This window comes from Methylibium rhizosphaerae, from assembly GCF_006386545.1.
GTDB classification, from domain to species: domain Bacteria; phylum Pseudomonadota; class Gammaproteobacteria; order Burkholderiales; family Burkholderiaceae_C; genus Pseudorivibacter; species Pseudorivibacter rhizosphaerae.
Genome location: NZ_SWAR01000004.1, coordinates 1 through 56970, shown reverse-complemented (window position 1 = coordinate 56970; position 56970 = coordinate 1). Strand labels below are relative to the sequence as shown.

Sequence of the window (56970 nt, the reverse complement as noted above, 5' to 3'; positions counted from 1 at the left end):
CTGCACCAGCGCGGCCAAGTCGGAGGCCGCCGCATGCTGCAGCGGAATGACCTCGAGGTCGGTGGCTGCCGGCACGTCGGTCGCCGCGATGATCTTGGCGATGCGTGCCAGGTTGTCGGCGTAGTCGGTGATGACCAGGCTGTTGTTGCCCGGGTTGGCGTTGATCGTGTTGTTGGGGCTGATGAGCGGCCGCAGGATCGCCACCAGGTTGTTGGCGTTCTCGTGCTGCAGCCGGAAGATCTGCGTGATGATCTGGTCGCCGCGCTGCGTGACGGCGCCCACCGACACGGTGCCTGTCTGCAGCTTGGCGTCGGCCTCGGGCACCACCTTCAGCAGCCCGGCCACCTCGATGATCGCGAAGCCCAGCCCGCGCAGCGCCGCCTGGTAGTTGAGGAAGGCCTCGCGCGGTGACAGCGGCTGTTCGCTGTAGAGCGTGATGGTGCCCTTGACGCGCGGATCGACGAGGATCTGCCGGTCGAGGATGGCGCCCATGGCGCGCGTCACGCCTTCGATGTCGGCATTGACGAAGTTCAGCGTTACCGGCTCGCTGCGCTTTGCCGGCTGCTGGGCCACCAGCGGAGCCGGGGCGGCCAGGCAGACGGCCAGCAGCGCCGTCAGGGCGCGTGTGCAAAGCGTGGTGGCCCGGCGCGGTGACTGGAGAGAGGTGATGCGCATGGTCATCCGATCGAAATGACGGACCGGGCGCCGTCGCGCCGTCCGATGATGTTCAGCAAGTTGGTCAAGGCGGCTTGCTCTTGTTCGTTGGCGGTGGCTTCGCCCCTGAAGCGCAGCCCGTTCGGCCCCCACTGGCCCTCACCTGAGAGCCGCAGCGCGCCGTCGATCGTGCTCAGCTGCAGCTGGGCTGCGCCGGCATTGGCCGGGTCGCCCGACAGGTTGAGCCGGTAGCTGCCCAGGCGGTCGAGCGTGGTCAGCCTGGACGACACGTTCATCAGGTCGACGCCGGCCATGCCTTCCACGCGCAGCCTGCCCTGCACCACTTCGAGCCTGAGGCCCTGTGCGGTGAGGCGCACCGCCCCGCCGAGCTGCAATGTATTCCATGGGGTCCCGAGGCCGCCAAGCCAGGCGCTGGGCCATTGCCCGACCCACGGGCCGCCCGGCAGCAGCGCCACGCTCACCCTGCCGAAGCCCGGCTGGATGCGCAGCCCCAGCGTGCCGTTGATGCAGCACTCATGCCGCGCTTGGAGCAGGAATCCGAGCCCGGCGCCGCTGATGCTGGGCAGCAGCGACCATTCGACGCGCCCCGGCAGCGAGCGCGCATCGCGGCTGCCCGGGCCGGCGGTGAGCACGGCCACCGCACTGCCCGACCAGATGGTGCCGCGCGCATCGGCCAGCACGAAATGCTCGTTCGACGCACCCGCCACCGCGGAAGCAAGCCATGCGGCCGGCGCGAACAGCACCAGCCCGGCCAGGCTGCCCAGCACCGCGCCCCACAGGGCCCAGCGGCCGCCGGCCTTGCGGGCCTTGGCCCAGCGTGCCACTTCGAGCGTCGACTCGCCCCAGCGCGTGGTGGGTGCGGCGCCGCGGCGCGCCGAACGCCAGGACAGGCGCGAGCGTTTGAAGGATGCGAATGCCATAGGGTCGGTCTCTTGTCGTTCTCAGCTCGGCCGGCCCAGTGCCAGCACCACGGTGCCGCTGTAGCCGCCCGCCTCTCCTGTGCCGCGCGACAGCTGGGCCTCGAGCACGCGCGCGCGCGCTGCGCTGCGCACTTCACCCAGCCATGCCGCCAGTGCATCGCCGGGCACGCCGTTGAGAGTGACGGTGGCGCGGTCCCCTTGCAGATTGACCCGGGCGGACGTGCCCAGCCGTTCGGCGGCTCCGCGTAGCGCCGCTTCGGCCTGCGACGCCGACACCTGCGGCGTGGCGCGCAGCATCTCGGCCTCGCCGGCCAGCCGCTGCATCTGCTGCAACTGCAGGTCCAGTGCCTCGAGCTGCCGGGGTGTTTCGCGCAGCGTGCGCAAGGCCGGCTGTACCGCGATGGCCCATGCGATGCCGAAGCCCAGCACGCCGCCGGCAATGGCCAGCAGTCGCCGTTCGCGCGGCGGGAACTTGTTCCAGCGGGCCAGCGCCTGGGTGCGCAGTGCCTTGACGGCCGGCGGCAGTCGATCGCTCATGAACGGCCTCCGGCGCGTGAGATGGTGATGCGGGCCTCGGCCGCCTCGATGTTCCAGCCGCTCGGTTCGAGCGCGCTGCGGAACTGGTCGATCTGCTCCGGGCCCCAGTTCGGCACCGCCAGCGTGAGCGAACCCGGCTCGAACTTGAGGTTCTGCACCGGCTGGCCCTGGGGCCATGCACTGGCTGCCGCCTGCAGCAGGGCCTCGAGGTCGCTGTCGCCGGCCTGGCCGGCCGCGGCTCGCAGGGCTTCTGTCTCGCGCTGCATCTGCACCGGCGCGTCGAGCACGGCGCGCACCTGCGGATGTGCGGTCTTGAGCAGCTGCACCATGGCCTCGCGCTTGTTCGACAGCGCGAAGCGCTGCTGGAAGGCCCACACGTTGAGTCCGATCAGCTGCAGCAGCACCAGCGTGACGGCGCCGAGCCGCACCGGCCGCCAGGCCGGGCTCATGAAGCTGCGCCAGCGGTCTCGCAGGGCGTCGACACCGCGATGGCTCGGGGCGAGTTCGAACTGGCGCAGGTTCCACAGCGAACGGGCCGCCGCGAGCGCGCGTTCGGCCGGCGTGACCACGGTGACCGCAGTACCCAGCCACCGTTCCGCGGGTGCGGCGACGGCCGGCGTGGCGGTGAAGCCCACGCTGGCCGGCAGCGGCTGCGGCAGCAGCGCACGCGCAAGACCGCCCTGCAGCGGCCAGGTCGCCACGCCGTTGCCGTGTGACCAGGTGAGGCCCACCGTGAGCTGCGTGCCGTCGTGCGGGTGGCTGAGTTCGTGGAAGTGGCCGCTCGGCGGTTCGTCGGGCCAGGCGGCGGGCACCACACGGTCGACCCGCAGTCCGGACTGTTCGATGCGCGAGAGCTCCGTCGCCAGCCAGGCCCGGTCGCAGGCCGCGATCCAAGCCTGCTCGCCGGCCTTGGCCTGCGGCGCAAGCGCCAGGTGGGTGGTCTCGGTGTCGTCGAGCAGTGCTTCTTCCAGGACCCCGGCCAGTGCTGCGCGCAGGCGGGTGGCGGGCGCCTTGGGCACGGTGATGCGGTGCCAGCTGACGTCGGACTCGGCCAGCACGGCGATCACGCTGTCGGCCTTGGGCAGCAGCGCAGGCGCGCACTGGCCTTCGCGCTGCACCGACATGGAGTCGCTGCTGAGCAGGTAGGCGATTTCGCCGCTGGCACGGGGCGCCGCGGCGGCGTCGGCCCCGGGTGTGCGCGAACGCAGCCGCGGGCGCGGGGGGATCAGGACGACCAGAAGGCTCATGAAGGGTTCAGCGCTGGGTGCATGGCAAACGCGGCCGAGATCATGCCCTATGAATCAAGGACTTAGGAGTTCTTTTTGTAGCATCTTCGTAGCATTTGCCGGCTCAGGGTTTGCCGCCCGCCGACTCGACGCTGGCGATCCTTTCGCGGCGCAGGGCGATCACCTCGGACGACATGCGCTCGACCAGCGAGCGCTCCTCGACGATGCGGTCGTCCAGCCGGAGCTTGCCGCGCACTTCGAAGTAGCGCGAGCGCACGTCCACCCGCTGGCTGTTCAGGGTCTGGCCCGGCGTGGCGAGCAGCGTCTGCACGTCGCCCAGCTGCTTGAACGGCTGCCGCTGGCGCGTCTGCACCAGCCGGTCGGCGATGGCCAGGTTCAGGCCGGGGATCACCGCTGCGATCACTTCCTTGCTGGCGGTGTTGAGGTTGACCGGCGAGGGCTGCGGCAGCAGCGTGACGTAGGGGCGCAGCTTGGCGACGGAGCTCGCGTCCACCCCGAGCCAGCTCAGCTGGTCCATCGAGGTGGGCAGCAGCGGGGCGGTGGTTTCGTTGGTTCCGCTGGCGCCGGAGGTGTAGCGCACCGCCTCGCCCATGCCTTGCGCAATGAGCTGCGCCACGGTGGGCGACACGCCGACGTACTCGCACAGCAGCTGCAGCGTCTGCAGCTCCTCGGGCTGGGGCTTGCCGCTCGGGTCGATCAGGTTGCGCAGGTTGTAGCGCGCCTGCGCGTCGAAGATCACCCCGGACAGGAAGGCTTCCGGGCCGTCGTCGGTGCTCGCGTCCTTGTCGGCGGCGAGAAAGCTCGACAGCCGCGCCTCGGCCAGCGGCACCGCCCAGGGTTCTCCGAGGTGGTCGTACTGGTTGCCCGAACGGTTGTCGCCCTTCTGGTCTTCCTTCAGGATGAGGCGGGCCCAGTCGAGCGCGCCGCCCAGCACCCAGTACGACTGCGCGCGGCTGCGCTCGGCCGCTTCGACCTGGACCGCGCGCCACTGCTGCCACACCATCGAGGCCGCCAGCGTGGCCACCAGCGTCACGATGACCATGGCGGTCAGCAGGGCGGCGCCGCGCTGGCCTTTCTGGCTGCCCGGGCCGGCTGGGCGCTTCATGGCTTGATCCTCACGTCGCGGGTCAGGTGGCCCGAAAGGCCGCTGCCTTCGCCGAAGCCCAGCACCATGGTCAGGCCGTCGGGCGGGTCGAAGCCGCCGCTGGGCGCCGAAGCGCCGGCCGCCGGTGCCGAGCCGATGACGCAGCCGGACGACTGCGCGTTGCTCTTGTTGCCGCCGCGCATGCAGTAGAGCTGCCATTCGGTCACGCCGGTGAGCACACGCAGCTGCCCGGGCTCGTTGCCGAGCAGGCGCTGCGCCTGCTCCCAGGTGTCCTGCAGCTGCTGGATGCGCGTGACCGGCCTGCTGGCCCAGCGCATCCAGGTGCCGGCCCGCAGGGACCACACCACCACCTGCACGCCGTCGGGGCCGCGCCGCGTGAGCCGCAGCGAGCCGCCGTCGAATGCGTAGGGCGGTATGTTGGTGCGGGTGTCGATCATCTCGGAGAGGTCGGCCTCCCACTGCCCCATGACCGACTGTAGGCGCAGCATCTGGTCGAGCCGCTGCTGCGAGCCTTCACGGGCGCGGATGATGCCGTCCACGCCCTGCCAGGCCATCACGGCCATCACCGACATGATCATCAGGGCCACCAGCACCTCGATGAGGGTGAAGCCGCCGGCAGCGGCGGGGCGCTGGGTGGACTTCATTTCGGCAGCACCGTGGTCAGCAGCAGGATGGGCTGGCCGGACTCGTCGGCGATGCGCGCTTCGACGCGTCGGAAGTTCGGGTTGGGCGTCGGCCGCACGACCAGCTTGCCGATGTACTGGCGGCCCAGCTGCTCGCAGGCGAAGTCGCTGTCGCCCACGCCCAGGTGCGTGCCGGTGAGCTTGAGCTGGGTCAGCTGGTTGTCGGCGCACCATTGGGCCGCCGTCACGTCGGACAGCCGCTCGGCGTTGTTCATCAGCGAGCCGGCGGCCTTCAGCCCGGCCGACAGCGTGATGGCCACCACCGCCAGCGCCACCAGCACTTCGATCAGCGTGAGGCCGCGCGACGACGCCCGGGTGTTCATCGCGGCTCCTCGGAGGCCAGCACGAACGGGCCGAGGCCGTCGGTCGTGAGGACGAGCCGCTGGTCGTCCAGCCGCAGCACGATGCGTTGCGCGCCGATCACCGGCTCGGGCCCCAGGACCGCGGCCCGCGCGCCCACCACTTCGGCCTCGACGCTGCTGTCGAGCCAGTCTTCGGGGGGCGTGCTGGTGGCCGGCAGGCCGACGAAGCGGAAGCCCGCGACGCCTTCGCGCTTGGGCGTGGGCACCCACAGCACCCGCAGGCCGGATGCGCGAGCCTCCGCGCGGGCCGACTCCAGCAGCGCCGCCAGGCGGGTGGCCTCGCGTTCGAGCTGGGTGCTGGAGGGGTCGCGCAAGGCGAGACTCGCCACGGCCGAGGCGATGGCGACCAGCGAGATGACGATGAGCAGCTCGATGAGCGTGAATCCACGCTCACCGCCGCGGCCGTGCACCGGCCTACTGCCAGGAGCCGATGTCGGCGTCCTTGCCTTCACCGCCGGGCTGTCCGTCTGCGCCATAGCTGAACACATCGACCTGGCCTTTCACGCCGGGGTTCACGTACTGGTACGGGCGCCCCCAGGGATCGTTGGGCAGCTTCTCCAGATAGGGCTTCCAGTTGGGCGGCGGCGTGCCGGCGGTCGGCTTGCTCACCAGCGCCTGCAGGCCCTGGTCCGCACTCGGGAAGCGCTGATTGTCGAGCTTGTACAGCTTCAGGGCCTGCATCAGGTTGTTGACGTCGGTGCGGGCGGCCGTGGCGCGCGCGTCATCGGCGCGGTCGAGCACGTTGGGCACGATGAGCGCGGCCAGCACGCCGATGATGACCAGCACCACCATCAGTTCGATCAGGGTGAAGCCGCGCGCGGCCAGGTGCTGCAGGGAATGGGTTCGCGTCATGGTTTGAGAGGGTGGTGAGGGCCACGTGTTGCAGTTGAAGGTGCCTGCGTAAAGCAAGTGCAGCGCACGATGGGCGTTCGATCATAATCGCCGGCCATGGCTGCTCGTGTGAGTGCTTTCATCGTCTGGGCCCTGGTGGCGGCAGGTATCGCGTTCTGGGGTCTGCGCATCTTCGTGCGTCCGGCGCCGGTTCCGCCGCACGCCACGCCGGTGTCCACCACGCAGACCGCGCGCGGCGAAGTCGTGCGCGTGTTCGCCGACCCGGCTGTCGCCGCGCCGGTGGCGGCCCAGCCGGCCCTGGCGAGCCGCTTCAAGCTGATCGGCGTGATGGCGCCCAAAGCGGGCGACCGCCCGGGCGGCGTCGCGCTGATCGCGGTGGACGACAAGCCCCCGAGGGCCTTCGTGGTGGGTGCCCAGCTCGACACCAACCTCGTTCTGCAGACGGTGTCGATGCGCAGCGCGGCCATCGGTTCGCCGCAGGGCGGTGCGCCCGCGGTGGTCCTGGAGCTGCCCCCGCTGCCGCCGCCGGCTACCGGCACCTTGCCGCCGCCGGGTGCGGGTGGCCTGTCGCCGTCGCCGCAATTCCCGGCCGGGGGGCCGCCGCCGCCCGTGCAAGCGCCGCTCACACCCCCGCCCACGCCCGCACCGCCGCCGCAGATGATGCCGCCGGGCGTGATGCAGCCGGCCCAGGGGGGCGCGCCCACCCCGGGGCGGCCGTCCCGCCAGCTGCAGCGCTGAGCCGCCTGACCCGGCACCGAGCTCTCGGCGGGCCGATCGCTACTTCGACAACGGCCCGGTCCCGGTGCGCGGGAAGGTGGTGGTCTCTTCGTCGTCGACCACGTCGGTCATTTCGGGAAGGATCTCCGACGGGTGGCTGGGGCCGGGGTCTTCGCCTTCGGCCACTTCGGTGAGCAGCGCCGCCGCGCTGCGGATCAGCGGCCATGCCAGCGCGGCGCCGGTGCCGTCGGTGCTGTCCATGCCCAGCTCGAGCACCGCGGTGGCATGGAAGAGGCCGAGCGCCACGTCCAGGCCCATGTGCGAATGGCTGCGGCAGAACACGCAGTAGTCGGTCACCGGTGTGGCGATGCGCGAGGCGACCATGAGCGCCGCGCAGGCGGCGATGCCGTCGATCACCAGCAGCTGGTGCTTGCTCGAGGCCACCAGCATGGCCCCGACCATCATGGCGATCTCGAAGCCGCCGAAGGCGGCCATCACTTCGACCGGATCGGTCACGTTGGCATGGCGATCCTGCGCACCTTCGAGCACGCGAGTCCAGTGGGCCAGCATGTCCTCGGGCATCTTCGGGCCCTGGATGATGAAGTCGCGCACCGGCACACCGGCCAGCCGCGCCAGCACCAGGGCAGCCGTTTCGTGCGTGCCGATCCCGATGCCGGCGCAGGCCAGCACGTTGCCGGGCAGCGTGTCGGCGATCTCCATGCCGGCGCGAATGGCGGCGTGCGCCTGTTCGACGCTCATGGCCGAGTTGACGCGGCAATTGCGGGTGCCGTGCGCGATCTTGCGGGCCAGCAGGCGCGGATGCGGTTCGACCTTCTCGGCCACTCCGGCGTCGACCACGGTGAAGGCCAGGCCCTGGATGCCCGCGAACACCGGCAGCGGCAGTTGGCCGGTGAGTAGCTGCCTCACCTGCAGCGCCGTCGACTGCCCGGGCTGCGCCAGCCCGTCGACCACGAGGCCGTGGTCGCCGGCGAACACGAGCATCTGCGGATGGCGAAAGCGCGGCTTCAGGGTGTTCTGGATGAGGCCCAGCCGGATGGCCAGCGGCTCCAGCTCGCCGAGGCTGCCGACGGTTTCACTGCGGCGCTTGAGCTTTGCCGCAAGGGCCTGCTCGAGCGACGGATGTGCCGTCGGGGCAATCAGCGAACGTTGGACGGATGTCATTGGTTAGCAACGGGAAGGCGGCCCGGCCGCACCGTCTATCGGATCGCACCCGCAGGGCGCGGGGCGCACAACCCGCTCCCCCCGGTGCGGGCCGAATGACCAGAAGGCGCCATTGTGGGCCAGCCGCTGCAGCAGCGGCAAGCTTCAAGCTGGGGGCGCCGGCGTTCGTCCGTTCAGCGCAGGAAGAGCCGGTACACCGGGTTGCGCGTCTCGTCCACGTACGGATAGGCCAGGGTGTCGAGGAACCGCTTGAAGGCCGCCTTGTCGGCCCTGGGCACCTGGATCCCGACGAGGATGCGACCGTAGTCGGCGCCCTGGTTGCGGTAGTGGAACAGGCTGATGTTCCAGCCGGGGTGCATGCTCGACAGGAAGCGCATCAGCGCGCCGGGACGCTCGGGAAAGATGAACCGGTACAGCAGCTCGTCGTCGGCGAGGGCGGTGCGCCCGCCCACGAGGTGTCGGATGTGCTGCTTGGCCAGCTCGTCATGGGTGAGGTCCACGGTGGGAAAGCCGTGGCGTTCGAAATGGGCCGCGATCTTCTGCGACTCGCCCCGCTTGCTGGTCGACAGGCCGACGAAGATGTGGGCCACCTTCTCGTCGGAGATGCGGTAGTTGAACTCGGTCACGCTGCGCGGGCCGATCAGCTCGCAGAAGCGCTTGAACGAGCCGCGCTCCTCGGGGATGGTGACCGCGAACAGCGCCTCGCGCTCCTCGCCGACCTCGGCGCGTTCGGCCACGAAGCGCAGCCGGTCGAAGTTCATGTTGGCGCCGCAGGTCACCGCGACGAAGGTCTGGCCCTTGCACTTGTGCGTTTCGACGTACTGCTTGATGGCCGCCACGCTCATGGCGCCCGAAGGCTCGACGATGGCCCGGGTGTCCTGGAACACGTCCTTGATGGCCGCGCAGACCGCATCGGTGTCGACCACCACGAAGTCGTCGACCAGCGCACGCGCCACGCGCAGCGTTTCCTCGCCCACCAGCTTGACGGCGGTGCCGTCGCAGAACAGGCCCACATCGTTGAGCTGCACCCGCTTGCCGGCCTTCACCGAGCGCACCATCGCGTCCGATTCGGTGGTCTGCACGCCGATGACCTTGATCTCGGGGCGCACCGCCTTGATGTAGGCCGCCACGCCGGACACCAGCCCGCCGCCGCCGATGGCCACGAAGACCGCATCGATAGGCCCCTGGTGCTGGCGCAGGATCTCCATCGCGATCGTGCCCTGGCCGGCGATCACGTCGGGATCGTCGAACGGGTGCACGAAGGTGAGCCCCTGGGCCTTTTCCAGCTCGATGGCGTGCAGGTAGGCATCCGAATAGCTCTCGCCGAAGAGCACGACCTCCCCGCCGAGCGCCTTCACCGCGTCGACCTTGACCTGCGGCGTGGTGACGGGCATCACCACCACGGCACGCGAGCCCAGCTTGCTGGCCCCCAGGGCGACGCCCTGGGCATGGTTGCCGGCCGAAGCGCAGATGACACCGCGCTTGAGCTGTTCGGCGCTCAGCTGGGCCATCTTGTTGTAGGCGCCGCGCAGCTTGAAGCTGAAGACCGGCTGGTTGTCCTCGCGCTTGAGCAGCACCTTGTTGTGCAGTCGGCGCGACAGGCTGCGGGCGGGCTCCAGCCCGGTTTCGATCGCCACGTCGTAGACCCGCGCCGTCAGAATCTTCTGGAGGTAGCCCGCGAGGTCCGGCTTGTTGCCGGAGCGCGGCAGCTTGGGGGTCGAAGCGGGCTGGGGCGGTCGCGGCGCGCGGGCCATGGGGGTCCTCCGGGTCTTTGGTGGTGTGCGAAGCGCGTCGGATGATACGCGGCGGCTTTGCTGCGGCGCACAAAGAAAAAGGCCCGAAGCCTTGTGAGCTTCGGGCCGAATCCACCAAAGGAGGAGGGTGGAGGAGACAACCTGGGGTGCAAACCGGGCCTGGACCCGTCAGTGCTGCACCGCAATGCCGCCAGTATAGTGCAGTGCAGCAGTTCGTGTAGCGCTGTCCGTAGGGATTGCACTCCAGCGCCGCGGGCACAATTCACACCTTTCGCAGTTCACCCCAGCTCACCATGGAATGCACCGTCAACTGGCAGCCGGCCTCCGGCATGGCCTTCACCGCGGAAACCGGCAGCGGACACATGCTCGCCATGGACGGTGCACCCGACGGCGGCGGCAGGAACCTGGCGCCGCGGCCGATGGAAACGGTGCTGGCCGGCACCGGCGGGTGCACCGCCTACGACGTCGTGCTCATCCTCAAACGCGGCCGGCATGACGTGCGCGGCTGCCAGGTCAAGCTCGATGCCGAGCGCGCTGCGGTGGACCCGAAGGTCTTCACGAAGATCCACATGCATTTCGTCGTGACCGGCAAGGGCTTGCCGCTGGCCGCCGTGGAGCGGGCGGTGCAGCTGTCTCACGAAAAGTACTGCTCGGCCAGCATCATGCTGGCCAAGACCGCCGAGATCACCACCAGCGTCGAACTCGTCGAGGCCTGAGCCCGTCGAGAACAGCCGCTCGGTCGGACCTCTCTCTCAGAGGTGATGCGCGGTGGTGGTCATCACCTTCGCCGCCGCGCGCATCCCCCAGCGCACCGGCATGGGCAGCGGGATCCCACCCGCGCGCTCGGCCTGCAAGGCATGGCGCACCTCGTCGTCGCGCATCTGCTCGACGATCTTGCGCGATGCCACATCGTTGGCCGGCAGGCGGTTGAGGTGGCTTTCGAGGTGCTGCTCCACCTGCCTCTCGGTCTCGACCACGAAGCCCAGGCTGATGCGATCGCTCAGGCGGCCCGCGAGCAGCCCGATGCCGAACGCCCCGGCGTACCACAGCGGGTTCAGCCAGCTCGTGCGGTCGCCGAGTTCGTCGAGCCTTCGTTCAGTCCAGGCGAGGTGGTCTGTTTCGTCGCGGGCCGCTTCCTCGAAGTGAGCCCGCAGCTGCGGCTCCTGAGTCGTGATGGCCTGGGCGGCATACAGGGCCTGCGCGCATACCTCGCCCACATGGTTCACCCGCATGAGGGCTCCGGAAAGCCTTCGCTCTTCTTCGTTGAGCACCGGCGCCTGCGCATCAGGCGATGGTTGAGGGCGTGCCGACTGGTGCCTGCCGAACACCGTTCGAAGTGCGTTGTCCGCTGAGATCAGCAGCGTGTCGATCAGGGTCATGCGATGGCTTCGGTTCGGGTGTGAGGCGGGCCCGAAAGCATAGCCGGGAGCGAGGCTCCGGGCCCGCCGGCGAGTGGTTCGGTGAGCGTTGCAAGCCTAGGAATTCCTCGTTGCATGGCGACAACACCCGGGGGTTTTTGGCGGCCAAAACGCTGGCCAGCGCTAGGGGCCTCTGGTGGAATACCGGGCAGCTTCCGATAAGGAGGTTGGCTTGGTCGCGCTGCGCTTCACGGCGCCACCAGGACCTCTTCTTCAACCTAGGAGATAGTTGCAATGAAAAAATCTCTGCTCGCTCTCGCAGTGCTGGGCGCTTTCGCGGGTGCAGCTTCGGCGCAGTCGTCGGTCACGGTCTATGGCAAGGTCGACATGGGCCTGGGCAAGACCATCGCCTCTGAGGACAAGCAGGTGCGCGATGCCGCCGGCAGCCGTCTCGGCTTCCGTGGCGTCGAGGACCTCGGCGGCGGCCTGGCTGCCGTCTTCGGCTTCGAGCATCGCTTCAACCCTGACACCGGCACCGACGCGTCGACCGGCGGCAGCACCTTCTGGAACGGCTACTCCAACGTGGGTCTGCGCGGCGGTTTCGGTGCCGTGACCCTGGGTCGTCATTACACCGCGGCCTTCACGGACATCCAGAACCAGATCGACCCGTTCGGCGGTGACACGGTCGCTGCTCTGCGCGGCGTGGGCATCCTCCCCGGAAGCGGCTCCGGAGCCAACGCGTCCATCGCCAAGGTGCGCGTGGCTGACTCCATCCGCTATGACGTCGCGGCTGCCGGCTTCAAGGTTGCTGCCACGATCGCCGAAGCGACTCAGCCGGGTTGCACGACCGCCTGCCCGGATCGTCCGTTCTCCATCGCCGGCAGCTACGCTGGCGGTCCGCTGTTCGTGGGCTTCGGCTACGAGAATCCGCAAGGCGCCAACGACAAGATCTGGACGCTGGGTGGTCGCTACACCTTCGCTCCGGTGACCCTGCGTGCAGGCCTGAGCAGCGGCACGAACAACACCAACAACAAGCTGCGTTCCTGGCTGCTCGGCGCGTCGATCAAGGTTGGCGCCGCTGGCGACATCCTGGCTGGCTATGCTGTTGCGAAGAACCGTACGACCAACACCGACATCTCGAAGCGGCTCGGTCTCGGCTACCGCCACAATCTCTCCAAGCGCACGTTCCTGTACGCTGACTTTGCCCGTGAGAGCGTGAATGCAGCAGCGCTGGTGTCTGGCTCGACCAACAACTTCGAAAAGAACGGCTACGACTTCGGCATCCAGCACAACTTCTGATCGACACGCGCGCCAGCGCGTTTCATCAGCGAGTTCAAAGGCCGCCCTCGGGCGGCCTTTTTCATTTCCTCACTCCAATGATGCGGGACTTCCCTTTTGACGAGGGGCATGCGATTTGCAGATCATTGGCCTTTCTTTCAGGGGTCATCCACCATGCTGAAATGCAAACAGGCGGCGCGCACCATTACCGTGGTTGCGCTGCTTTCCTCGGCTGCGCTGCTTCACCACAACGTGCAGGCAAAGACCTTCAAGTGGGCCAGCGCGAGCGACATCCCGACGTGGGACATCCATTCCCAGAACAACGCACTGGGCAACGGCGTCCACGCTTCGGTCTACGAGTCGCTGTTCTATTACAACCGCAAGTTCGAACTGGAGCCGGTGCTGGCCACCGGACACAAGCAGTTGAACCCGACGCAGTTGCGCGTCAGCCTGCGCAAGGGCGTCACGTTCCAGGATGGTGCGGCCTTCAATGCCGACGACGTGGTGTTCTCGCTCACCCGTGCAATGGAGAAGACCTCGAACTACGGCGTCTACACCCAGGGCATCGACAAGGTGGTGAAGGTCGATGACTTCACCATCGACATCTTCACCAAGGGCCCCAACCCGGTGCTGCTGCGCCAGCTGACCGAGCTGCGCATGATGGACAAGGAGTGGGCCGAAAAGAACAAGTCCACGTCGCCCAAGGACATCAAGACCAAGGAAGAGAACTTTGCGCACCGCAACGCCAACGGCACCGGTCCGTACATGCTCAAGAGCTGGGACCAGGACGTGAGGATGGTGCTGGTCGAGAACCCCAACTGGTGGGGCAAGAAGGCCGGGCTGGGCGGCGGCGGCAACGTCACCGAGATCGTCTATACGCCGATCAAGGCCGAGGCCACGCGAGTCGCGGCCCTGCTGTCCGGCGAGGTCGACATGATCCTCGACCCGTCACCCGCCGATCTCGCGCGGCTGCGCGGCAACCCGCAGCTCAAGGTGCTCGACGGTGTCGAGAACCGCACCATCTTCTTCGGCATGGACCAGTTCCGCGACGAACTGCCCGGCTCCAACGTCAAGGGCAAGAACCCGCTCAAGGACGTGCGGGTGCGCAAGGCTCTGTACCAGGCGATCGACATCAACGCGATCCAGAAGAACATCATGCGCGGGCTGGCCGAGCCGACCGGCACGCTGATCGCACCGCAGGTCAACGGCTGGACCAAGAAGGTCGACGTGCGCTACCCGTACAGCGTCGACGCGGCGAAAAAGCTGCTCGAGGAAGCCGGCTATGCGGGCGGCTTCGAGGTCGACTTTGCCTGCCCGAACAACCGCTACATCAATGACGAGGAAACCTGCCAGGCGGTGACCGCCATGTGGGCACGCATCGGCGTGAAGGCGAAGCTGCGCACCCTGCCGCTGGTGACCTACTTCCCGATGATCCAGCGCTATGAGGCCAGCATCTACATGCTCGGCTGGGGCGTGCCCACCTTCGATGCGCTGTACTCGCTGCAATCGCTGGTGCGCACCGTGGGCGCGCAGGGCGACGGCAACTACAACGTGGGCCGCTACAGCAACCCGCAGATGGACGCGCTGATCGAGCGCATCAAGAAGGAAGTCGATCAGAAGAACCGCAACGACCTGATCGAGCAGGCGCTGGCCCTGTCGCACCAGGATGTCTCGCACATCCCGCTGCACAACCAGGTGATCCCGTGGGCCATGAAGAAGAACATCGACATGTACCACCGGGCCGACAACCGCATCGAGATGCGCAGCGTGAAGGTCAACTGAGCCGGTTCGCCCGTCCATGTTGGCCTTCATTCTTCGCCGCCTCGTGCAGGCGGTCATCGTGATGCTCGCGGTGGCCTTCATCGCCTTCATGCTGTTCCAGTACGTGGGCGATCCGGTCACCAACCTGCTGGGGCAGGACGCCACGCCGGAACAGCGCGACCAGCTGCGCGCCGACCTCGGTCTCGACCAGCCGTTCTTCGTGCAGTTCGCCCACTTCGTGGGCAACGCGGCACAGGGCGAGTTCGGGCTCAGCCTGCGGCAGGGGCGCAAGGTGTCCACACTGATCGTCGAGCGCTTCCCCGCGACCATGGAGCTGGCCCTGTCGGCCGCGGTGCTCGCGCTGGTGGTGGGCGTGCCGATGGGCGTGCATGCGGCGTTGCGGCGCGGCAGCTTCATGTCGCAGGTGATGATGACGCTGTCGCTGCTCGGCGTGTCGCTGCCGACCTTCCTCATCGGCATCCTGCTGATCCTGGTGTTCGCAGTCACCCTCAAGTGGCTGCCGAGCTTCGGCCGCGGCGAGGTGGTGGGGCTGGGCGCCTGGAGCACCGGCTTCCTGACGGCCGACGGGCTGCGGCACCTGATCCTGCCCTCGGTCACGCTGGCGATCTTCCAGCTCACGCTGATCATGCGCCTGGTGCGCGCCGAGATGCTGGAGGTGCTGCGCACCGACTACATCAAGTTCGCCCGTGCGCGGGGCCTGTCGAACCGGGCGGTGCACTTCGGTCATGCGCTGAAGAACACGCTGGTACCGGTGATCACCATCACCGGCTTGCAGCTGGGCGGCCTCATCGCGTTCGCCATCATCACCGAGACGGTGTTCCAGTGGCCCGGCATGGGGCTGCTGTTCATCCAGGCGGTCACCTTCGCCGACATTCCGGTGATGGCGGCCTACCTCTGCCTCATCGCGCTGATCTTCGTCCTCATCAACCTGTTCGTCGACCTGCTGTACTTCGCGGTCGATCCACGCTTGCGCATCGAACGGCCCGCTGGAGGGCACTGACATGCTCGCCAACATTCATCACGGCACCTATCAGCGCCTGGCCGGCTGGCACAAGGAGCTCACCGCGTTCCGCCGCGACCTGCATGCCCACCCGGAGCTCGGCTTCGAGGAGGTGCGCACCGCGGGCCGCATCGAGCAGGCGCTGAAGCTCGCCGGCTGCGACGAGGTGCACGCCGGCATCGGCAGGACCGGCGTGGTCGCGGTGATCCGCGGCGGCGGTGGCGGCCATGGCGCGATCGGCCTGCGCGCCGACATGGACGCCTTGCCGATGCGCGAAGAGAACGACGTGCCGTGGCGTTCGACCCAGGCCCACCTGATGCACGGCTGCGGCCACGACGGGCACATGACCATGCTGGTGGGAGCCGCAAGGTACCTGGCGCAGACGCGCCGCTTCTCCGGCACTGCGGTGCTGATCTTCCAGCCGGGCGAAGAGGGTCATGCGGGCGCGAAGGCGATGATCGAAGACGGCCTGTTCGACCGGTTCCCGGTCGATGCCGTGTACGCCATGCACAACTGGCCCAGCCTGCCGGCCGGCACCATCGCGGTGAGCCCGGGCCCGATGATGGCGGCGGCCGACCGCATCGAGATCACCATCAACGGCAAGGGCGGGCACGGCGCCCACCCGTACATGGCGGTGGACCCTGTGCTGGTGGCTGCGCACATCATCACGGCCGCGCAAAGCCTGGTATCGCGCAACGTGAACCCGCTCGACAGCGCCGTGCTGAGCCTGTGCGCGGTGCAGTCCGGCGACCTCGGCGCCTTCAGCGTCATCCCGCGCCAAGCGCAGCTCATCGGCACGGTGCGCACCTTCAAGCGCGAGGTGCAGGACATGATCGAGGAGCGGCTGGGCCGCCTGGTCGAGTCGGTGGCGGTGGGCTTCGGCGCCACCGCCGTGCTGAAGTACGAGCGCATGTACCCCGCCACCATCAACACGCCGGCCGAAGCGGCGTTTGCCGCCGACGTGGCCGCCGCACTGGTCGGCCCCGAGCGGGTGGTGCGCGACCTGGCGCCGAGCATGGGCGCCGAGGACTTTGCCTTCATGCTGCAGGTCAAGCCAGGCGCCTACCTGCGCATCGGGCAGGGGGGCGAGAACAACTGCTTCCTGCACAACAGCCGATACGACTTCAACGACGACATCCTGCCGCTCGGCGCCGCGTTGCTGGCCTCGCTGGTCGAGGGCGGCATGCCGGTGCAGAGCTGAGCCTGCTTGCGAGGTGCCCATGAAAACCGCAAAGCTCCTGCTTTCCTGCGCGTTGACGCTGGCCTGTGCCGCGGCTGCGCAGGCCGTGACCCTGCGTGTGGCGAACCAGGGCGACGCTCAGTCGATGGACCCGCATTCGCTCAACGAGTCGATGCAGCTCAGCTTCACCGGCAACGTCTACGAACCCCTGGTCGCGCGCGACAAGCAGCTCGGCCTGGTGCCGGGGCTCGCCACCAGCTGGAAGCAGACCTCGCCCACGGTGTGGCGCTTCGAGCTGCGCAAGGGCGTGAGCTTCCACGACGGCACGCCGTTCTCGGCCGACGACGTGGTGTTCAGCTTCAAGCGCGCTGCCGGCGAAGGCTCCGACATGCGCAGCTACACCTCGTCGATCAAGGAAGTGCGCCGCGCTGGAGACGCCGTCGAGATCGAGACGGCGGCGCCGTTTCCCATCCTCCCCGACGTCATCACGCTGGTGTACGTGATGAGCCGGAAATGGTGCGAGGACAACAAGGCCGAACGGCCGGTGGACCGCCGCAGGGGCATCGAGAACACGGCATCGTTCAAGGCCAACGGGACCGGGCCGTTCAAGCTGAAGGAGCGCCAGCCGGGCGCCCGCACGGTGCTCGTGCGCAACTTCAGCTACTGGGGCAAGGTCGAGAGCAATGTCGACGAGGTCGTCTTCACGCCCATCGGCAACGACGCCACGCGTGTGGCAGCGCTGCTGTCCGGCGAGGTCGACGTGATGGAGCCGGTGCCGCTGCAGGACGTCGAGCGCCTGAAGGCCAATGTTGGCCTCAAGGTGATGCAGGGCCCGGAGCTGCGCACCATCTTCCTGGGCATGGACCAGAAGCGCGACGAGCTGCTGCACTCCAGCGTGAAGGGCAGGAACCCCTTCAAGGACCGGCGGGTGCGCCAGGCCTTCTACCAGGCCATCGACATCGAGACGGTCCGCAGCCGCGTGATGCGCGGCGCCGCCACGCCCACCGCGCTGATGGTCGCGCCGGCGGTGAAGGGCTTCGTGCCTGAGCTCAACAAGCGGCTGCCGTACGACCCCGAGGCTTCCAGGAAGCTGCTGGCCGAGGCGGGCTATCCGGGCGGCTTCGAGGTCAGCCTGAACTGCCCGAACGACCGCTACGTGAACGACGGCGAGATCTGCCAGGCGGTGGCCGCGAACCTCGCGCGCGTGGGGGTCAAGGTCAACCTGCAGACCGAGACCAAGAACACCTACTTCCCCAAGATCCTGAGCCGCAACACCAGCTTCTACCTGCTGGGCTGGAGCCCGGGCACCTACGACTCCCACAATCCGCTCACGGCGCTGATGGCCACGCCCAACGACAAGGGGCAGGGCCAGTTCAACCTCGGCTCCTACAGCAATCCGAAAGTCGACGAGCTGACGATGAAGATCCAGGCCGAGACCGACCCCGCACGCCGCAACGCGCTGATCCGCGAGGCCTTCGAGCTCCATGCGGCCGACGTCGGGCACATCCCGCTGCACCAGCAGGCGCTGGCCTGGGCCATGAAGAAGAACGTCGAGCTCGTGCAGCTTCCCGACAATTTCATGCCCTACAAATGGATCTCGGTGAAGTGATGGGAGCCGCCCGCGAATGACCACAACAGTTCTCCAACGCTTCTTCGACGGCGACGTCTGGTACAGCTTCCGCACGTCGCCGGTGGCCATCGGTGCAGCGGTCATCGCCTTCGTGTGCATCTTCTGCGCGGCGTTTGCCGGCTATGTGGCGCCGCACAACCCTTTCGACCTCGCCACGCTGGAACTCGGCGACGCGCGGCTGCCGCCCGCCTGGATGGACGAGGGCAGCACCAAGTACCTCCTCGGCACCGACGACCAGGGCCGCGACATCCTGTCGGCGCTGATGTACGGCGCACGCATCTCGCTGTTCGTCGGGCTTGCCTCGGTGGTGCTGTCGATGGTGGTGGGCGTCGGCCTGGGGCTGCTGTCCGGCTTCGTGGGCGGCAAGACCGACGCTTTCATCATGCGGCTGTGCGACGTCATGCTTTCGTTCCCGGCCATCCTCGTGGCGCTGCTGATCGACGGCGTGGGCCGGGCGCTGTTCCCCAATGCGCACGACTCGCTGGCCTTCACCGTGCTCATCCTGTCGATCGCGGTGACCAAGTGGGTCGACTATGCGCGCACGGTGCGCGGCTCCACCATGGTGGAGCGCAACAAGGAATACGTGCAGGCCGCGCGGGTGATCGGCGTGTCGTCGCTGCGCATCATGCGCCGCCACGTGCTGCCCAACGTGCTGGGCCCGGTGCTGGTGCTGGCGACCATCCAGGTGGCCCAGGCCATCATCATCGAGGCCACCTTGTCCTTCCTGGGTGTGGGCGTTCCGCCCACCTCGCCGTCGCTCGGTACGCTCATTCGCATCGGCAACGACTTCCTGTTCAGCGGCGAGTGGTGGATCACGATCTTTCCCGGCGCGATGCTGGTGCTGATCGCCCTCTCGGTGAACCTGTTGGGCGACTGGCTGCGTGACGCCCTGAACCCGCGACTGCGCTGAATCCATGGCCACACCTGCTCAACACAACGCCCTGCTCGAGGTGCGCAACCTGCGCGTCGAGTTCCCTTCGCGCCGCGGCACGCTGGTCGCGCTCGACGACATCTCCTTCGACATCGCACCCGGCGAGATCCTCGGCGTGGTGGGCGAGTCGGGCGCCGGCAAGTCGCTCACCGGCGCATCGATCATCGGCCTGCTGGAGCCGCCCGGCCGCATCGCGTCCGGCGAGGTCCGCCTCGAAGGCCAGCGGATCGACAACCTGCCCTACGAGCAGATGCGCAAGATCCGCGGACGCAAGATCGGGGCGATCTTCCAGGACCCGCTCACGTCGTTGAACCCGCTGTACACGGTGGGCCGCCAGCTGGTCGAGACCATCCAGACCCATCTCGGGCTCGGCAAGGCCGAGGCGCGGGAGCGGGCGATCCGGCTGCTCAAGGAGACCGGCATCCCGGCGGCCGAGGCTCGGATCGACCACTATCCGCACCAGTTCTCGGGCGGCATGCGCCAGCGTGTCGTCATTGCGCTGGCGCTGGCGGCAGACCCGAAGCTCATCGTGGCCGACGAGCCGACCACCGCGCTCGACGTGTCGATCCAGGCGCAGATCATTTCGCTGCTCAAGCGGCTGTGCAAGGAGCACGGCGCCGCGGTGATGCTGGTGACCCACGACATGGGCGTGATCGCCGAGACCTGCGACCGCGTGGCCGTGATGTATGCCGGGCGCATTGCCGAAATCGGGCCGGTGCAGTCGGTCATCCATGCGCCGGCGCATCCGTACACCGTCGGCCTCATGGGCTCGATACCCGCCATGGACGAAGAGCGCGAACGCCTGACCCAGATCGACGGCTCGATGCCGCGGCTCAATGCGATTCCGCGCGGCTGCGCCTTCAACCCTCGCTGCCCGAGGGCCTTCGACCGCTGCCGCCTCGAGCGGCCCGAACTGATGGACGCCGGCGCCACGCGTGCCGCCTGCTGGCTGCATGCCACCGACGTGATGCGGGAGGCGGCGTGATGTCGGCTTCGCTGGTGGAGGTGAACGACCTCGCAAAGGTGTTCGACGTGTCGGCCCCGTGGCTCAACCGGGTGGTCGAGCGCAAGCCCAGGCAATACGTCTATGCGGTCGACGGCGTCAGCTTCTCGATCGAGCGCGGCAAGACGCTGGCGCTGGTGGGTGAATCAGGCTGCGGCAAGAGCACCGTGGCGCGGCTGCTGGTGGGGCTGTATGCGCCCACGCGCGGCAAGGTCGGCTTCGACGGCATCGACACGGCGCAGGGCTTCGGCGACGGCAACGGCGGCGGTGGTGGTGGTGGTGGCAAGGCGCTGCGCCGGCGCATGCAGATGATCTTCCAGGACCCGTATGCCAGCCTCAATCCTCGCTGGAAGGTGGAGGCGATCATCGGCGAGCCGCTGCTGGAGCATGGGCTCATCCAGGGCAGGTTCGAGCTGCGCGAGCGGGTCGGCGAGCTGCTCCAGTCCGTTGGGCTGGCGGCGGCCGACATGGAGAAGTTCCCGCACCAGTTTTCGGGGGGCCAGCGCCAGCGCATCTCGATCGCCCGCGCGCTGGCCACCCAGCCGGAGTTCCTGGTGTGCGACGAGCCGACGTCGGCGCTCGACGTGTCGGTGCAGGCGCAGGTGCTCAACATCATGAAGGACCTGCAGCGCCAGCGCGGCCTCACCTACCTGTTCATTTCACACAACCTCGCGGTGGTGCGGCATGTGAGCGACGACGTCGGCGTGATGTACCTGGGCCGCCTCGTCGAGCTCGCGCCGAAGCGCACGCTGTTCGCACAGCCGCGGCACCCCTACACCCGCATGCTGCTCGACGCGATACCGGACATCCATATGAGCGGTCGTGCCCGCACGCCGGTGCAGGGTGAGGTGCCCAATCCGCTGAGCCCGCCCAGCGGCTGTGCCTTCCACCCGCGCTGCCCGCATGCCAACGAACGCTGCAAGGCCGAGCGGCCGGTCCTGGCCGACTTCGCCGGCATCAAGGTGGCCTGCCATGCGGTGACCGAAGGCCGGATCTGACCGGCCGGGGCTGCCCTCAAGCCGAGGGCAGCAGCTTCTCGAGGCGGAACAGTTCGTTCGCGGCTTCGCGCTCGCGGATCAACCAGGCCTGGTCGCCGTCGACCATGACTTCGGCCGCGCGCCCGCGTGTGTTGTAGTTGCTGGCCATGCTCATGCCATAGGCGCCGGCCGACAGCACCGCCAGCGTGTCGCCGGGCTGCACTGCCAGCGAACGGTCGCGGCCCAGCCAGTCGCCCGACTCGCACACCGGGCCGGCGACGTCCCAGGTGAGGGCCGCAGTGTCGTCGCGCTGCCGGCAGGCGACGATCTGCATGTAGGCCTCGTACATGGCCGGGCGCATCAGGTCGTTCATCGCCGCATCCACGATGCAGAAGTTCTTGGCCTCGCCCGGCTTGAGGTACAGCACCTCGGTGACCAGCACGCCCGCGTTGCCGACCAGAGAGCGGCCCGGCTCGAACAGGATCTCGCGGTGGCCATGGCCGCGCTCGTCGATGCGCGCGAGCAGCCGTCGCACCAGCGCCTCGGCGCTGGGCGGTGTCTCGTCGGTGTAGGTGATGCCCAACCCGCCGCCGAGGTCGAGGTGGTGCAGGGCGATGCCGGACTGTTCCACCGCTTCGACGAGGTCGAGCACCCGGTCGAGTGCATCGAGATAGGGGCCGGTTTCGGTGATCTGGGAGCCGATGTGGCAATCGATGCCTGCGACCGCGAGGCCCGGCAGCTGTGCGGCGCGTTGGTAGGTGACCACGGCGCGCTGGTGCGCGATGCCGAACTTGTTGCCCTTCAGGCCGGTGGAGATGTAGGGATGGGTGCCGGCGTCCACGTCGGGGTTGACGCGCAGGCTCACCTGCGCGGTGCGGCCGCATTCGACCGCCACCTGCGACAGCAGCTCCAGCTCGGGCTCGCTTTCCACGTTGAAGCAGCGCACGCCCGCTTCCAGCGCACGGCGCATTTCGGCGCGCGTCTTGCCGACGCCGGAGAACACCACCTTGGACGGGTCACCGCCGGCGGCCAGCACGCGTTCGAGCTCGCCGCCCGACACGATGTCGAAGCCGCAGCCCGCCTGCGCGAAGGTCTGCAGCACCGCCAGGGTCGAGTTGGCCTTCATCGCGTAGCAGATGAGGTGCCTGCGCCCCGCCAATGCCCGCTGGTAGGAGGCCAGCGACGCCAGCATCGCGCTTCGCGAATACACATAGAGCGGCGAGCCGTGGCGCCGCGCCAGCGCATGCAGCGAGCAGCCTTCGATGAACAACTCGGAGCCGCGATAGGCCACGAAAGGGGAGCCGGGCAGGATCATTTACTTGGAGGAGGAGGCAGGGGCCGAGGCGGCGGGAGCGGGTGCAGGCAGGTAGAGCGCGCCCTTCTGGCCGCAAGCTCCGAGGGCCATCAGCCCCGCGAGCAGGCAAGCACCTACCGCGAGTGATGGAACGCGCCTGCCTAGAATCCTGAAGTGTTGACGCATCACGGCATTCTAAAGATGAGCACCGAGCACCCATCACCTTCGACGCTGACCGACAGCGAGTACCAGGCCCTCACGCGGGCAGTGTTGTCAGGCATCGAGGCCCACATCGACCGGTGGCTGCAGGAGGACGTGATCGACATCGACTCCAGCCGCACCGGGGGCTTGCTGGAGCTGAGCTTTCCGAACGGCAGCAAGATGGTCATCAACACACAGCCACCCCTGCACGAGCTGTGGCTGGCTGCGCGCAGCGGCGGCTTCCACTTCCGCTATGCCGGCGGGCGCTGGGTGGACACCAAGTCGGGCCAGGAGTTCTTTGCGGAGCTTTCGGCCCGCGCCAGCGAGCAGGCCGGCCGGGCGCTGGTGTTCGAGCCGCCCGCCGTCAGTTCTTGAACAGGTCGAGGATGCTCTTCTTCTCTTCGGTGTCGGCCGCCGTGGGGGCCGTCTTGTCCTCGAGGCCAAGGCTGGCGATGCCGCCGCCGTGTGCGTACTCTTCGTAGTACCACTCGCCGCCGATGTTGAGGACGCCTTCGGGCGCCTGTGCTTCCTGCACCGGCACGCCCTTGAGCGCATAGCTCATGTAGTCGATCCACACCGGCAGCGACAGGCCGCCGCCGGTTTCGCGGCTGCCCAGCTTGCGCGGCTGGTCATAGCCGATCCAGACGACCGCCACGAGGCTCGGGTGGAAGCCCGCGAACCAAGCATCCATCGAGTCGTTGGTCGTACCCGTCTTGCCGTAGATGTCGGTCCGCTTCAGCGTGGTCTGTGCCCGGGCTGCGGTGCCCGAGCGCGTGACCTCCTGCAGCAGGCTGGTCATCACGAAGGCGTTGCGGGCGTTGAGTGTGCGCATGCTCTCGTCCAGCGGGACGGGTTTCGGCTCGGCCAGCACCCGCCCTTTGGAGTCGGTCACCTTGGTCACGAGCATCGGATTGATCCGGTAACCGCCGTTGGCAAACACCGCATACGCGTCGGCCATCTGCATTGGCGTCACCGAGCCGGCGCCGAGGGCCATGGTGAGGTAGGCGGGGTGCTTCTCGGTCTCGAAGCCGAAGCGTGACACCCACTCCTGCGCGTAGCCAGGGCTGACGGCCTGCAACACGCGGATCGACACCATGTTCTTCGACTTGGCCAGGCCGCGGCGCAGCGACATCGGGCCTTCGAAGGTGCCGTCGTAGTTCTTGGGCTCCCAAGGCTGGCTGCCGGTGGTGTCAGCGCCGAAGAACAGCGGCGCGTCGTTCACCACCGTGGCGGGCGTGAAACCTTTCTCGAGTGCTGCGGAATAGATGAAGGGCTTGAAGCTCGAGCCAGGCTGGCGCCAAGCCTGCGTCACGTGGTTGAACTTGTTCTTCGCATAGTCGAAGCCGCCCACCATCGCGCGGATGTGCCCGGTGCGCGGGTCCATGGCGACGAAAGCGCCTTCCACCTCGGGCAACTGCGTGATCGACCACACGTCCTTCGCGCCCTTGACCATGCGGATCACCGCGCCCCGGCGGATGCGGACCTTCGGGTTGGCCTTTTCGGACAGGCCCGAAGCGGCCGGGCGCAGCCCTTCACCGGTGATCGTGATCGTTTCGCCGTTCTGCAGGGCTGCCACCACCTTCTTCGCGTCGGCCTCCAGCACCACGGCAGCCTTGACTTCGTCGTTGTCGGGGTGCTCTTCCAGCGCTTCTGCGATGCGCGCATCGAGCGACTTGGGGTCTGCGGGGAGGTCAATGTAGCCCTCCGGGCCGCGATAGAACTGGCGGCGCTCGTAGTCCATGATCCCCCTGCGAAGCGCGCGGTAGGCCACCGTCTGCTCCGGTGCCAGCACCGAGGTGTAGACGTTCAGCCCCCGCGTGTAGGCGTCTTCGCCGTACTGGCTGAAGATCAGCTGCCGTGCCACCTCGGCCACGTACTCGGCATGCACCGGCATGGCCAGCGGGGCGCGGTACTTGAGTTCCTGCGCCTTGGCTTCGTCGTGCTGCTCTTCGGTGATGAAGGCGTTCTCGTACATCCGGTCGATGATGTACTGCTGCCGCAGCTTCGCGCGCTTCGGGTTCACGATCGGGTTGTAGGCCGACGGTGCCTTGGGCAGGCCAGCCAGCATGGCGGCCTCTGCCACCGTCAGGTCCTTCAGCGGCTTGCCGAAGTAGATCTCGCTGGCGGCGGCAAACCCATAGGCGCGCTGCCCCAGGTAGATCTGGTTCATGTAGACCTCGAGGATCTGGTCCTTGGTCAGCAAGGTCTCGATCTTCAGGGCCAGCAGGATCTCGTAGATCTTGCGGGTGAAGGTCTTCTCGGTGGACAGGTAGAAGTTGCGCGCCACCTGCATCGTGATGGTGGAGGCGCCCTGGCTCTTGGCCTCGCTGAACTGGGCCAGCCCGGCGCGGATGACGCCAAGGTAGTCCACGCCCTGATGCTGGTAGAAGCGTGCATCCTCGATGGCCAGCACCGCGTCCTGCATCACCTTCGGGATCTCGCGGATGGGTACGAAGTTGCGCCGCTCCTCGCCGAACTCGCCAATCATCACGCCGTCGGCTGCGTAGACGCGCATCGGCAGCTTGGGCCTGTAGTCGGTGAGGCCGCTGATCTCGGGAAGGTTCGGATACGCCACCGCCAGCGCAATGGCGACCATCATGGCCACTAGCAGCGTGGCTGCCGCCGCCAGCCCCAGCAGCCACGTGAAATAGCGGGCGACGCCTTGAGCCCAAGGCGGAAGTGACGAAAACAGGCGAACGGGAGCGTCGCGCTCAACTTGGCTCATGGGCCTCCAAGGGGGTTGCGCGGGAAATTATAGGAAGCGGTCTGACGCGGCTCCGAACTCGCCCCGACGGTTCGGGAAGGGGCCTCAGGGCTTTCCCTTTGGGCGCTGTGACAGTGTGTAAGACGTCGGCGTTTCGCAACTATGGCGCACTCTCCGAACCGGAAAAAGCTTTGTTGCACAAAGACTTTACTGCTAGCATTGAAGTAACTTATTAACAATCCAGGCGTGCTTTTGCCTGGGCGTGTTGGGGGACGGGCGTGGGATTTCTTGACGTTCTGTTGGGCCGCAAGCATTCGCCGCTCATCGGGCTCGATATCAGTTCGTCGAGCGTGAAGCTGGTGGAACTGGGCCAGTCGAGTTCTGGCGAATATGTGGTCGAGCGGTTTGCGACCGAGAGCTTCGAAAAAGGCTGGATCACCGACGGCCAGATCGAGAAGTTCGATGAAGTGGCCGAAGCCGTGAAGCGGGTGGTCGTCAAGAGCGGCACCAGGACCAAGCATGTGGCGATGGCGATGCCCCAGTCGGCGGTCATCACCAAGAAGATCATGCTGCCCGCGGGCCTGCGCGAAGAAGAGATGGAGCTGCAGGTCGAGTCCGAGGCCAACCAGTACATCCCCTTCTCGCTCGACGAGGTAAGTCTCGACTTCTGCGTCATCGGGCCGAGTGCCACCTCGGTGGGAGACGTCGAAGTGCTGATCGCCGCGTCGCGCAAGGATCGCGTGCAGGACCGGCAAGGCCTGGCCGAAGCCGCCGGCCTCAAGCCTGTGGTGCTCGACATCGAGTCGCACGCTTCGCGGCTGGCCATGGGCCGTGTCGTCAGCTCGCTGCCCAATGAGGGGCGCGATGCGCTGGTGGCACTGTTCGAGATCGGCGCCGACACCACCAGTCTCAAGGTGCTGCGCGACGACGAGATGCTCTACGACCGCGACCAGGCCTTTGGCGGGTCGCAGCTCACTCAGCTGATCTCGCGTCAGTACGGCTTCTCCTTCGAGGAGGCCGAGCAGAAGAAGCTGTCGGCCGACCTGCCGGAGGACTACGAGGCTTCCATCCTCGCGCCCTTCGTCGACAGCCTGTCGCAGGAAATCGGCCGGGCGCTTCAGTACTTCTTCACCAGCACGCCGCATCACAAGGTGCATTACGTGATGCTGGCCGGCGGCACAGCCACCCTGCCTGGCCTGAAGGAGCGGGTGACCGAGCTGACCGGCTTCGCATCGATGGTGGTGAACCCGTTCGACAACATGAAGCTCGGCTCCGCCGTTCGCGAAAGCAAGCTGCGTCGTGAAGCGCCGTCGTACCTCACGGCTTGCGGCCTGGCGATGCGGAGGTTCCTGCAATGATCCTCATCAACCTATTGCCGCACCGCGAGGAAAAGCGGGCGCGGCGGAAGCAGGCGTTTTTCGCCGGCTTGGGGCTGGCTGCCGTCGCCGGTATTGCCGTCGCCGGTGTCTGGTACCTCGTGCTGCAGCAGATGATCACCACGCAGCAGGAACGCAATGCCTACCTGACGGCCGAGATCAAGAAGCTGGAAGAGCAGATCAAGGACATCGCCACCTTGCGTGCCGAGATCGAGGCGCTCAAGGCGCGGCAGAAGGCGGTCGAGGACCTCCAGACCGATCGCAACATGCCTGTCCACCTGCTGAACGAGCTGGTCAAGCAGACGCCGGAGGGCGTGTATCTGACAGCCGTCAAACAAGACGGCCAGAACGTCACGGTCACCGGCGTTGCACAGACCAACGAGCGGGTTTCCGAGTTCCTGCGCAACACGGCCTACAACTCGCCCTGGGTCCAGCGACCCGAGCTGGTGGAGATCAAGGCTGCGAACATCACCACCGCGAACAAGGAGCAGAAGCGACTGTTCGACTTCTCGGTCCGGCTCGGATTGAAGCGGCCGCAAGACGTGGCGGCTGCCGCAGCGGGGGCATCTGCACCTGCAGCCGGCGCCTCCGCGGTTCCCGCCGCCAAGCCCGGCACCCCGGTGGCCTCCAAGCAACCCTGAGGCACCCCATGGCGACAAAACCCAAGCTCAATGTCGACCTCAACTCGGTCCTCGAGCAAGCCGCCTCCCAATTCCGGGGGCTGAATCCGAACGAGCCCGGCCAGTGGCCGACTCTGCCCAAGCTGGCCGCCTTCGTAGCCCTGGCAGTGGTGATGGTGGTGCTCGCCTGGTTCCTGCTGCTTTCAAGCACCACGGACGAGTTGGAAGCTGTACGCGCGAAGGAGCCGACCCTCAAGTCCGACTACCGGAGCAAGCTCAGCCAAGCGATCAACCTGGGCGAATTGCGCAAGCAGAAGCTGCAAGTCGAGGAGTACGTGACCCAACTCGAGAAGCAGTTGCCGGGCAAGGCAGAAATGGACGCATTGCTGTCCGACATCAACCAGGCCGGGCTTGGCCGCGGCCTTCAGTTCGAGCTGTTCCGGCCCGGCCAGGTGGTCGCCAAGGAGTACTACGCCGAGCTGCCGATCGCAGTGAAGGTCTCCGGGCGGTATCACGACATCGGGTCGTTCGCGGCCGATGTGGCCAACCTGTCCCGGATCGTGACGCTGCACAACCTCAACATCACTGCCAACAAGGACGCCAGCGGCGTGCTGGCCATGGAGACGACGGCGCGCACCTACCGTTACCTCGACCCGACGGAAGTGGCAGAGCAGAAGGCTGCAGCTGCCAAGAGCAAGAGCAAGACTCCGGGGGGCGCCAAGAAATGAGGTACAGCAACCTCCCCATGCTTCTTGCCGCGCTGGCAGCGGCCGCCCTGAGCGGTTGTTCGGGTGACCAGGACGAACTGCAGCAGTGGATGGAGCAGCAAAAGCGCGAGGTGCGCCCGAACGTGCCTCCGCTGTCGCCGCCGAAGAAATTCGACCCCCAGCCCTATCTGGCGCTGAGCAGTGTCGAGCCTTTCAGCACGCAAAAGTTGGTGGTGGCGCTCAAGCAGGAAGCGCGGCAGCCGAATTCCCTGCTGGCGGCCGAAGTGAACCGTCGCAAGGAGCCGCTGGAAGCGTATCCGCTGGATAACCTGGCCATGGTCGGCAGTGTGTCCAAGCAGGGCCGCCAGTACGCACTGCTGAAGGTCGATAGCCTGCTCTACCAGGTGAAGGTGGGCGACTACATCGGCCAGAACTACGGAAAGATCACCAAGATCTCCGAAACCGAAATCGCGCTTCGGGAGATCGTTCAGGACGCTGCAGGCGAGTGGATCGAGCGCGTCACCACGCTGCAGCTTCAGGAGAAAGCGCGATGAAGAGCATTCAGGAGACACGGATCATGACGATGTGGCGGGCACGAGTGTTGGCGCTCGCTGTGTTCTTCGGCGCACCCGCGCTCGCATGGGCACAAAACGCCATTCAATCGATCAACACGAGCACTCAGGCGGGCGCGGAAGTCGTGCGCATCGAGTTCTCGGAGCCGCTGGCCACTGCGCCCGCCGGGTTCGCGATCCAGACGCCTCCCCGTATCGCGCTGGATCTTCCCGGCGTCGGCAATGCGCTGGGCCGCAACAGCATCGACATCAACCAGGGCAACGTCCGATCGGCGAGCGTGGCGCAGGCGGGTGAACGTACGCGCCTGGTGCTGAACCTCAAGCAGCCGGCCAACTACAAGACGCAGGTCCAGGGCAAGGCGTTGCTGGTCGTGCTGGAGTCGACACAACAGGCAGCCGCTGCAGCTGCATCCTCCGAGCCCGTGCACTTCGCCGAGAGCCAGAATCGCGCTCAGCTGGCGCTCAAGGACATCGACTTCCGTCGTGGACAAGACGGTGCCGGCCGTGTCGTGGTGGAACTGCCCAACACCCAGGTGGGTGTCGACATCCGCCAGCAAGGTCAGAGCCTGGTGGTCGAGTTCCTGCGCTCCACCTTGCCTGAGAGCTTGCGCCGTCGCCTCGACGTCACCGACTTCGGCACGCCCGTGCAAACCGTGTCTGCGTTCCAGAACGGCGATCGCGTGCGCATGGTGGTCGAACCTCGTGGCAACTGGGAGCACAGCGCCTACCAGACGGACAACCAGTTCGTGCTGGAAGTCCGCCCGCAGAAGGTCGACCCGAACAAGCTCACGCAAGGACCTGGCTATGCGGGCGAGAAGCTGTCGCTGAACTTCCAGAACATCGAAGTTCGCTCGCTGCTGCAAGTCATCGCCGACTTCACCAACTTCAACGTCGTGACCAGCGACACGGTGACCGGCAGCGTGACCCTGCGCCTGAAGGACGTCCCCTGGGACCAGGCGCTCGACATCATCCTGCAGGCGAAGGGACTGGGCCTGAAGAAGTCGGGCAATGTGATCTGGATCGCGCCCAAGGACGAGCTGGCTGCCAAGGAAAAGCTCGACCTCGAGGCGAAGGTTCAGGTTGCCCAGCTCGAACCGCTGCGCACGCAAGCCTTCCAGCTCAACTACACGAAGGCTGAAGAGGTAGCCAAGGGCCTCACGGGTCAAAGCACCGGTGGGGCGCAGCCCACCCGCATTCTGTCGCCTCGTGGCAGCGTCATCTTCGAAACGCGGACCAATCAGCTGTTCGTCAACGACATCCCATCCAAGCTCGAAGAGATCACGGGGCTGATCGCCAAGATCGACATCCCGGTGCGCCAGGTGCTGATCGAGGCGCGCATCGTCGAAGCTGACGACCGGTTCGGCCGTTCTCTGGGCGCGAAGCTGGGCGCGGCGGACATGCGTGGCCTCCGTGGCGGCACGCCCGGCTGGAGCGTCGGCGGCAACAACCGTGTGGCCGTCACCGGCAACTACCTGGGCGTCGGTGAACAGACCCGTCAGGCTGAAGTCACCGGCGAGAGCTACATCCCCAACACGCAGTTCGTGAACCTGCCTGCTACCGGCCAGCTGGGCTTCAACGCCGCAAGCTTTGCGCTCTCGTTGTTCGGCGCCAGCTCGAACCGGTTCCTGAACCTGGAACTGTCCGCACTCGAAGCAGACGGCAAGGGCAAGATCGTGTCGAGCCCGCGTGTGATCACCGCCGACCAGGTGAAGGCCCTCATCGAGCAAGGTACGGAGCTGCCTTACCAGACGGCGACCTCCAGCGGCGCAACGGCCATCGCCTTCCGCAAGGCCAACCTGAAGCTCGAAGTGACGCCTCAGATCACGCCCGAGGGCAACATCATCCTGGACGTCGACGTGAACAAGGACAGCGTCGGTCGCCAGACTGCCGCCGGCTTCGCGATCGATACCAAGCACGTCAAGACACAAGTGCTGGTGGAAAACGGCGGTACGGTGGTGATCGGCGGCATCTTCGAGCAACTCGAGCGCGACGAAGTCACCAAGGTGCCCCTGCTGGGCGACATCCCGGTGCTGGGTAACCTCTTCAAGCAGAGAACGCGCACGGCCAACAAGTCGGAGCTGCTCGTGTTCCTGACGCCGAAGGTCATTACCGATAGGTCGGCTGCACGTTGATCGTGCGTGTCAATTAAGTGCTTTGCGAGAACAAGTCATGAATCTTTTCAAGTGGGTCGCCTCAGGGGCGGTGACGCTCGCCATCCTGGCCGGTTGCGGCGGCGGCGGAGGAAGCTCTGGGACGCCGCCATTCGGTGGCGGCGGCGGGACCACCCCGACGCCCGGCCCGACGCCGACGCCGGCACCAACTGTCGTTGCGGTTGACGTGTTGACCAGCTCGCCCCAGATGGGCACGGGCGGCGACGCGATCACGGTCACGGCCGTCGTGAAAGGCACGGGCAACGTAGCGCTCGCAGACACACCGGTGATGTTCTCTAGCGATACCGGTACGCTGACCGGCGTGTCGGCCGTTACTGATGACAACGGCATTGCAACGGCCAGCGTGTCGGTCGGCGCCAACAAGTCGAACCGAACCGTGGCGGTAACGGCGACCGCAGGAACCGTATCCGGGTCGGTGAACATCGAAGCGACCGGTACCACGCTTTCCTATGCGGGTGAAACGACCGTGGCGTTCAGCGGCACCAGCTCGATGACGGTGACAGCGACCGACTCCAAAGGGATCGCCATCGCCAACTTGCCCATCACTGTGGCAAGTTCGCTCGGCAACGGGTTGTCCTCGACAAGCCTGACCACCAACGCTTCGGGTTTGGCGTCAGTCACATACACCGCTACCAACTCCGGGACCGATCAAGTGACGTTTACCGGCGGTGGTGTGGTGCGAACCACGTCGGTGATCATCAGCGGTGAGAACTTCCAGTTCGTGAGCCCGGCCGCCAACACGGCTGTTCCGGTTGGAACCTGGCAAGAAATCAGGGTCCGCTACGTCCAGGGCGGGCAACCGCAGGCCGGCCGAACCGTCAACTTCGCCGCCACTGCGGGCGAGGTCGAAACCGCCACCATCGTCACCAATGCAAGCGGTGAGGCCACCACCCGTGTCCGCTCTGCCACGGCAGCTCCCGCTATCGTGCAAGCCACGTTGACCGGTACTCCGCCTGCACAGGCGACCTTGCCGGTCGAATTCGTGGCCACTGTCGCTGCCAAGTTGGTGCTGCAAGTTTCGCCCACCGCGATTGGCCCAAACGCCAGCGGATCCACCGCTCAGCAGGCGAAGCTGCTTGCAACTGTGACGGATGCCAACGGCAACCCGGTGAAGGGTGCCACGGTCAACTTCAGCCGTCTGGTTGACCCGAGCGGCGGCAACCTGTCGCAAGCTTCCGGTCTGACCGACAGCGCGGGTCAGGCATCGGTTCAGTATGTCGCCGGGGCGCTCACGACGGCCAGCAATGGTGTGCAGGTGCGGGCCACCGTTGCGGGGACCGCCGTGTCCGGTGACGCCAGCCTTACGGTGAACCAGAGCGCGCTGTTCATCGCTCTGGGCACGGGCAACACGATCATCAACATCGATGATCAGACCTACCAGAAGGATTGGGTGGTTTACGTCACGGATGCCAACGGTGTTGCCGTTCCGAACGTGACCCTCACGATGAAGGTCCTGCCGGTGGAGTACCTCAAGGGCAGGCTGGCCGTGGGAAGCGGCGGTTGGGGCTACAGCGCTAGCACGATCTCGACTTGCGCGAACGAAGACAGCAACTTCAACGGTGTTCTGGACGTTGCCCTCAACGAAGACGCCAACAGTAACGGCATCCTGGAGCCTGGCAACGTCATCTCGTTGTCCAGGGGAACGGTGACCACTGACGCCCAGGGTCGTGCGACCGTGTCACTCATCTACGCAGAGAGCTACGCGCTGTGGGTACGCGTCACGCTGCGTGCCGAAGCAGTGGTCGCCGGTACTGAGTCCAGCAAGGAAGTCACGTTCATTGTTCCGGCATTGGCAAGCGATCTCAGCAACACCAACTCGAGTCCCGCTGGTGTCGTGAGCCCGTTCGGCGTCAACGCATGTGCCGTGGCGAACTGATGCAAAGGTGCTGATATCGCTAGTCGGCATGCCCGGCGGGGGCAAGTCCACCGTCGGGAAACAATTGGCCCGCAGGTTGCGGGCCAATTTCGTTGATACGGACGCAGCGATCGAGCGACGAATAGGCCAGACTATTCGCACGTTCTTCGAGGAACACGGAGAGGCAGCCTTTCGCGACGTCGAGTCCGAGGTGTTGCGCTCGCTGACAGGCGAAGCCGGGGCCGGACCGGCGGTGTTGGCAACCGGGGGCGGTATCGTCCTGCGTCCTGCCAACCGCGAACTGCTGCGGAAGCACAGCTCAGTCGTCTATCTGCACTCGGGGCCGGAAGAGCTCTTCAAGCGGCTGCGGCATGACACGGTGCGTCCCCTGCTGCAGGGCAAGGATCCGCTCGCCAAGCTGCGGGAGCTCTACCAGCAGCGGCATCCGCTGTACCAGGAAGTTGCGCACTTCACCGTGGAGACGGGGCGCCCCTCCATTGCCACGCTGGTGAACACGGTGCTGATGCAGCTGGAACTCGCGGGTGTGCTGGTCCCGGGTTTCCCTCAGTCGCCCGTGGAGAACGGTAACGCCCGCCGTTGAGCGGCGGGGGCCCGAGTGCCCCGTAAACTAGCCGCATGAGTGAGACACATCCCGCGGCCGCAACGTCGCCTTCGAGCCAGCGCGTACGCATCGAACTCGCCGAGCGCAGCTACCAGATCCTGATCGGCGACGGCCTGGTCGAAGCGGCGTCAACCTGGGCCGCGTTGCCGGGCTCGGCCAGCGCGCTCATCGTGACAAACACGACGGTGGGGCCGCTGTATGGACAGAGGCTCCGGTCCTCGCTGATGAAGCGCCATGGGCGAGTCCATGTGGTGGAACTCCCCGATGGCGAAGCGCACAAGGACTTCCAGACGCTCAACCTCATCTTCGACGCCCTGCTCACCAAAGGCTGCGACCGCAAGACAGTGCTTTATGCCCTGGGTGGCGGGGTCGTCGGCGACATGACCGGCTTTGCAGCCGCGAGCTACATGCGCGGTGTGCCCTTCGTGCAGGTGCCCACCACGCTGCTCGCCCAGGTCGATTCTTCGGTCGGCGGCAAGACCGCCATCAACCACCCGCTGGGCAAGAACATGATCGGCGCGTTCTATCAGCCGCTGCTGGTGGTCTGCGATCTCGACACGCTGGCGACCCTGCCCGGCCGGGAGCTGTCGGCCGGGCTGGCCGAGGTGATCAAGTACGGTCCGATTGCCGACATGAGCTTCTTCGACTGGCTCGAACGCAATCTCGACGCCTTGCTGGCGCGAGACCGCGAGTCACTTGCCCATGCGATCAAGCGCTCGTGCGAGATCAAGGCAGCAGTCGTCGGCGCGGACGAACGGGAGACCGGTCTGCGTGCCATCCTCAACTTCGGACACACGTTCGGGCATGCCATCGAAGCGGGTCTCGGCTATGGGGAATGGTTGCATGGCGAGGCCGTGGGCTGCGGCATGGTCATGGCCGCCGACCTTTCGGTGCGCCTGGGCCTCGTGGAGCCGGCTCTGGCGGAGCGGATCACGGGACTCGTGCGGCGTGCCGGCCTGCCCACAACGGGGCCGGCTCTGGGGGCTGACCGCTACCTCGAACTCATGCGCCTGGACAAGAAATCGGAGGCCGGCGACATCCGCTTCGTCGTCATCGAAAAGCCCGGGCAAGCGGCGTTGCGAGCGGCGCCGGACGGGTTGGTTCGTGAGGTGCTGGAAGCCCACACCGGCTGACGATCGGAAGCGCGCCGCATGCAGCTTGCGCCCTATGCCAGCCACCCGCTGCGCAGCCGTGGCCGCCGCCATCCCGAGCCCGAGGCTCCCACGCGCACTGCCTATCAACGCGATCGCGACCGCATCGTTCACTCCACGGCGTTTCGCCGCCTCGTCTACAAGACCCAGGTCTTCCTCAATCATGAAGGGGATCTGTTTCGCACCCGGCTGACGCACTCGCTGGAAGTCGCGCAGCTGGGCCGGTCCATCGCTCGCTCGCTGGGCCTGAACGAAGACCTCGTCGAGGCGATCGCGCTGGCGCACGACCTGGGCCACACGCCATTCGGCCATGCCGGGCAAGACGCACTCAACCACTGCATGCGCAATGACGGCGGCTTCGAGCACAACCTGCAGTCGTTGCGGGTGGTCGACAAGCTGGAAGAGCGCTATCCGAGCTTCGACGGGCTGAACCTGAGTTTTGAAACTCGCGAAGGCATCCTCAAGCATTGCGCGCGCTCGCGGGCCGAGGCGATCGAGCGGGACGAACCCGGCGGCGTGGCGCGCCGCTTCCTGGACCGCACCCAGCCCAGCCTGGAGGCGCAGCTGTGCAACCTGGCCGACGAGATTGCCTACAACGCCCACGACATCGACGACGGCGTTCGCTCGGGGCTGCTGAGCCTCGAGCAGCTCGAAGCCGTGCCTTTGGTCAGCCGGTTCCGCGAGGCGGCACGGCAGGAGCACCCGGGCCTGGGCGGCCGCCGGCTGCTCTTCGAGACCATCCGGCGCATGTTGTCCGAGCAGGTCTATGACGTGATCGGTGCCACCCGTGCAGCCCTGGAAGCGTGCCGTCCGGCCAGCGCCGAAGACGCAAGGCAGGCGCCCCCGCTCGTCGCCTTCTCCGCTGAAATGCGCGAGGCGAGCACTCAGCTCAAGCGCTTCCTGTTCGCCAACCTCTACCGGCACCCGCAGGTCGTCGAAACCACAGACCGGGCTCGCCAGGTGGTGCAGGAGTTGTTCGACGCCTATGACGCGGCGCCGGCAGAAATGCCCGCAGGCTACGCCGAGACGAACGACAGGCGTCGCGCGATCGCGGATTACATCGCCGGCATGACGGATCGCTTCGCGATCCGGGAACATCAGCGCCTGACCGGCCGCACAGCATTCCCTTGACGACAGGCGCTGCGCCTGCCAGAAAATAGGGCCAGATCAGAAGGACTCCCATGGCCCGACTTGCCCGGCTGGCACTCGCCGGCTTGCCCCACCACGTCATCCAGCGGGGCCACCACCAGCAACCGATCGTTCTCGACGACGAAGACCGGCGGTTGTTCCTGCAGATCCTGCGCGAGAGCAGCATTGCGCACCAGGTCAGCGTCCATGCCTATGCGCTGCTGGACGACCACGTCCACCTGCTGGCCACGCCCCAGGCCGACTCAGGCCTGAGCGCGATGATGCAGGCGGTGGGGCGGCGCTACGTGGCGGCCTTCAACCGGCGTCATGCCAGGCGCGGGACGTTGTGGGAAGGGCGGTTCCGAGCCACCGTCCTCGAGCCGGAACGCTACCTGCTGCCTTGCATGAGCTACATCGAGCTGCATCCAGTGCGCCATGGCCAAGTGGTCCAGCCGGAACTCTTTCCATGGTCGAGCAGTGCGCACCATCACGGCTTGCGGACCGACCCGCTGGTGAGTGATCACAAGCTGTTCTGGGCGCTTGGCAACACGCCCTTCGACCGGGAGGCGCGGTATCGCGCGCTGCTGGCGCAAGGGCTGAGTTCCCTGCAGGTGAAGGACATCACCCATGCCACGCAGAAGGGCTGGGCGCTCGGCTCGCCGGGGTTCGTCGCAGGCCTGGCCCAGCAAACCGACCGCAGGTTGAGCGCGAAGCCCCGGGGTCGGCCGCGAAAGATTGATGTGTCCCCAATTAAATGAATACCGCAAAGCCAAGCACATTAATTGGAGCCTGACCCTTTTTATTTAGATTGAACCCCTCCGCGGCGCGCAGTATCCTCCGGGCATTCCCTTACGATGACACGGAGAGCGCCATGACCCAGGCCGCCCCGGGGACGACTGCCCCCCAAGAAATCGCAGCTGCCAGCGAATTCGGTCTGTACAACCCCGCCAACGAACACGACGCCTGCGGCGTTGGTTTCGTGGCGCACATCAAAGGCCAGAAGGCGCATGCCATCGTCGAGCAGGGTCTCAAGATCCTCGAGAACCTCGACCATCGCGGCGCGGTCGGCGCCGACAAGCTGATGGGCGACGGCGCCGGCATCCTGATCCAGATCCCGGACGAGTTCTACCGGGAAGAGATGGCCAAGCTGGGCGTGGCGCTGCCGCCGCCCGGTGAATACGGCGTGGGTATGGTGTTCCTGCCGAAGGAGCATGCCTCCCGCCTGGCGTGCGAGCAGGAACTCGAGCGCGCCGTCAAGGCCGAGGGCCAGGTGCTGCTCGGATGGCGCGACGTGGCGGTGGACCGCGACATGCCCATGTCGCCCACGGTGCGCGCCAAGGAGCCGGTGATCCGCCAGATCTTCATTGCCCGCGGCCCGGACGTGATCGTTCCAGACGCGCTGGAGCGCAAGCTCTACGTGATCCGCAAGACGGCGTCGGCGGCGATCCAGAAGCTCAAGCTCACCCACAGCCACGAGTACTACGTGCCCAGCATGAGCTGCCGCACGGTCATCTACAAGGGCCTGCTGCTGGCCGACCAGGTGGGCAAGTACTACAAGGACCTGCAGGATCCGCGCACCGTGTCGGCCCTCGCCCTGGTGCACCAGCGCTTCTCGACCAACACCTTCCCGGAGTGGCCGCTCGCGCACCCGTACCGCATGGTCGCCCACAACGGCGAGATCAACACGGTGAAGGGCAACTTCAACTGGATGCGCGCCCGCGAAGGCGTGATGAAGTCGCCGGTGCTCGGGGACGACCTCGCCAAGCTGTACCCGATCACCTTCGAGGGCCAGTCGGACACGGCCACCTTCGACAACGCGCTCGAGCTGCTCACGATGGCGGGCTACCCGCTCGCGCACGCGGCCATGATGATGATCCCCGAGGCGTGGGAGCAGCACACGCTGATGGACGAGCGCCGTCGCGCGTTCTACGAATACCACGCGGCGATGCTGGAGCCGTGGGACGGCCCGGCCGCGATGGTGTTCACCGACGGCCGCCAGATCGGCGCCACGCTCGACCGCAACGGCTTGCGCCCGGCGCGCTACATCGTCACCGACGACGACCTGGTCGTCATGGCCTCGGAGTCGGGCGTGCTGCCCATCCCGGAGCACAAGATCGTCAAGAAGTGGCGCCTGCAGCCGGGCAAGATGTTCCTGATCGACTTCGAGCAGGGCCGCATCGTCGACGACGAAGAGCTGAAGAACCAGTTCGCCTCGGCCAAGCCGTACCGCCAGTGGATCGAGACGGTGCGCATCAAGCTCGACACCATCGAAGCCGCCGGCCAGCCCGAGACCTTCTCCGAGAGCCTGCTCGATCGCCAGCAGGCCTTCGGCTACACCCAGGAAGACATCAAGTTCCTGATGAGCCCGATGGCGCAGCTGGGCGAAGAAGGCATCGGCTCGATGGGCAACGACTCGCCGCTCGCGGTGCTGTCTGACAAGAACAAGCCGCTCTACAACTACTTCAAGCAGCTGTTCGCCCAGGTGACCAACCCGCCGATCGACCCGATCCGCGAAGCGATCGTGATGTCGCTGGTCTCGTTCGTGGGCCCGAAGCCGAACCTGCTCGACATCAACGCGGTGAACCCGCCGATGCGCCTGGAAGTCTCGCAGCCCATCCTGGACTTCGACGACATGGCGCGCCTGCGCTCGATCGAGCAGCACACCGGCGGCAAGTTCCAGACCTACGAGATCGACATCACCTACCCGCTCGCCTGGGGCAAGGCCGGCGTGGAGGCCAAGCTCGCGTCGCTGTGCGCAGAAGCGGTGGACGCCATCCGCACCGGCCACAACATCCTGGTCATCACCGACCGCAACGTGTCGCGCGAGCAGGTGGCCATTCCTGCGCTGCTGGCGCTGTCGGCCATCCACCAGCACCTGGTGCGTGAAGGCCTGCGCACGACGGCCGGTCTGGTGGTCGAGACGGGGTCCGCGCGCGAAGTGCACCACTTCGCGGTGCTCGCCGGCTATGGCGCCGAAGCGATCCACCCGTATCTCGCGATGGAAACGCTGGCCTCCCTGCACAAGGAGCTGCCCGGCGAGCTGTCGGCCGAGAAGGCGATCTACCACTACGTCAAGGCGATCGGCAAGGGCCTGTCGAAGATCATGTCCAAGATGGGCGTGTCGACCTACATGTCCTATTGCGGCGCGCAGCTCTTCGAAGCCATCGGCCTCGAGAAGGGGCTGGTCGACAAGTACTTCCGCGGCACCGCCTCGCAAGTGGGCGGCATCGGCGTGTTCGAAGTGGCCGAAGAGGCCATCCGCATGCACCGCGCCGCCTTCGGCGACGACCCGGTGCTCGCCACCATGCTCGACGCCGGCGGCGAATACGCCTGGCGCACCCGCGGCGAAGAGCACATGTGGACGCCCGATGCGATCGCCAAGCTGCAGCACGCCTCGCGCGCCAACAAGTTCGAGACCTACAAGGAATACGCGCAGATCATCAACGACCAGTCGCGCCGCCACATGACGCTGCGCGGCCTGTTCGAGTTCAAGTTCGACCCGAGCAAGGCCATTCCCGTCGAAGAGGTCGAGCCGGCGGCCGACATCGTCAAGCGCTTCGCCACCGGCGCCATGTCGCTGGGCTCGATCTCCACCGAGGCCCACACCACGCTGGCCATCGCGATGAACCGCATCGGCGGCAAGTCCAACACCGGCGAAGGCGGCGAGGACCCGGCGCGCTACCGCAACGAGCTCAAGGGCATCCCCATCAAGGCCGGCACCAAGGTGTCCGAGGTGGTGGGGGCCAAGGTCATCGAGGCGGACTACGAGATGAAGGAGGGCGACTCGCTGCGCTCCAAGATCAAGCAGGTCGCCTCGGGCCGTTTCGGCGTCACCGCCGAATACCTGGCCTCGGCCGACCAGATCCAGATCAAGATGGCGCAAGGCGCCAAGCCGGGCGAGGGCGGCCAGCTGCCGGGCGGCAAGGTGAGCGAATACATCGGCTTCCTGCGCTACTCGGTGCCGGGCGTCGGCCTCATCTCCCCGCCGCCGCACCACGACATCTACTCGATCGAAGACCTGGCGCAGCTGATCCACGACCTGAAGAACGCCAACAGCCGCGCCGACATCTCGGTGAAGCTGGTGTCCGAAGTGGGGGTGGGCACCATCGCGGCCGGCGTGGCCAAGGCCAAGGCCGACCACGTGGTGATCGCCGGCCACGACGGCGGTACCGGCGCTTCGCCGTGGAGCTCCATCAAGCATGCCGGTACGCCCTGGGAGCTGGGCCTGGCCGAGACGCAGCAGACGCTGGTGCTCAACCGCCTGCGCTCGCGCATCCGCGTGCAGGCCGACGGCCAGATGAAGACCGGCCGCGACGTGGTGATCGGCGCGCTCCTGGGCGCCGATGAGTTCGGCTTCGCGACCGCGCCGCTGGTGGTCGAGGGCTGCATCATGATGCGCAAGTGCCACCTCAACACCTGCCCGGTGGGCGTGGCCACCCAGGACCCGGTGCTGCGCCGCAAGTTCCAGGGCAAGCCCGAGCACGTCGTCAACTACTTCTTCTTCGTCGCCGAAGAGGCGCGCCAGATCATGGCGCAGCTGGGCATCCGCAAGTTCGACGACCTCATCGGCCGCGCCGACCTGCTCGACACCAAGAAGGGCATCGAGCACTGGAAGGCCAAGGGCCTCGACTTCAGCCGCATCTTCCATCTGCCGCAGGTGGCGGCCGACGTGCCGCGCCGCCAGGTCGAGACGCAGGACCATGGCCTGGCCCGCGCGCTGGACGTCAAGCTCATCGAGAAGTGCAAACCCGCGCTCGAAGGCCGGGAGAAGGTGCAGGTGCTCGAGGAAGTGCGCAACGTCAACCGCACCGTGGGCGCCATGCTGTCGGGCGAACTGGTGCGCCACCACCCCGAGGGCCTGCCCGACCACACCATCTTCATCCAGAGCGAAGGCACGGGCGGCCAGAGCTTCGGCGCGTTCCTGGCCAAGGGGATCACGCTGTACCTGATCGGTGATGCCAACGACTACACCGGCAAGGGCCTTTCCGGCGGCCGCGTGGTGGTGCGCCCGAGCATCGACTTCCGCGGCGATGCGACGAAGAACACCATCGTCGGCAACACGGTGCTGTACGGCGCCACCGAAGGCGAGGCCTTCTTCCGCGGCGTGGCCGGCGAACGCTTCGCGGTGCGCCTGTCGGGTGCCACGGCGGTGGTCGAAGGCACCGGCGACCACGGCTGCGAGTACATGACCGGCGGCACGGTGGTCGTGCTGGGCCGCACCGGCCGCAACTTCGCGGCCGGCATGTCGGGCGGCATCGCCTACGTATACGACGAGGACGGCCAGTTCGCCAAGCGCTGCAACACCTCGATGGTGGCGCTCGACAAGGTGCTGCCGGCCGACGAGCAGCGCGCCACCCAGGACCAGGCGATCTTCCATCGCGGCGTGGCTGACGAGGTGCTGCTGCGCAAGCTGATCGAGGACCACCACCGCTGGACCGGCTCGCTGCGCGCCCGCGACATCCTCGACCACTGGGCCGAGGCTCGCGCCAGGTTCGTGAAGGTGTTCCCGCACGAGTACAAGCGCGCGCTGGGCGAGATGACCGCGGCCAAGGAAGCCGACGCGACCATCGCCAAGGCCAAGGCCAGCGAAGGCAAGAAGACCACGAAGGCCGTTGCCGGCAAGTAAGGCAAGGCAAAAAGCCAGAACGAGAGAACCACGATCATGGGAAAAGTCACCGGCTTCCTGGAATACGAGCGCATCGAGGAGGGCTACGCGCCCGTCGAGCAGCGGCTCAAGCACTACAAGGAATTCGTCATCGGCCTCAAGGCCGAGGAAGCGAAGGTCCAGGGTGCGCGCTGCATGGACTGCGGCACGCCGTTCTGCAACAGCGGCTGCCCGGTCAACAACATCATTCCGGACTTCAACGACCTCGTGTACCGCAACGACTGGGCCAATGCCATTCGCGTGCTGCACTCGACCAACAACTTCCCGGAGTTCACCGGCCGCATCTGCCCTGCGCCTTGCGAGGCGGCCTGCACGCTCAACGTGAACGATGACCCGGTGGGCATCAAGTCCATCGAGCACGCGATCATCGATCGCGCCTGGGAAGAGGGCTGGGTGGTGCCGCAGCCGCCCAAGCGCAAGACCGGCAAGAAGGTCGCCGTCGTCGGCTCCGGCCCGGCCGGCATGGCCGCCGCGCAGCAGCTGGCGCGGGCGGGCCATGACGTCGTGGTGTTCGAGAAGAACGACCGCGTCGGCGGCCTGCTGCGCTACGGCATTCCCGACTTCAAGATGGAGAAGTCGCACATCGACCGCCGCGTCAAGCAGATGGAGGCCGAGGGTGTGGTGTTTCGCACCGGCGTGCTGGTAGGCCACCTGCCAGAAGGCAGCAAGGTCACCAACTGGGCCAAGGAGATCGTCTCGGCCGACCAGCTGAAGGCAGACTTCGATGCCGTGCTGCTGGCCGGCGGCGCCGAACAGTCGCGTGACCTGCCGGTGCCCGGCCGCGACCTCGACGGCGTGCACTTCGCGATGGAGTTCCTGCCGCAGCAGAACAAGGTCAACGCGGGCGACAAGCTCAAGGGGCAGATCCGCGCCGAAGGCAAGCACGTCATCGTGATCGGCGGCGGCGACACCGGCTCCGACTGCGTGGGCACCAGCAACCGCCACGGCGCGGCAAGCGTCACCCAGTTCGAGCTCATGCCCATGCCGCCGGAGCAGGAGAACAAGGCGCTCACCTGGCCCTACTGGCCGTACAAGCTGCGCACCTCGTCCAGCCACGAAGAAGGCTGCGAGCGGGAGTTCGCCATCGCCACGAAGGAATTCATCGGCGAAAAGGGCAAGGTGGTCGCGCTCAAGACCGTCCGCGTCGAGTGGAAGGACGGCAAGATGGCCGAGGTGCCGGGCAGCGAGCAGACCCTCAAGGCCGACCTCGTGCTGCTGGCCATGGGTTTCGTGAGCCCGGTGGGCACGGTGCTCGACGCCTTCGGTGTCGACAAGGACGCGCGCGGCAATGCACGGGCCAGCACCGAGTTCTTCGGCGGCTACAAGACCAACGCCGACAAGGTGTTCGCCGCCGGCGACGTGCGACGCGGGCAGTCGCTGGTGGTGTGGGCCATCCGCGAGGGCCGGCAGGCAGCCCGGGCGGTCGACGAGTACCTGATGGGCGCCAGCGACCTGCCACGTTGAGCCGGCCTTCATCCGGAGCCAAAAGCCGCCCGCGATACTCGCCGGCGGCTTTTTCCTTGTTTGCGCGGGCTGGCGAGCCCGCGAGTGTTTTCCCCTATCATCGGCTGCGCGGTGTTTCCTGACACCGCTTTTTCATGCTCCGGCCATGACAAATCCAACAGCGCCGCTGTCTTCCGAACCCCCCCTCGTCGAACTGCGCAATGTCACCTGCGGCTACGGCGAGCGGATCATCCTGCGCGACGTGGACCTCAAGGTGCCACGCGGCAAGGTCGTCGCACTCATGGGCACCTCGGGCGGCGGCAAGACCACCGTGTTGCGCCTCATCGGCCGCCAGCTGGCGCCGATGCGGGGTCAGGTGCTGTTCGGCGGCACCGACCTCGCCACGCTCGACCGCGACGGCCTGTTCGCCGTGCGCCGGCGCATGGGGATGCTGTTCCAGTTCGGCGCCCTGTTCACCGACCTCTCGGTGTTCGACAACGTGGCCTTCCCGCTGCGCGAGCACACCGACCTGCCCGAGCGCCTGATCCGCGACCTGGTGCTCATGAAGCTCAACGCCGTGGGCCTGCGGGGTGCGCGCGACCTCATGCCCAGCCAGGTGTCGGGCGGCATGGCACGGCGCGTGGCACTGGCTCGCGCCATCGCGCTCGACCCTGATCTCATCATGTACGACGAACCGTTCGCCGGGCTCGACCCGATCTCGATGGGCGTCGCGGCCCGCCTCATACGAGAACTCAACGACGCGCTCGGCGTGACCAGCATCGTCGTGTCGCACGACGTGGACGAAACCTTCTCGATCGCCGATCACGTGGTGTTCGTCGCCAACGGCCGCATCGCGGCACAAGGCACGCCGCAAGAGATGCGCCATACCGAGGATCCGCTGGTGCGCCAGTTCGTCGATGCGGCGCCGGACGGCCCGGTGCGCTTCCACTACCCGGCCACGCCGGTGGCCGAGGATTTCGGCGTGCGAGGCCAGACGGGAGCGCAGCCATGAGCTGGTGGAAACCTGCGGACGTCGGCTACGCGGTGCGGGCCGAACTGGCCGACATCGGTCATGCGGCGCGGCTGCTCGGCCGGTTGTTCGCGTTGCTCGGCGCGACCTTGCGCCGCTTCCGCCTCGTGGTGGACCAGATCCACTTCCTCGGCAACCACTCGCTGGCCATCATCACCGTCTCCGGCCTCTTCGTCGGTTTCGTGCTGGGCCTGCAGGGCTACTACACCCTGCAGAGGTACGGCTCGTCCGAGGCGCTGGGCCTGCTGGTGGCACTGTCGCTGGTGCGCGAACTCGGGCCGGTGGTCACGGCGCTGCTGTTCGCGGGCCGCGCCGGCACGTCGCTCACGGCCGAGATCGGTCTCATGAAGGCCGGCGAACAGCTGTCGGCCATGGAGATGATGGCGGTCGACCCCATTCAGCGCGTGCTGGCGCCGCGCTTCTGGGGCGGCGTGATCGCGATGCCCTTGCTGGCGGCGGTGTTCAGCGCCGTCGGCATCATCGGCGGCTGGCTGGTGGGTGTGGTGCTGATCGGCGTGGACGAAGGCGCGTTCTGGTCGCAGATGCAAAGCGGCGTGGACGTGTTCAAGGACGTGGGCAACGGTGTCGTCAAGAGCATCGTCTTTGGCATCACCGTCACCTTCATCGCCCTGTTGCAGGGCTACGAATGCCAGCCCACGCCCGAGGGCGTGTCGCGGGCCACCACACGCACGGTGGTGATGGCCTCGCTGGCCGTGCTCGGCCTCGATTTCATACTCACCGCGATGATGTTCTCGATCTAAGCGGTTCGCGGAGCTAGTGATGCAGAAAAGCAGATACGACGTGTGGGTGGGCCTGTTCGTGCTGATCGGCGCGGCAGCCATCCTGTTCCTTGCACTGAAGGCCGGCAACCTGCTGAGCCTCTCGTTCGACCGCACCTATTCGGTCGCCGCCGACTTCGACAACATCGGCGGGCTGAAGCCGCGTGCCCCGGTCAAGAGCGCCGGCGTGGTGGTGGGCCGTGTGGCCTCGATCGGCTTCGACGACAAGACCTACCAGGCGCGCGTGGTGCTCGACCTGGAGCAGCGCTTCAGCTTCCCGAAGGACAGCTCGGCCAAGATCCTCACCTCCGGCCTGCTGGGCGAGCAGTACATCGGCCTGGAGCCCGGTGCCGAAGAGAAGAACCTCGCAGCCGGCGACGTGATCAAGGCCACGCAGTCGGCCGTCGTGCTCGAAAACCTCATTGGCCAGTTCCTCTACAACAAGGCAGCCGACGCCGGCACGGAGGGCAAGAAATGAGCCTCGTGCATGGGGGGCGGCTGCTGTTGATGGCCGCCTCGATGGCCCTGCTCGCCGGCTGTGCCACGGTGTCCAACCGCGGCGATCCGCTCGAGCCGATGAACCGCAAGATCTTTGCCTTCAACGAGGCTGTCGACGAGCACCTGCTCAAGCCGGTGGCAACCGCGTATGCCGACTTCGTGCCCAAGCCGGTGCGCAACGGCGTCGACAACTTCTTCAACAACATCAAAGATGCCTGGTCTGCCGTCAACCTGTTCCTGCAGGGGCGCGTCCAGGACGGCCTGAACGACATGATGCGTTTCGGCACGAACAGCGTGTTCGGCTTCTTCGGCATTGCCGACCCGGCCACTGAAATGGGGCTGGAGCGCCACGGCGAGGACTTCGGTCAGACGCTGGGCAAATGGGGTGTGCCACCGGGGGCCTATATCGTGTGGCCCATCCTGGGCCCGTCGACGGTGCGAGACTCGATCGGCCTGCCGGTGGACCAGGCGGCTTCGCCCGACTTCCTCACCAGCCCGACGCGTGTGCGCAACCAGCTCACCGCCTTGCGGGTGGTGAATGCCCGATCCAACCTGCTGGGCGCGTCGCAGGTACTCGACGACATCGTGCTGGACAAGTACACCTTCATTCGCGACGGCTACCTGCAGCGCCGTCGAAGCCTGGTGCACGACGGCAACCCTCCCGAGGAAGAGGGCGAACGTTACGACCTGGAACCTTCCGATACGGATGCCGATGCCAAGAAGGCCGCGCCCGCCGCCCAGCCTGGGAGCGCGCCGGCCTCTGCTGCGCCGGGGGCGCAAAAGTAAACCTCTGCAAACGTGAGGGGGCGCGGTGAACCTGCCGTCGCCGTCGCACGTTGAGCAGGTCAACCGCCGCGCCGCGCGAACTCCGCTGGCGCGGTGAGTTCAAACCGGGGCCCCCAGGGGCAACTCGCGAAAGGACCCATCAATGTTGAAACGAATCCTGACTGCTCTCGCTCTCGTTGGCATGGTCGCCGCTGGTACAGCCCACGCAGAGGCGGCCAAGCCCGACGAACTGATCAAGCAGGTCTCCAACGAGGTGATCGACACAGTGAAGGCCGACAAGGCCATCCAGGGCGGCGACGTCAAGAAGATCATGGCGCTCGTGGACAGCAAGGTGCTGCCGCACGTCAACTTCCGCCGCATGACCGCATCGGCCGTGGGCCGCTACTGGCGCCAGGCCACGCCGGACCAGCAGCAGCGCCTGCAGGACGAGTTCAAGGTTCTGCTGGTGCGCACCTATTCCGGCGCCATCGCCCAGGTGCGCGACCAGGTGGTCGAGCTCAAGCCCATGCGTTCCAAGGCCGAGGACACCGAGGTCATCGTGCGCACCGAAGTGAAGGGCAAGGGCGATCCGATCCAGCTCGACTACCGCCTCGAAAAGGCGGGCGACGCCTGGAAGATCTACGACGTGAACGTGCTGGGTGTGTGGCTGGTCGAGAACTATCGCAACAGCTTCGCGCAGGAGATCAGCGCGAACGGCATCGACGGCCTGATCGCCAAGCTGGCCGAGCGCAACAAGTCGGCCGGCACCAAGAGCTGAGCGAGCGCACGGACCATGCTGCTGCTGCCCGCCGCACTCACTGAACGAGAAGCCCGCGACACGCTGCGCATGCTCAAGGCCGCACTGCAGCAGGAGGCGGCGGGGCCGGCCGAGCTGCTGTCGGTCGACGGGTCGCAGCTGCAGCGGTTCGACTCCAGCGCGCTGGCCGTGCTGCTCGAATGCGAGCGCATGGCACAGGCCTGGGGCAAACGGTTCGAGGTCAAGCACCTGCCCACCAAGCTGGTGGAACTGGCGAAGGTGTATGGCGTGGACGCAGCGCTGCCGATCGCGCAGGCCTGAAGACCACGCACGGCGACGACGCCGGAAGGCAGACGACAAACGGCCCGCACATGCGGGCCGTTTGCTTTGCAGCCGCTTGCTCTTTGCTCTATTCCGCCTGCGCGTAACGCTTCGCGCGCAGGTTCCTCTTGATCTCCTGCAGCATCGGCCGAAGGTTTTCGCCGAGCCGCAGCGCCACGCCGGTGGTCAGGATGTCGATCACGATGAGGTGCAGCAGGCGCGACACCATCGGGCTGTAGCGGTCGTAGTCCTCGGGGTGGTCGGCCGCCAGAAGGATTTGCGCGTGCTGCACCAGCGGTGAACCGCTGGCGGTGATGACGATGGTGGTGGCGCCCTTCTTCTTGGCGATCTCTGCGGCGTCGAGCAGGTCGCGGCTGCGTCCGGAGTTCGAAATGATCACCGCACAGTCGCCCGGCCCCAGCATGGTGGCGGCCATCACCTGCACATGGCCGTCGCTGTAGGCCACCGCGTTGACCCCCAGGCGAAAGAACTTGTGCTGCGCGTCCTGGGCGACGATGCCCGAGTTGCCGACGCCGTAGAACTCGATCTTGTGACCCAGCTTGCCGGCTTCGGCGAGGGAAGCGATGGCGCGCTCGAAGGCGTGGCTCGCCGCATCGTTGCGGTACTTGAGCAACGCCGACACGGCGTTGTCGACCACCTTCACGATCAGGTCGCCGGCCTTGTCATCCACGTCGACCGAGCGGTGCACGAAGGGCACCCCTTCATTCACGCTGCCGGCCAGCTTGAGCTTGAAGTCGGCAAGGCCGTCATAGCCGACGCTGCGGCAGAAGCGCACCACGGTCGGCTTGCTCACGTGCGAGCGCTCGGCCAGCTCGGCCACCGGCAGGCTGGCAAAGCTGCGCGGGTCGGCGAGCACCAGCTTGGCCACCCGCTGCTCGGCGGGCGGCAGCGCCGGGATCGAGGCGCGGATTCGATCGAGCATGGTGCTCATCTCACTCTTCTTCGAACCAGGCGAAGCCGTCGCGTGCCACCAGCGCGCTGGCGGCGGCAGGTCCCCATGAGCCGGCGGCATAGGTACGCGGGCCGGTGGTGTCCTTGCGCCAGGCATCGAGGACGGGCTCGACCCAGCGCCAGGCCTGCTCCTGCTCGTCGCTGCGCACGAACAGGTTCAGGCGACCGGCAATCGCGTCGAGCAGCAGGCGTTCATAGGCGCCCACGCGGTCGGTGGGAAAGGCCTTGTCGAAGTCCAGATCGAGGAACACGGGCGACAGTGCCTCACTCTGGCCGGAGCCCTTGGCGGCCGACAGGTGGAGCTCCAGTCCGTCTTCCGGCTGCAGCTTGATCACCAGCTTGTTGGCCCGGTTGGTGCCCGGGAAGATCGGGTGCGGCACCGGCCGGAAGTTGACGACGATCTCGGCGTCGCGCGCGGCCAGGCGCTTGCCGGTGCGCAGGTAGAAAGGCACGCCGGCCCAGCGCCAGTTCTGCACCTCGGTGCGCAAGGCCACGAAGGTCTCGCAGTGGCTGCCTGCGGGCACCTTTGTTTCTTCCAGGTAGCCGGGCACCGGCTTGCCGCCCGACATGCCCGCGCGGTACTGGCCGCGCACCACGTCGCGCGCCACGCTTTCCTCGGTGAAGGGCTTGAGCGACCGCAGCACCTTCAGCTTCTCGTCGCGGATCGCATCGGCGTCGTTCGACGACGGCGGCTCCATCGCCACCATGGTGAGCAGCTGCAGGGCGTGGTTCTGGATCATGTCGCGCAGGGCGCCGGTGCGATCGTAGAAGTCGCCGCGCGTGCCCACGCCCAGGCTTTCGGCCAGCGTGATCTGGATGTTGGCGATGCACTCGCGCCGCCACAGCGGCTCGAACAGCGCATTGCCGAAGCGCAGCGCGGCAAGGTTCTGCACCGAAGGCTTGCCTAGGTAGTGGTCGATGCGGAAGGCCTGGTTCTCGTCGAACACCGAACGCACGACGCGGTTGATTTCCTGTGCACTCCGCAGGTCGTGGCCCAGCGGCTTCTCGAGCACCACGCGAACGCGTGGCGTGTTGAGGCCGGCAACCCCGAGCTGCTCGCAGATCTGCGGGAACAGATGCGGGCTGGTCGCGAGATAGAGCACCACCGTGTCGGCATTGCGCTCGCTCAGCCATTCCTTCAGGCGCTGGTAGTGGTCGGGCTGAGACAGATCCATGCGCCGGTAGTGCAGCAGTTCGGCGAACCGGTCGAACTCCTCGCTGCTCGGGCGCTTGGCGTCATCGACTTCCTGGAACCGCGCCTTCAACCAGGCGCGGTACTGCTCGTCGCTCTGCTCGTCTCGCGCGACGGCAAGGATGCGGCCGCCGGCGGGGAGCTTGCCGTGCCGGAATGCCTGGAAGAGTGCGGGCATCAGCTTGCGCCAGGTGAGGTCGCCGGTGCCGCCAAAGAAGACTAGATCAAATGACATGGTGTATGAAACAAAGTTTCACGCGCATGATGCCGACCAGAGGCGGATCCGTCAATGGGCGTGGTTCCTGGGGGCGTGTGATAGCCGAGGCTGGTTGTTGGTTTCCTCGGGGTTACGGGGTAACGCGGTTACGATGAGGCGTCTCAGCCGGTGTTCACCAGGGTGCAACCGCCAAGCGCGACAATCCCTGCCTGTTTCCCGTCGCTGTGTACGCCACAGGCCACCATGCCAACTCAACTCGACCAGCTCAAGCAATACACCACTGTCGTCGCGGACACCGGCGACTTCAAGCAACTGGCGCAGTTCGCGCCGCAGGACGCGACCACCAACCCCTCGCTCATCCTCAAGGCCGTGCAGAAGCCCGAATACGCGCCGCTGCTGTCCGAGGTGGTGGCGGCGCACAAGGGGCAGCCGCTCGACGCGATCGTCGACCGGGTGCTGGTGCGTTTCGGCCTCGAGATCCTCAAGGTCGTGCCAGGCCGGGTGTCCACCGAGGTGGATGCGCGCCTGAGCTTCGATACCGCGGCAACCATTGCCCGCGCGCAGCGCATCATGGGACTGTACGAAGCGGCCGGCATCGGCCGCGACCGGGTGCTCATCAAGGTGGCCTCCACCTGGGAAGGCATCCAGGCGGCCCATGCGCTCGAGCGTGAAGGCATCCGTTGCAATCTCACGTTGCTGTTCGCGTTCTGCCAGGCCGTGGCCTGCGGAGAGGCGGGCGTGCAGCTGATCTCGCCTTTCGTCGGCCGCATCTACGACTGGTACAAGAAGGCCGCCGGCCCGGCATGGGACGAGGCGGCCAACGCAGGCGAAAACGACCCCGGCGTGAAGTCAGTCGCGCAGATCTACCGCTACTACAAGAAGTTCGGCATCGACACCGAGGTCATGGGTGCGAGCTTCCGCAACGTGGGGCAGATCCTTGCGCTGGCCGGCTGCGACCTGCTCACCATCAGCCCCGACCTGCTCGCACAGCTGCAAGCCAGCGACGCACCGGTGGCCCGTGCGCTCGACGCTGAAGCCTGCAAGACCTGCGACGCCAAGGCCGTGACCTACAACGAGGCCAGCTTCCGCTACGCGCTCAACGAAGACGCAATGGCGACCGAGAAGCTGGCCGAAGGCATCCGGGCTTTCGCCGCCGATGCCGCCAAGCTCGACCACATGATCCGCTCGCTCTGATGAACAACGCCCCTCGCTGCGACAACACCCTGGCATGGACCGCGCTGCGCGGTCACTATGAGGCCCACGGCCGCGACTTCGACCTGCGTGAAGCGTTCGCACGCGACGCGGGCCGCTTCGAGGCCTTCGGCATCGAGGCCCCGGAGGTCTTTGCCGACCTGTCGAAGAACCGCTGGGATCTTGCGACCTTCAAGCTGCTGCTCGAACTCGCCCGCGAGTGCCGGCTCGAAGCACGACGCGATGCCATGTTGTCCGGCGAGGCCATCAACACGACCGAGGGTCGTGCCGTGCTGCACACCGCGTTGCGCGCGCCGAAGGGGCAGGGCCCTTTCAGCAGCGACGTGCATGAGGTGCTCGACCGCATGCTCGCGTATGTGGAGCGGGTGCGCGACACATCGGCCAGCGGCATCCGCCACGTGGTCAACATCGGCATCGGCGGCTCCGACCTCGGGCCGCAGATGGTGGTGCCGGCGCTCGATGCCTACTGCCGCCGTGGCCTGCATTTCCACTTCGTGTCCAACGTCGACGGCCATGACATCTCGCCGGTGCTGCGCGAGCTGAATCCGGCCGAGACGTTGTTCATCATCGCCTCAAAGACCTTCACGACTCAGGAGACGATGGCCAACGCGCATGTCGCCAAGGCCTGGTTCCTGGCCAACGGCGGCACCGACACGCGCAGGCACTTCGTCGCCACCACCACCAACGTGAAGGCGGCTGCCGAGTTCGGCATCGACACCACCTTCGGCTTCTGGGACTGGGTGGGCGGCCGCTATTCGCTGTGGTCGGCCATCGGCCTGCCGATCGCGCTGGCCGTGGGCGCGGACAACTTCCGCGCGCTGCTCGCTGGCGCACATGCGATGGACCAGCACTTCGCGCAGGCGCCGCTCGAGAGCAACCTCCCGGTGGTGCTGGGCCTGCTCGATGTCTGGTATCGCAACTTCCATGGCTTCTCGAGCCGCAGCGTTGCGCCGTATCACCAGGGTCTCAAGCGCCTGCCGGCCTATCTGCAGCAGCTCGAGATGGAAAGCAACGGCAAGTGCGTCGACCTGTCGGGCGCGCCGCTGCCCTACGGCACCAGCCCGGTCGTGTGGGGCGAGCCGGGCACCAACGGCCAGCATGCCTACTTCCAGATGCTGCACCAGGGCACCGACGTGATCCCGGTGGAATTCATTGCGGTGAAGCGACCGATCCACGAACACGCCGACCTGCATGCCAAGCTGCTGGCCAACTGCCTGGCGCAGTCGCAGGCGCTGATGCAGGGCAAGACCACTGATCAGGCGCTGGGCGACAAGGCTCCCACCGCCTCCCGCGAGCTGGACCCGGGCGTCGTGGCGCGGCATCGCAGCTTCCCCGGCAACCGGCCGAGCACAACGCTGCTGCTCGAGCACCTGACGCCCCGCTCGCTGGGAGCGCTGGTGGCGCTGTACGAGCACCGTGTGTTCGTGAGCGGCGCGCTGTGGGGCATCAACAGTTTCGACCAGTGGGGCGTCGAGCTGGGCAAGGCGCTGTGCAACGACCTGCTGCCTCGTTTCGCCAACGGCGACACGCAAGGCCTCGATGCCTCGACTGCCGGGCTGCTGAAGAGGCTGGTCGCATGAAGGCTGTCGTTTTCGACTTTGGCGGCGTGGTGTTCCGCTGGCAGCCGCTGCAGCTGCTGCAGCAGGTGCTGCCCGCGCATGCCCGTGACGAGGCGAGCGCGCGCGAGGTGGCTGCTCATGTCTTCCAGAGCTTCGTGCCACACAGTGACTGGGCCGAGTTCGATCGCGGCACCGTCAGTGCGCCGGAGCTTGCCGAGCGCATCGCCTTGCGCACCGGCCTCAGCGTCGCAGAGGTGGGGGCGGTGATCGATGCGATCCCCCCGCACCTGGAGCCGGTCGCCGGCACCGTGGCACTGATGCGCCGCCTCAAGGACGCAGGCCACCCGCTGTTCTACCTGTCCAACATGCCCGCCCCTTATGCAGACCACCTCGAGCGCAGCAACGAGTTCTTTTCGTTGTTCGATGGCGGTGTGTTCTCGGCCCGCGTCGGGCTCATCAAGCCGGATCCGGCGGTGTTCGACCTGATGTGCTCGCGCTTCGGCATCACCCCCGCCGACAGCGTCTTCATCGACGACCATGCCGGCAACATCGAGTCGGCCCAGGCCTGCGGCTGGCAGGCAGTCCACTTCCAGAGCGCCTCGCAATGTGAAGCGCAGCTGGCCGAGAACGGCTGGCTCTGACTGACCTTTCGGGAATCGTCGCTCCGAAAGGAGCGACGAAGAAGAAGTCTGGTCGGGGTGAGAGGATTCGAACCCGATGCGACTTCAGCCAAAGCCTGTATTCATGCGGTTTGCGGCCGCGCCGCAATCCTCGTGTGCCACGCAGATGTGACACAACGGGACTCTAGCATGCATGCTTGGCGCTGTGCACTGCCTTAAGCGGCTGGCGCCTTTGCCTTGATTCCGTCTCGCCCCTTACGGAGGACGGTTAGGAGTTCGTGACCCGCTGGGGTCACCATGATCTGTCCGTTGGGGTAGCGGTGAATGAAACCGAGGTCAATCATCCGTTCCAGCGCGGTAATGCGAGCTGAATCGTGCTCAGTTAGGACAGTCGCATCGATGCTGCTCTCCTGGTTGGCGGCGAGACCGTTGGCAAGGGCATCCAGCGCCTCGATCATTTCCTGCTCCAAAGGCCGGAAGCCCAAATGGTCCTTCGCGGCCTTCGAGGCAAGCATGAGCGCTTCAGGATTGACACGCCAGCCAGATGAGCCATTGCCAAGGACTTCGGCTGAAACTCCAAGGGGCTGATTCGAAGCGGGGGATAGCTGCGCAAACTCTTCAGTCGCATGCGTGGCAAGAGGGTGTGTTTCTGAGAGCCTTCGCTGCAACTCAGCCACGGTTTGCTGAAGTGCTGCATTCTCAGCTTCCAAGTCTTGTCGCTGTTGCACCCATTGAGCTTGGCGACGTCGAAGTTGTTCGCGCAACTCCGTTGCTTGGTCCACGGTCAGCACCTTGGTCCCATCGATTTCGGCGGCGAGTGCTCGCATCTCGTTCTGCCGTCTCTTGTGATGCGCCATCACGTGCTTGGCGAGGGGAAGGTACAGATAGATGTACGCCAAAGCCGTGAGCGCCGGGTACGCTATGCCACGCAGAGTGCCCATGTCCCACCCCGGGTAAAGCTGGGTCTCAATGAACGAGACTTTGTCCTTATACGGGCCGTCCCCAAAGACCACGAGGATCAGCTTGAAGTTCCAGATGCCCCAGGAGATTACGAAGGCGCCGGTGAGCGGGCTGGCGACTCGCTCCTGTATCTGAGAACGAACAGCGCCAAGCAGTTCCTTCAATGTTTCGACCACGAACCCACCCGCAAAGATTGTTTTGTCGGCGAATCGTAGCGACATGGTGGGTGGTCGCGCATCTGGATTTAGTGGCCAGGCCCCACCGCGATAAAAACAGAGGGCCGCCAGCGCACCTCTGTTCCCCGAGTCTCAATCGCCACCCGAGACCATGCGGATCACTGCATAGACCATCCAGGCGAGGACGGCTATAGCCATGAGGGGGCCGATCATGCTGCGACCCCCATGGTCTCCACGGCTTGCAGGCAGTACCGCTTGACGGTCGCAGTCGAAAGCCCGAAGTGCTCCGCGGTCTGGGCGATGCTGGCGCCTTGCTGGAACCTCCAGGCAGCGACCTCTCGGGGGTCGCCCTCCATGGGCCGACCAAGTGAGGTCTTGCCCTTATGGGTCTTGCCCGTGGCCGCCAGGGACTCACGCGCCTTCTCGCGTCCCGCGGCCGTGCGCTCCGCGATGCGCTGGCGCTCCATGTCGGCAATCTGGGCCAGGACCGAAATGATGATCTCCCCGGCCCCCTTGGCGATGCGTCCGAGACCACGAATCTCCACGGCGACACCCTTGGTCAGGAGGTCCCGTACGGTCGTTTGCACATCAATAGCATCGCGGCCCAGGCGGTCCACCGCATAGACGTGCAGCTCGTCGCCCTTGCGGATGTACGCCAGGAGCTTGGCGAACCCGGGCCGCTGGACCGCTGGAGTCGCCCCGGAAACGCCGTGGTCCTCGAACTCCTCATCGAACCCGCCGCCCATGGCGTGACGTTGGGCGTCTATGGATTGATCGGCGGTCGAAACCCGGTAGTAGGCGATCCGTGCCATCGTGGCTCCTGTGGCTCAAAAGAATCCACAAATTGTGAGCCATGGGTCATAAATGCGTCAAGTGACTTGTGAGCCTTCTGGGGCGACTTATCGGCCCCGGGTCACAAGGTACAAGTTTTGAGCCTTCTAGGTCCGCCTGCGAGAGGCGCGATGCAGCGGCACGTGCGGCGTCCACGGAAAGCGTCGGACTCTTGTGTGCGCACACTACTGAAGCTTCTCGTCCGGACGTTCGGGTAGCTGTGCGAGGTCAGCGTCCAGCGCCACGATACCAATCGGTGGCAGCTCTCGAAGGTTCTGCCCTGGCCCGGTTGGCATGCTTCTACGCATATGGGGCAGCATGGTCCGAATGATGGCTGCCAGGTCGAGGCCGTTCGCGATAGTCGGAATGACGTCTCCGCCTCGTTCCCGCTGCATTCCAAGGTAGAACCGCTGGTCACCTGCCATCTTGTGAACACCCCCCTTCCGATTCCTCCACGCGACGATGCATCTTGGCCCGACGGTCCCGTCCAGTGTTCCGCTGTGAACATCAAGATTTAGCGCAGCCAGGCGGTCTGCCACTGCTGTGTGAGAGATCCGTCCGTTGTCGCATGCGCGGATGAGCCGAACAAGGTCTCGTGCCCACGATCCTCCACGTTATAGGTACGTGATACCGGATCCTGCAATGGCGATTCGCGGAGTCCTTTGTGTGCCCTCCACTACCCAACGCGTACAACGGAAGAAGCACTTCCGGCGACCTTCTGTGGAGACGACATCGATGGAGTACATCCTCGCAACGCCGTCAATGAATGCCGGGATCAATACGTTGTGGCTTACGTCCTGCCCACCTGGAAGGGTGAGAAGGTGGTGAGGGAGCTGCCGTTGAAGCGCTCCAGCCAAGAGTTCTATCGAACGTTCAATCGGCAGACTTCGCCCGCGAAGCACGGAACTCATCCAGTCAGCGGGTTCTGTTCCTCCTATCGTGGTCCCGAGTCCGGCATATCCTAGGATTGCGACACCATCCGATGCTTCCAAGAACATTAACTTGCGTGCGTCGTCTCTAGGCGGCCGGCCTCGATAGGTGAGCCGGCGGTCAGCGAGCAGCCAGAGAGTTTCGGGGCCATTCACGGTCAGTATGAATGTCACGATTGTTCCGCTTTCAGTTCTAGCCGGGCCCTGCCGTCAGGCAGGTTGCTCCCTTCGCGACTGATAGCTCGTCCATCGTGCAAGCGATGTGCGAGAGGGCAATGCGCTGGACTGTACGACTTTGCGAGCCGAAGCCCTCGCTCACGACTTGGGGGGCAGGGGGGAAACCAAGCGTTCGTGCCGCCCGAAACCACTCCGCAAATCTTCGGGGTGAAAATTGAGTCCGCCGAAAAGAGTACTGGCCGAGGGCAGACGATTCTGAGGGGCAACATGGGGCAGGCAAAGCGCAAGCGTGATGAGTTTCTGAAAGCACACCCGACTTGCATCTTCTGCGGCGGTGGCGCTGTGGCGACAACTGAGGAGCATTGCCCGCCCCGTGCACTCTTTCGCGACAGGGCTTGGCCAGAGGGCTTCGTGTTTCCTGCATGTGCAGCGTGCAACGCCGGGACGTCAGACCACGACTTGGTAGTTGCGTTTCTCGCGCAGCTTGATCCGGCGGCCGATGCGTCAAAGCTGGCGAGAGGTGAGGGCCTCATGCGCCAAGTGGCGCGACAGATGCCGCAAGTGCTGCACGAGATGTTCACCTCATCTGCCGTCGAAGCGCGTACCAATGCACGCCGCCTTGGTCTGCGGCCAGAGCCGGGGCAGACCTATCAGGAGCTAGGCGTTGTCAACGTGCCAGAGGCTGCGCACATTGCCGTCCGCATTCTTGCTACCAAGCTCACAAAGGCCGTGTACTACCAGCGCACGGGTTCGATCTTTCCCGTCGGTGGCGGCATCATGTTCCAGTGGTTCACGAATGCGCAGAAGATGGAACACGGAAGGATCGTGCTTCTCGAAGCGCTATCGCGCATCGCGACCATGTCCGAGCCACTGACGCGGGGTGGCAGGGACCTGAAGGATCAGTTCGATTTCTTGTACTCGGTCGAGAAGGAGGGGGCCTTGCACATGCTGCAAGTGACCTTCGGAAAGGTCTTTGGATTCGTGACCATCTTCAGCCAGACGCCCGGCCGGCTTGAAGCGATGGAAGACCAAATCAAAGAACGGACGGGTTCGATGGACAGTCCGTTTGAGTTCCTCAGCACGAATAGAGGGATGCCTTAGCAGCAAGCTCGTCGGTGCGGCCCGCCCTCTCGAGGCGGATAGGAGAGGGCCCCCAGCGGTCCCTGTAGCGTATCCGTCCGGCCAACTCACCTTGAACGGCCCGTGCCCGGCAGCCAGGATGGTGCCCACCAAACAAGTTAGGTGGACACCATGTCAGACGCCAAGCCGGCCAGCCGCCGGCGTCACGACGCA

52 protein-coding genes (1 of these 52 only partly in view) are annotated in these 56970 nt (G+C 66.3%); 33 read left to right on the top strand and 19 right to left on the bottom strand.

The annotated features are described in order from the left end of the window. The 9 genes from gspD to gspG form a co-directional block, all read right to left on the bottom strand. On the bottom strand, window positions 1-675 hold the start of the coding sequence (gene gspD / locus E8D38_RS03905) for a type II secretion system secretin GspD (protein WP_425462745.1). 1557 nt of this gene lie to the left of the window's left edge; the window shows 675 of its 2232 coding nt (coding positions 1-675); the start codon lies at window positions 673-675; its stop codon lies beyond the left edge, outside the window. Between the two features lie 2 nt (window positions 676-677). Further along, window positions 678-1595 carry a type II secretion system protein N gene (gene gspN / locus E8D38_RS03900; protein WP_140626434.1) on the bottom strand — a complete coding sequence of 306 codons (918 nt, stop codon included), beginning with the start codon at window positions 1593-1595 and terminating at the stop codon, window positions 678-680. 21 nt (window positions 1596-1616) lie between these two features. Next, window positions 1617-2132 carry a type II secretion system protein GspM gene (gene gspM / locus E8D38_RS03895; RefSeq protein WP_140626433.1) on the bottom strand — a complete coding sequence of 172 codons (516 nt, stop codon included), beginning with the start codon at window positions 2130-2132 and terminating at the stop codon, window positions 1617-1619. Then, window positions 2129-3379 (bottom strand): type II secretion system protein GspL, encoded by a 1251-nt coding sequence (gene gspL / locus E8D38_RS03890; RefSeq protein WP_140626432.1) that lies wholly within the window; start codon window positions 3377-3379, stop codon window positions 2129-2131. Before gspL ends, gspM begins: the two co-directional genes overlap by 4 nt. A gap of 103 nt (window positions 3380-3482) precedes the next feature. After that, entirely contained in the window at window positions 3483-4484 is a 1002-nt protein-coding gene (gene gspK, locus E8D38_RS03885; protein WP_140626431.1) for a type II secretion system minor pseudopilin GspK, read from the bottom strand. Further along, window positions 4481-5128 carry a PulJ/GspJ family protein gene (locus E8D38_RS03880; RefSeq protein ID WP_140626430.1) on the bottom strand — a complete coding sequence of 216 codons (648 nt, stop codon included), beginning with the start codon at window positions 5126-5128 and terminating at the stop codon, window positions 4481-4483. The genes gspK and E8D38_RS03880 overlap by 4 nt, the downstream gene beginning before the upstream one ends. Further along, window positions 5125-5490, bottom strand: coding sequence for a type II secretion system minor pseudopilin GspI (gspI, locus tag E8D38_RS03875; protein ID WP_140626429.1), 366 nt, complete (start codon window positions 5488-5490; stop codon window positions 5125-5127). Before gspI ends, E8D38_RS03880 begins: the two co-directional genes overlap by 4 nt. Next, window positions 5487-5939, bottom strand: a complete 453-nt coding sequence (locus tag E8D38_RS03870; RefSeq protein WP_246099344.1) for a pilus assembly FimT family protein — start codon at window positions 5937-5939, stop codon at window positions 5487-5489. The genes gspI and E8D38_RS03870 overlap by 4 nt, the downstream gene beginning before the upstream one ends. A gap of 4 nt (window positions 5940-5943) precedes the next feature. Next, complete coding sequence (gene gspG / locus E8D38_RS03865; RefSeq protein ID WP_140626427.1) at window positions 5944-6381, bottom strand: type II secretion system major pseudopilin GspG; 438 nt, start codon at window positions 6379-6381, stop codon at window positions 5944-5946. 96 nt (window positions 6382-6477) lie between these two features. On the opposite strand from gspG, the gene E8D38_RS03860 reads away from it, so the two are divergent. After that, window positions 6478-7119, top strand: a complete 642-nt coding sequence (locus tag E8D38_RS03860; RefSeq protein WP_140626426.1) for a hypothetical protein — start codon at window positions 6478-6480, stop codon at window positions 7117-7119. Between the two features lie 39 nt (window positions 7120-7158). On the opposite strand, the gene E8D38_RS03855 is transcribed toward E8D38_RS03860, so the two are convergent. Together E8D38_RS03855 and ilvA are read right to left on the bottom strand one after the other, a co-directional pair. Then, window positions 7159-8280, bottom strand: coding sequence for a nicotinate-nucleotide--dimethylbenzimidazole phosphoribosyltransferase (locus E8D38_RS03855; RefSeq protein ID WP_140626425.1), 1122 nt, complete (start codon window positions 8278-8280; stop codon window positions 7159-7161). A 173-nt stretch (window positions 8281-8453) separates the two neighbouring features. Then, the gene (gene ilvA, locus E8D38_RS03850; RefSeq protein WP_140626424.1) at window positions 8454-10034 is read right to left on the bottom strand and encodes a threonine ammonia-lyase, biosynthetic; all 1581 of its coding nucleotides are present in this window, start codon (window positions 10032-10034) and stop codon (window positions 8454-8456) included. Between the two features lie 293 nt (window positions 10035-10327). Between ilvA and E8D38_RS03845 the strand changes: the two genes are divergently transcribed. Continuing rightward, on the top strand, window positions 10328-10750 hold the full coding sequence (locus E8D38_RS03845) for an OsmC family protein (protein ID WP_140626423.1): 423 nt from the start codon (window positions 10328-10330) through the stop codon (window positions 10748-10750). 36 nt (window positions 10751-10786) lie between these two features. Here E8D38_RS03845 and coq7 read toward each other — a convergent pair whose 3' ends face one another. Then, complete coding sequence (gene coq7 / locus E8D38_RS03840; protein WP_140626709.1) at window positions 10787-11404, bottom strand: 2-polyprenyl-3-methyl-6-methoxy-1,4-benzoquinone monooxygenase; 618 nt, start codon at window positions 11402-11404, stop codon at window positions 10787-10789. Window positions 11405-11686: 282 nt separating this feature from the next. Between coq7 and E8D38_RS03835 the strand changes: the two genes are divergently transcribed. The 8 genes from E8D38_RS03835 (at window position 11687) to E8D38_RS03800 (ending at window position 21194) form a co-directional block, all read left to right on the top strand. Further along, window positions 11687-12691 (top strand): porin, encoded by a 1005-nt coding sequence (locus tag E8D38_RS03835; protein WP_140626422.1) that lies wholly within the window; start codon window positions 11687-11689, stop codon window positions 12689-12691. 153 nt (window positions 12692-12844) lie between these two features. Beyond that, window positions 12845-14452: an ABC transporter substrate-binding protein gene (locus tag E8D38_RS03830; RefSeq protein WP_140626421.1), complete on the top strand. Its 1608-nt coding sequence runs from the start codon at window positions 12845-12847 to the stop codon at window positions 14450-14452. Window positions 14453-14468: 16 nt separating this feature from the next. Further along, window positions 14469-15452, top strand: a complete 984-nt coding sequence (locus tag E8D38_RS03825; RefSeq protein ID WP_140626420.1) for an ABC transporter permease — start codon at window positions 14469-14471, stop codon at window positions 15450-15452. Between the two features lies 1 nt (window position 15453). Beyond that, the gene (locus tag E8D38_RS03820) at window positions 15454-16653 is read left to right on the top strand and encodes a M20 aminoacylase family protein (protein WP_140626419.1); all 1200 of its coding nucleotides are present in this window, start codon (window positions 15454-15456) and stop codon (window positions 16651-16653) included. Between the two features lie 19 nt (window positions 16654-16672). Further along, complete coding sequence (locus E8D38_RS03815; RefSeq protein WP_140626418.1) at window positions 16673-18241, top strand: ABC transporter substrate-binding protein; 1569 nt, start codon at window positions 16673-16675, stop codon at window positions 18239-18241. Window positions 18242-18257: 16 nt separating this feature from the next. Then, on the top strand, window positions 18258-19172 hold the full coding sequence (locus E8D38_RS03810; protein ID WP_140626417.1) for an ABC transporter permease: 915 nt from the start codon (window positions 18258-18260) through the stop codon (window positions 19170-19172). Between the two features lie 4 nt (window positions 19173-19176). After that, window positions 19177-20178, top strand: a complete 1002-nt coding sequence (locus E8D38_RS03805) for an ABC transporter ATP-binding protein (protein WP_140626416.1) — start codon at window positions 19177-19179, stop codon at window positions 20176-20178. Further along, window positions 20178-21194 carry an ABC transporter ATP-binding protein gene (locus E8D38_RS03800; protein ID WP_140626415.1) on the top strand — a complete coding sequence of 339 codons (1017 nt, stop codon included), beginning with the start codon at window positions 20178-20180 and terminating at the stop codon, window positions 21192-21194. Before E8D38_RS03805 ends, E8D38_RS03800 begins: the two co-directional genes overlap by 1 nt. Before the next feature lie 16 nt (window positions 21195-21210). Here the strand turns inward: E8D38_RS03800 and lysA are convergent, their stop codons facing one another. Further along, window positions 21211-22488 carry a diaminopimelate decarboxylase gene (gene lysA, locus E8D38_RS03795; RefSeq protein WP_140626414.1) on the bottom strand — a complete coding sequence of 426 codons (1278 nt, stop codon included), beginning with the start codon at window positions 22486-22488 and terminating at the stop codon, window positions 21211-21213. Beyond that, window positions 22489-22653 (bottom strand): LPS translocon maturation chaperone LptM, encoded by a 165-nt coding sequence (lptM, locus tag E8D38_RS29460; RefSeq protein WP_425462744.1) that lies wholly within the window; start codon window positions 22651-22653, stop codon window positions 22489-22491. Window positions 22654-22668: 15 nt separating this feature from the next. Here lptM and cyaY point away from each other — a divergent pair, with 15 nt between their 5' ends. Next, window positions 22669-23043: an iron donor protein CyaY gene (gene cyaY, locus E8D38_RS03790; RefSeq protein WP_140626413.1), complete on the top strand. Its 375-nt coding sequence runs from the start codon at window positions 22669-22671 to the stop codon at window positions 23041-23043. On the opposite strand, the gene E8D38_RS03785 is transcribed toward cyaY, so the two are convergent. Further along, window positions 23033-25393 (bottom strand): penicillin-binding protein 1A, encoded by a 2361-nt coding sequence (locus E8D38_RS03785; protein WP_219851636.1) that lies wholly within the window; start codon window positions 25391-25393, stop codon window positions 23033-23035. The genes cyaY and E8D38_RS03785 overlap by 11 nt on opposite strands. A gap of 257 nt (window positions 25394-25650) precedes the next feature. On the opposite strand from E8D38_RS03785, the gene E8D38_RS03780 reads away from it, so the two are divergent. The 18 genes from E8D38_RS03780 (at window position 25651) to E8D38_RS03695 (ending at window position 46832) form a co-directional block, all read left to right on the top strand. Continuing rightward, window positions 25651-26730 carry a pilus assembly protein PilM gene (locus E8D38_RS03780; protein ID WP_140626412.1) on the top strand — a complete coding sequence of 360 codons (1080 nt, stop codon included), beginning with the start codon at window positions 25651-25653 and terminating at the stop codon, window positions 26728-26730. Then, the gene (locus tag E8D38_RS03775) at window positions 26727-27389 is read left to right on the top strand and encodes a PilN domain-containing protein (RefSeq protein ID WP_140626411.1); all 663 of its coding nucleotides are present in this window, start codon (window positions 26727-26729) and stop codon (window positions 27387-27389) included. The genes E8D38_RS03780 and E8D38_RS03775 overlap by 4 nt, the downstream gene beginning before the upstream one ends. 8 nt (window positions 27390-27397) lie before the next feature. Continuing rightward, window positions 27398-28096, top strand: coding sequence for a type IV pilus inner membrane component PilO (locus E8D38_RS03770; RefSeq protein ID WP_140626410.1), 699 nt, complete (start codon window positions 27398-27400; stop codon window positions 28094-28096). Between the two features lie 17 nt (window positions 28097-28113). Next, window positions 28114-28629, top strand: coding sequence for a pilus assembly protein PilP (locus E8D38_RS03765; RefSeq protein ID WP_246099343.1), 516 nt, complete (start codon window positions 28114-28116; stop codon window positions 28627-28629). Beyond that, window positions 28626-30779 (top strand): type IV pilus secretin PilQ, encoded by a 2154-nt coding sequence (locus E8D38_RS03760; protein ID WP_140626408.1) that lies wholly within the window; start codon window positions 28626-28628, stop codon window positions 30777-30779. Before E8D38_RS03765 ends, E8D38_RS03760 begins: the two co-directional genes overlap by 4 nt. Before the next feature lie 37 nt (window positions 30780-30816). Continuing rightward, window positions 30817-32694, top strand: coding sequence for an Ig-like domain-containing protein (locus E8D38_RS03755; RefSeq protein WP_140626407.1), 1878 nt, complete (start codon window positions 30817-30819; stop codon window positions 32692-32694). 7 nt (window positions 32695-32701) lie between these two features. Continuing rightward, on the top strand, window positions 32702-33274 hold the full coding sequence (locus E8D38_RS03750; protein WP_140626406.1) for a shikimate kinase: 573 nt from the start codon (window positions 32702-32704) through the stop codon (window positions 33272-33274). 35 nt (window positions 33275-33309) lie between these two features. Further along, window positions 33310-34428, top strand: coding sequence for a 3-dehydroquinate synthase (aroB, locus tag E8D38_RS03745; protein WP_140626405.1), 1119 nt, complete (start codon window positions 33310-33312; stop codon window positions 34426-34428). Window positions 34429-34446: 18 nt separating this feature from the next. After that, window positions 34447-35577: a deoxyguanosinetriphosphate triphosphohydrolase gene (locus tag E8D38_RS03740; RefSeq protein ID WP_140626404.1), complete on the top strand. Its 1131-nt coding sequence runs from the start codon at window positions 34447-34449 to the stop codon at window positions 35575-35577. A 50-nt stretch (window positions 35578-35627) separates the two neighbouring features. Beyond that, window positions 35628-36332: a transposase gene (locus tag E8D38_RS03735; protein WP_140626403.1), complete on the top strand. Its 705-nt coding sequence runs from the start codon at window positions 35628-35630 to the stop codon at window positions 36330-36332. A gap of 113 nt (window positions 36333-36445) precedes the next feature. Next, on the top strand, window positions 36446-41200 hold the full coding sequence (locus E8D38_RS03730; RefSeq protein WP_140626402.1) for a glutamate synthase-related protein: 4755 nt from the start codon (window positions 36446-36448) through the stop codon (window positions 41198-41200). Between the two features lie 36 nt (window positions 41201-41236). After that, the gene (locus tag E8D38_RS03725) at window positions 41237-42703 is read left to right on the top strand and encodes a glutamate synthase subunit beta (RefSeq protein ID WP_140626401.1); all 1467 of its coding nucleotides are present in this window, start codon (window positions 41237-41239) and stop codon (window positions 42701-42703) included. Between the two features lie 145 nt (window positions 42704-42848). After that, window positions 42849-43694, top strand: coding sequence for an ABC transporter ATP-binding protein (locus E8D38_RS03720; RefSeq protein ID WP_181178913.1), 846 nt, complete (start codon window positions 42849-42851; stop codon window positions 43692-43694). Next, window positions 43691-44473, top strand: coding sequence for a lipid asymmetry maintenance ABC transporter permease subunit MlaE (mlaE, locus tag E8D38_RS03715; protein WP_140626400.1), 783 nt, complete (start codon window positions 43691-43693; stop codon window positions 44471-44473). The genes E8D38_RS03720 and mlaE overlap by 4 nt, the downstream gene beginning before the upstream one ends. Before the next feature lie 19 nt (window positions 44474-44492). Continuing rightward, a complete protein-coding gene (gene mlaD / locus E8D38_RS03710) occupies window positions 44493-44969 on the top strand; it encodes an outer membrane lipid asymmetry maintenance protein MlaD (RefSeq protein WP_140626399.1) in 477 nt (158 codons plus the stop codon). Next, window positions 44966-45775, top strand: coding sequence for an MlaA family lipoprotein (locus E8D38_RS03705; RefSeq protein ID WP_140626398.1), 810 nt, complete (start codon window positions 44966-44968; stop codon window positions 45773-45775). The genes mlaD and E8D38_RS03705 overlap by 4 nt, the downstream gene beginning before the upstream one ends. Window positions 45776-45917: 142 nt before the next feature. Further along, complete coding sequence (locus E8D38_RS03700; protein ID WP_140626397.1) at window positions 45918-46532, top strand: MlaC/ttg2D family ABC transporter substrate-binding protein; 615 nt, start codon at window positions 45918-45920, stop codon at window positions 46530-46532. Window positions 46533-46547: 15 nt separating this feature from the next. Then, on the top strand, window positions 46548-46832 hold the full coding sequence (locus E8D38_RS03695) for an STAS domain-containing protein (RefSeq protein ID WP_140626396.1): 285 nt from the start codon (window positions 46548-46550) through the stop codon (window positions 46830-46832). 88 nt (window positions 46833-46920) lie between these two features. Here E8D38_RS03695 and E8D38_RS03690 read toward each other — a convergent pair whose 3' ends face one another. Then, window positions 46921-47775 (bottom strand): MurR/RpiR family transcriptional regulator, encoded by an 855-nt coding sequence (locus E8D38_RS03690; RefSeq protein WP_140626706.1) that lies wholly within the window; start codon window positions 47773-47775, stop codon window positions 46921-46923. A 10-nt stretch (window positions 47776-47785) separates the two neighbouring features. After that, on the bottom strand, window positions 47786-49231 hold the full coding sequence (zwf, locus tag E8D38_RS03685) for a glucose-6-phosphate dehydrogenase (RefSeq protein WP_140626395.1): 1446 nt from the start codon (window positions 49229-49231) through the stop codon (window positions 47786-47788). A gap of 225 nt (window positions 49232-49456) precedes the next feature. Here zwf and tal point away from each other — a divergent pair, with 225 nt between their 5' ends. Genes tal through E8D38_RS03670 form a run of 3 tightly spaced genes read left to right on the top strand, consistent with a single transcriptional unit; the run spans window position 49457 to window position 52625 of the window. After that, window positions 49457-50407 (top strand): transaldolase, encoded by a 951-nt coding sequence (gene tal, locus E8D38_RS03680; RefSeq protein ID WP_140626394.1) that lies wholly within the window; start codon window positions 49457-49459, stop codon window positions 50405-50407. Then, entirely contained in the window at window positions 50407-52005 is a 1599-nt protein-coding gene (pgi, locus tag E8D38_RS03675; protein ID WP_140626393.1) for a glucose-6-phosphate isomerase, read from the top strand. Before tal ends, pgi begins: the two co-directional genes overlap by 1 nt. Beyond that, the gene (locus E8D38_RS03670) at window positions 52002-52625 is read left to right on the top strand and encodes an HAD family hydrolase (protein WP_140626392.1); all 624 of its coding nucleotides are present in this window, start codon (window positions 52002-52004) and stop codon (window positions 52623-52625) included. The genes pgi and E8D38_RS03670 overlap by 4 nt, the downstream gene beginning before the upstream one ends. 194 nt (window positions 52626-52819) lie before the next feature. On the opposite strand, the gene E8D38_RS03665 is transcribed toward E8D38_RS03670, so the two are convergent. After that, complete coding sequence (locus E8D38_RS03665) at window positions 52820-53785, bottom strand: MreC domain-containing protein (RefSeq protein ID WP_140626391.1); 966 nt, start codon at window positions 53783-53785, stop codon at window positions 52820-52822. Between the two features lie 164 nt (window positions 53786-53949). Next, entirely contained in the window at window positions 53950-54552 is a 603-nt protein-coding gene (locus E8D38_RS03660; RefSeq protein ID WP_140626390.1) for a recombinase family protein, read from the bottom strand. A gap of 1299 nt (window positions 54553-55851) precedes the next feature. Between E8D38_RS03660 and E8D38_RS03655 the strand changes: the two genes are divergently transcribed. Further along, window positions 55852-56778, top strand: coding sequence for a hypothetical protein (locus E8D38_RS03655; RefSeq protein ID WP_140626389.1), 927 nt, complete (start codon window positions 55852-55854; stop codon window positions 56776-56778). The last annotated feature ends 192 nt before the right edge of the window (window positions 56779-56970 follow it).

Coding starts and splice junctions, on each gene's coding strand:
- gspL (WP_140626432.1), bottom strand. CDS start 3,379: ATGAGCCTTCTGGTCGTCCTGATCCCCCCGCGCCCGCGGCTGCGTTCG.
- mlaE (WP_140626400.1), top strand. CDS start 43,691: ATGAGCTGGTGGAAACCTGCGGACGTCGGCTACGCGGTGCGGGCCGAA.
- E8D38_RS03810 (WP_140626417.1), top strand. CDS start 18,258: ATGACCACAACAGTTCTCCAACGCTTCTTCGACGGCGACGTCTGGTAC.
- E8D38_RS03830 (WP_140626421.1), top strand. CDS start 12,845: ATGCTGAAATGCAAACAGGCGGCGCGCACCATTACCGTGGTTGCGCTG.
- gspG (WP_140626427.1), bottom strand. CDS start 6,381: ATGACGCGAACCCATTCCCTGCAGCACCTGGCCGCGCGCGGCTTCACC.
- E8D38_RS03820 (WP_140626419.1), top strand. CDS start 15,454: ATGCTCGCCAACATTCATCACGGCACCTATCAGCGCCTGGCCGGCTGG.
- E8D38_RS03815 (WP_140626418.1), top strand. CDS start 16,673: ATGAAAACCGCAAAGCTCCTGCTTTCCTGCGCGTTGACGCTGGCCTGT.
- tal (WP_140626394.1), top strand. CDS start 49,457: ATGCCAACTCAACTCGACCAGCTCAAGCAATACACCACTGTCGTCGCG.
- E8D38_RS03735 (WP_140626403.1), top strand. CDS start 35,628: ATGGCCCGACTTGCCCGGCTGGCACTCGCCGGCTTGCCCCACCACGTC.
- gspI (WP_140626429.1), bottom strand. CDS start 5,490: ATGAACACCCGGGCGTCGTCGCGCGGCCTCACGCTGATCGAAGTGCTG.
- E8D38_RS03740 (WP_140626404.1), top strand. CDS start 34,447: ATGCAGCTTGCGCCCTATGCCAGCCACCCGCTGCGCAGCCGTGGCCGC.
- lysA (WP_140626414.1), bottom strand. CDS start 22,488: ATGATCCTGCCCGGCTCCCCTTTCGTGGCCTATCGCGGCTCCGAGTTG.
- E8D38_RS03770 (WP_140626410.1), top strand. CDS start 27,398: ATGGCGACAAAACCCAAGCTCAATGTCGACCTCAACTCGGTCCTCGAG.
- E8D38_RS03805 (WP_140626416.1), top strand. CDS start 19,177: ATGGCCACACCTGCTCAACACAACGCCCTGCTCGAGGTGCGCAACCTG.
- gspN (WP_140626434.1), bottom strand. CDS start 1,595: ATGGCATTCGCATCCTTCAAACGCTCGCGCCTGTCCTGGCGTTCGGCG.
- E8D38_RS03800 (WP_140626415.1), top strand. CDS start 20,178: ATGTCGGCTTCGCTGGTGGAGGTGAACGACCTCGCAAAGGTGTTCGAC.
- mlaD (WP_140626399.1), top strand. CDS start 44,493: ATGCAGAAAAGCAGATACGACGTGTGGGTGGGCCTGTTCGTGCTGATC.
- gspM (WP_140626433.1), bottom strand. CDS start 2,132: ATGAGCGATCGACTGCCGCCGGCCGTCAAGGCACTGCGCACCCAGGCG.
- ilvA (WP_140626424.1), bottom strand. CDS start 10,034: ATGGCCCGCGCGCCGCGACCGCCCCAGCCCGCTTCGACCCCCAAGCTG.
- E8D38_RS03660 (WP_140626390.1), bottom strand. CDS start 54,552: ATGGCACGGATCGCCTACTACCGGGTTTCGACCGCCGATCAATCCATA.
- pgi (WP_140626393.1), top strand. CDS start 50,407: ATGAACAACGCCCCTCGCTGCGACAACACCCTGGCATGGACCGCGCTG.
- E8D38_RS03845 (WP_140626423.1), top strand. CDS start 10,328: ATGGAATGCACCGTCAACTGGCAGCCGGCCTCCGGCATGGCCTTCACC.
- zwf (WP_140626395.1), bottom strand. CDS start 49,231: ATGTCATTTGATCTAGTCTTCTTTGGCGGCACCGGCGACCTCACCTGG.
- E8D38_RS03775 (WP_140626411.1), top strand. CDS start 26,727: ATGATCCTCATCAACCTATTGCCGCACCGCGAGGAAAAGCGGGCGCGG.
- E8D38_RS03700 (WP_140626397.1), top strand. CDS start 45,918: ATGTTGAAACGAATCCTGACTGCTCTCGCTCTCGTTGGCATGGTCGCC.
- E8D38_RS03670 (WP_140626392.1), top strand. CDS start 52,002: ATGAAGGCTGTCGTTTTCGACTTTGGCGGCGTGGTGTTCCGCTGGCAG.
- E8D38_RS03835 (WP_140626422.1), top strand. CDS start 11,687: ATGAAAAAATCTCTGCTCGCTCTCGCAGTGCTGGGCGCTTTCGCGGGT.
- E8D38_RS03855 (WP_140626425.1), bottom strand. CDS start 8,280: ATGACATCCGTCCAACGTTCGCTGATTGCCCCGACGGCACATCCGTCG.
- gspK (WP_140626431.1), bottom strand. CDS start 4,484: ATGAAGCGCCCAGCCGGCCCGGGCAGCCAGAAAGGCCAGCGCGGCGCC.
- E8D38_RS03825 (WP_140626420.1), top strand. CDS start 14,469: ATGTTGGCCTTCATTCTTCGCCGCCTCGTGCAGGCGGTCATCGTGATG.
- E8D38_RS03765 (WP_246099343.1), top strand. CDS start 28,114: ATGCTTCTTGCCGCGCTGGCAGCGGCCGCCCTGAGCGGTTGTTCGGGT.
- E8D38_RS03755 (WP_140626407.1), top strand. CDS start 30,817: ATGAATCTTTTCAAGTGGGTCGCCTCAGGGGCGGTGACGCTCGCCATC.
- E8D38_RS03860 (WP_140626426.1), top strand. CDS start 6,478: ATGGCTGCTCGTGTGAGTGCTTTCATCGTCTGGGCCCTGGTGGCGGCA.
- E8D38_RS03720 (WP_181178913.1), top strand. CDS start 42,849: ATGACAAATCCAACAGCGCCGCTGTCTTCCGAACCCCCCCTCGTCGAA.
- lptM (WP_425462744.1), bottom strand. CDS start 22,653: ATGCGTCAACACTTCAGGATTCTAGGCAGGCGCGTTCCATCACTCGCG.
- E8D38_RS03690 (WP_140626706.1), bottom strand. CDS start 47,775: ATGCTCGATCGAATCCGCGCCTCGATCCCGGCGCTGCCGCCCGCCGAG.
- E8D38_RS03705 (WP_140626398.1), top strand. CDS start 44,966: ATGAGCCTCGTGCATGGGGGGCGGCTGCTGTTGATGGCCGCCTCGATG.
- aroB (WP_140626405.1), top strand. CDS start 33,310: ATGAGTGAGACACATCCCGCGGCCGCAACGTCGCCTTCGAGCCAGCGC.
- E8D38_RS03785 (WP_219851636.1), bottom strand. CDS start 25,393: ATGAGCCAAGTTGAGCGCGACGCTCCCGTTCGCCTGTTTTCGTCACTT.
- E8D38_RS03880 (WP_140626430.1), bottom strand. CDS start 5,128: ATGAAGTCCACCCAGCGCCCCGCCGCTGCCGGCGGCTTCACCCTCATC.
- E8D38_RS03725 (WP_140626401.1), top strand. CDS start 41,237: ATGGGAAAAGTCACCGGCTTCCTGGAATACGAGCGCATCGAGGAGGGC.
- cyaY (WP_140626413.1), top strand. CDS start 22,669: ATGAGCACCGAGCACCCATCACCTTCGACGCTGACCGACAGCGAGTAC.
- E8D38_RS03760 (WP_140626408.1), top strand. CDS start 28,626: ATGAAGAGCATTCAGGAGACACGGATCATGACGATGTGGCGGGCACGA.
- E8D38_RS03665 (WP_140626391.1), bottom strand. CDS start 53,785: ATGTCGCTACGATTCGCCGACAAAACAATCTTTGCGGGTGGGTTCGTG.
- E8D38_RS03695 (WP_140626396.1), top strand. CDS start 46,548: ATGCTGCTGCTGCCCGCCGCACTCACTGAACGAGAAGCCCGCGACACG.
- E8D38_RS03730 (WP_140626402.1), top strand. CDS start 36,446: ATGACCCAGGCCGCCCCGGGGACGACTGCCCCCCAAGAAATCGCAGCT.